We start from the raw sequence: 48389 nt of genomic DNA on the forward strand, positions 1-48389 counted from the left end.
TTGCGGCATGAAACTCCGCCCAAACACCACCACTGTACAAAGCGAAAACAGCACGACCGCGGCCATGGCGATCGGCCCGGTGCCCAGTAGGGCTGACACAGCGGTGCCCAACCCGATCCCCAGCGCAACGCCGATCATCAGGTCGACAGCGAGCTGCGCCCCAACCACATTGGTCGCCCACAGGCAGACCGCGGCGGCGATCGGGGCGAAGAACGGCGCGGCCTGGCCGAGCACGTCGCGGGTGAGATACCAAGCGAGGCCGGCCGCGAACGAGGTCTGCACGATTGGCCAGAGCGCACCAAAGAATCGTCGCATGGCGAGCTGTCGAACCCGCACACTCTGAACCTGAGGCGGCGAGTTTTTCACCGACCAACTGTATCTGGACCGTGGGATACGCCGGGAATTGTGCAACGAGGTCACGCTTTTCCATGTGGAAGACGAGAATCGCGGTAGTACGAACGGAGATGAGCAGGCGATGGCCGATTCGGCGTCGGTGTCGAGTCGATCGAACTGAAAGTCCATCGCCCAGATCGTTTTCGGCTCGCCGACCGCGACACCGATAGCGGTCAACCGCTTCTTCTTGCGGCGCTGCACAACCCGCAGGCGTTCCTCGCGCCATAGTGGGCGGATGCGCTTGTTGTTGGCTTTCCAACCGGCTCTGTGAGCCATCGTGGCGGCCCGTCGCCATCTGCAACGCGGCCGGTCGGTGGAAAACCTGCTCAGCCAGGCCCGTAACTCGGCTTCCTCATCGGTGATCGGTGCCGGATGTAGGCGCATGGACCACTACGAGGAGCTCACCTCAACCGAGCCGGACGAATCTCGCGCGGCAACGCGAAAACCAGAGTCTCGTTGGCTGTCGTGACCGGCTGCACCACGTCGAAGCCGTGCTCGGCCAGCCACCCCAGCACGCCGCGGACCAGTATTTCGGGGACCGACGCTCCCGAGGTCACGCCGACGGTCGTGACACCATCGAGCCATCCCGGGTCGATCTCGTCGGCGTGGTCCACCAAGTGCGCGGCGCCCGCCCCGGCGACCAGTGCCACCTCGACCAACCGCACCGAGTTCGACGAGTTGGCCGAGCCGACGACGATCACCAGCTCACACTCGGGCGCCATCGCCTTGACCGCGACCTGGCGATTCTGGGTCGCGTAGCAGATGTCGTCGCTGGGGGGATCTTGCAGTTTCGGGAAGCGCTCACGCAGCCGCTGCACGGTCTGCATCGTCTCGTCGACGCTCAACGTGGTCTGCGACAACCAGATGACCTTGTTCTCGTCGCGAACCGTGACCTGCTCGACGGCGTCGGGCCCGTCGACGAGCTGAACGTGGTCGGGCGCCTCACCGGCGGTGCCGACTACTTCCTCGTGCCCCTGATGGCCGATGAGCAAGATGTCATAGTCTGCCCGGGCGAAGCGCTTGGCTTCGTTGTGCACCTTGGTGACCAACGGGCAGGTGGCATCGATGACCTGCAAATTCCGCTCGGCCGCCGATGCGTGCACGCTCGGCGCCACCCCGTGCGCGGAGAACACCACGAAGGCACCCTCGGGAACCTCGTCGGTCTCGTCGACGAACACCGCCCCCGCCTTGGCCAGCGTCTGCACCACATGCCGGTTGTGCACGATTTCGTGTCGGACATAGACCGGCGGGCCGTGCTTGGCCAGCGCACGTTCGACGGTCTCGACAGCGCGGTCGACGCCGGCGCAATAGCCGCGGGGCTCGGCCAGCAGCACCCGCTTACCGGGCACGCCCGGGATTCCTGTGTCGACGGTCGGCGGCATGGTTTCCAGGGTACTTTCCGCGCACAACGGGCTGCGGCTTGGAGTTGACCGCTGCTTAGGGCAGTCTTGGACCATGGCTACTGCACCGTATGGGGTTCGGCTGCTGGTGGGGGCGGCGACCGTCGCCGTCGAGGAAACGATGAAGCTGCCGAAGACCATCCTGATGTATCCGATGACACTGGTCAGCCAGGCCGCGCAGGCCGTGATGCGCTTTCAGCAGAACATGGCCGAGTTGGTGATCAAAGGTGACGCCACCCTGGAGACGTTGTTCCCGCCTCGCGACGAGAAACCGAACTGGGCGACGTTCGACGAAGACCTCGACGACGCACTGGCATCGGCGCCCGCGCCCCGTACCGAAGGCCGGTTCGCGCTGTACTCGCCGCCCCACGAACCGGCGAGCGGAACGCTGGATGCGCCGACCGCACGACTTTCCACAGATCACATGCCCACAGATCACGCCAAGAAGCCCGCGACCAACTCCGCGGTGCCGGTCCCGCCGGTGGCCGAGGAACTCGACTACGAGACGTTGACGCTGGCACAGCTGCGGGCCCGGCTGAACACTCTCGATGTCGCCGAGCTCGAGGCCTTGCTGGCCTACGAGGAAGCCACCAGAGCGCGGGCACCGTTTCAGACGCTGCTGGCCAACAGGATCACCCGCGCGACCGCCAAGTGACTGCCGCAGCGCAACAGAACTCGGCCGAGAACCCGTTCCCGGTGCGCGCGGTGGCCGTCCGGGTGGCCGGCTGGATCGACAAGCTCGGTACGGTGTGGGTGGAAGGCCAACTCACCCAGATCAAGATCAGGCCGGACTCCAAGACCGTTTTCATGGTGCTGCGCGATCCGGCCGCCGACATGTCGCTGCCGGTCACATGCCCACACGACGTCGTGCTGACCGCGCCGGTCAAACTGAGTGAGGGTGTTTTGGTGGTGGTTTGCGGTAAACCCACCTTCTACACCGGACGAGGCACTTTTTCCTTGCGGCTGAGCGAGATTCGCGCGGTCGGCGTGGGCGAGCTGTTGGCACGCATCGAACGGCTGCGCCGGCTGCTGGACGCCGAGGGGCTGTTCGACCCGCGGCTCAAGCGGCCGATCCCGTTTCTGCCGGGTGCGGTCGGCCTGATCACCGGCCGGGGCAGCGCAGCCGAACGCGACGTGACGACGATGGCCGCCGCCCGCTGGCCCGCGGTGCGCTTCGCCATCCGCAACACCGCGGTGCAGGGGCCGAACGCGGTGCCCCAGATCGTTGCGGCATTGCGCGAACTCGACGACGACCCGGCCGTGGAGGTGATCGTGCTGGCGCGCGGCGGCGGCAGTGTGGAAGACCTGCTGCCGTTCTCCGACGAGACGCTGTGCCGGGCGATCGCGGCCTGCCGCACCCCGGTGGTCAGCGCTGTCGGGCACGAACCCGACCACCCGCTGTGCGACCTGGTCGCCGATCTGCGCGCCGCGACCCCCACCGATGCGGCGAAGAAAATCGTGCCGGACACCGGGGCCGAGCAGCAGCTGATCGCCGACCTGCGCCGGCGCAGCGCCCAGGCGCTGCGCAACTGGGTGGCCCGCGAGGAGCGGGCGCTGGCCCAGCTGCGCAGCCGGCCGGTGCTGGCCCAGCCGCTGGCCGCATTGCGGGAACGTGCCGACGAGATCCAGCGCGCCCGGTTGGCGCTTCGCCGCGATGTCACTCGGCTACTCGCTGCGGAGACCGATCGTGTCGGCCATCTGAGGGCTCGGCTGGCCACGCTGGGACCGGCGGCCACGCTGGCCCGCGGCTACGCGGTGGTGCAGATGGTTCCGGCGTCCGGACCGCCCGTCCGGCCGGTGACGTTGCTGCGCTCGGTGCGGGACGCGCCGGCCGGGACCAGGCTGCGGATCCGGGTCAGCGACGGCGCCATCGCCGCGGTCAGTGAAGGACCCACCGATGGGCAGTGACACACCTGGTGACCAAGCCAGGCCCATCAACCAACTCGGGTATGAGGAGTGCCGCGACGAACTGATCGAGGTCGTGCGGCTTCTGGAGCAGGGGGGGCTCGATCTCGATGCGTCGCTGGAACTGTGGGAAAGAGGCGAGAAGTTGGCCAAGCGCTGCGAAGAATACCTGGCCGGCGCCCGCCAGAGAATAGCCGATGCGCTGGCCGCCGGCGAGGCCGACGATGGTTGACGCGGCACACGCCGGCGCGCGCATGACCGAGACAGTGCTGGTGACCGGGGCCTTCGGGCTGGTCGGATCCGCCACGGTGCGACAGTTGCTCGACGACGGCCGCCGCGGCATGGCCGTCGTTGCCACCGATCTCGACGTGCCGGCGAACCGCAAGGCGGCGGCCCGGCTGCCACCGTCGACCGAGGTGCACTGGGCCGACCTGACCGACCCCACGGCCGTGGACGCACTGCTGTCGGCAGTCTCCCCTGCCGCGATCATTCACCTGGCCGCGCTCATCCCGCCGATGTGCTATGCGCGACCGGCGCTGGCCCGCCGGGTCAATGTCGACGCCACCGGTCTCCTGCTGGACTCTGCCACGGCACTTCCGGCACCGCCGCGATTCGTCCAGGCCTCCAGCGTCGCCGTCTACGGTGCACGCAACCCGCACCACGCCGCACAGGTCCTCACCGCCGAAACGCCGCTGCGGCCATCGGACAACTACGGCGCGCACAAGGCGGAGGCCGAGCAACTCATCCGTAACTCGGGCCTGGACTTCGTGATCCTGCGACTGGGCGGAGTGCTCACCGCCGAACCCCGGTTCGACGTCGACCCTGACACCCTGTACTTCGAGGCGTCGTTACCTGTCGATGGACGCATCCAGACCGTCGACGTGCGCGACGTCGCCCGAGCGCTCGCCGCGGCCAGCACGGCGCCCGCCGTCGGCGAAACGCTGCTGATCGGCGGCGACCACTCGCACCGGCTCGTCCAGGGCGACATCGCGCGGGCCATCGCCGCGGCGATGGGCCTGGCCGGCGCGATACCGCCGGGCCGCAGGGGCAACCCGGATAGCGACGACGACTGGTTCGCCACCGACTGGATGGACACCACACGCGCACAGGAAGTTCTTGACTTCCAAAGGGTTTCGTGGCCGCAGCTGTTGGCCGAAACCGCCGACCGGATGGGCTGGCGGCGTTTCCCGGCGCGGCTGGCCGCGCCGGCGGTGCGGGCGCTGCTGCGTCGGCGCTCCCCCTACTACCGTTACCCGGGCCGCTACGCCGACCCGTGGGGCGTGATCCGCGCCAAGTGGAACGATCCGCGACCCGACGGGAGCCGGGATTGACACAGAACGCACACTCGACGCCGCGACGTGTATCGCCCCGTTCGGCAATTCTCCTACCGGCTGGCCGGCAGCGGCTGCTGCGACTGGGTGGCCGCGGCCAGCGTGCGGAACTCATCGGTGCTTCCGGCGCCGGTGATCGCGACCTGCTCGGGACCCGCCGGACTGTCCAGCCGGGCGGTCCACACCGGCTCGACGTTGCTGCCCTCGTAGACGATCCACCGGTGGCCGTCGACGTCGACCGTACCGGTGGGATACATCGACGGGTGGATCGAGCCGACCAGCTTCTGCTCGTCGGCGTTGCTTTGAGTCAGGCTCAGGTACATGCCGCTCGGGGTGAGGTATCCGACCGTGGAGGTGACCGCCCGCACCCGCTGACCTCTCGACGCCGCGACGCGGCCCTCCGCGATCTCGCCGCGGCCACCGGAGTTGGGCTGCCAGCCCGCGGGCAGTCGGGGCAGCCGGACCGGAAATCCCAACGTCTGGGCGTCGGCGCGCAAGGCGGCCGCGGCGTCGTAGGACGGCACCGGCCCCCGATTGGACGCACCCGGTGCAAACGCGCACATCCCGGCCAGTCCGGCCAGCGCGATGCAGGCCGCCACCAGCGGCATCAGCGACCACAACAGGTCCCGGCCGTCCTGCAGCACCCGGGGCTTGGCCGGTTTGGCGCTCGGCTGCGGCTGACTGGTCACAGGCACCAGTATCCCAGCTCCGAACCGCCTACCCGGCTCTGGGACAATCGCCGCATGAGCCATCGCGCCGCCTCCCGTCGTGAAGCCCCGGACCGCAACCTGGCCCTGGAACTGGTACGGGTCACCGAGGCCGGCGCCATGGCGGCCGGCCGGTGGGTGGGTCGCGGCGACAAGGAGGGCGGCGACGCGGCGGCCGTCGACGCCATCCGCGAGCTGGTCAACACCGTGTCGATGCGCGGCGTGGTGGTCATCGGCGAAGGCGAGAAAGACCACGCGCCGATGCTCTACAACGGCGAGCACGTCGGCAACGGCGACGGCCCGGAGTGCGATTTCGCCGTCGACCCCATCGACGGGACCACGCTGATGAGCAAGGGCATGACCAACGCCATCTCGGTGCTCGCGGTGGCCGAGCGCGGAGCGATGTTCGACCCGTCGGCCGTCTACTACATGAACAAGATCGCGGTCGGGCCCGAAGCCGCAGACGTGCTCGACATCACCGCGCCGATCGGCGACAACATCCGGGAGGTCGCCAAGGTCAAGAATCTGTCGGTGCGCGACATGACCGTGTGCATTTTGGACCGGCCCCGACACGCCCAGCTCATTCACGACGTGCGGGCCACCGGGGCCCGAATCCGGCTGATCACCGACGGCGACGTGGCAGGCGCGATCTCGGCCTGCCGACCGCACTCGGGCACCGACATGCTGGCCGGCATCGGCGGAACTCCGGAGGGGATCATCGCCGCCGCCGCGATTCGCTGCATGGGCGGCGCGATCCAGGCTCAGCTGGCCCCCAGGGACGACGCCGAACGCCGCAAGGCCATCGACGCCGGCTACGACCTCGACCGGGTGCTGACCACCGAGGATCTGGTATCCGGCGAGAACGTCTTCTTCTGCGCCACCGGCGTCACCGACGGTGATCTGCTCAAGGGGGTGCGCTATTACCCCGGGGGCTGCACCACCCAGTCGATCGTGATGCGATCGAAATCCGGCACCGTGCGGATGATCGAGGCCTACCACCGGCTGTCGAAAATCAACGAGTATTCGGCGATCGACTTCACCGGCGATTCCACCGCACGATACCCCCTGCCCTGACCGACCCCGAGCGAGGACTCCTACCCATGGCCGAGAGCGGCGCCGACGCCCAATACCGCATCGAACACGACACTATGGGAGAAGTCCGAGTGCCGGCCACAGCGTTGTGGCGAGCGCAAACCCAGCGTGCGGTGGAGAACTTCCCGATCTCCGGGCGGGGACTGGAACGCGCTCAGATCCGGGCTCTGGGGCTGCTGAAAGCCGCGTGCGCACAAGTCAACTCCGACCTCGGGCTGCTGGCGCCGGACAAGGCCGGCGCGATCATCGCCGCCGCCAACGAAATCGCCGAGGGCCAACACGACGACCAGTTCCCCATCGACGTGTTCCAGACCGGTTCGGGCACCAGCTCCAACATGAACGCCAACGAGGTGATCGCGTCGATTGCGGCAGCGGCCGGCGTGGTCGTGCACCCCAACGACGACGTCAACATGTCGCAGTCGTCCAACGACACCTTTCCCACCGCCACCCACATCGCTGCCACCGAAGCCGCGGTGCGCCAACTTATTCCGGCACTGCAGGTGCTGCAGGACGCGCTGGCCGCCAAAGCCCGCGAATGGCGCACCGTGGTGAAATCCGGCCGCACCCATCTGATGGACGCCGTTCCGGTGACACTGGGCCAGGAGTTCTCCGGATACGCCCGCCAGGTGGAGGCCGGCATCGAAAGGGTGCGCGGGTGTCTTCCCCGGCTGGGTGAGTTGGCGATCGGCGGCACCGCGGTGGGCACCGGGCTCAATGCTCCCGACGGCTTCGGCCCCAGGGTGGTCGAGGTGCTGGTCGAGCGGACCGGACTCACCGACCTGCGCCCGGCGAAGAATTCTTTCGAGGCTCAGGCCGCCCGCGACGGGCTGGTCGAGGCTTCCGGCGCGTTGCGCACGATCGCGGTGTCGCTGACCAAGATCGCCAACGACATTCGCTGGATGGGATCGGGTCCGCTGACCGGGCTGGCCGAGATCCAGCTGCCGGATCTGCAACCGGGCAGCTCGATCATGCCCGGCAAGGTGAATCCCGTGCTGCCCGAAGCGGTGACCCAGGTCGCCGCGCAGGTCGTCGGCAACGACGCCGCGATCGCCTGGGGCGGCGCGGGCGGCGCCTTCGAGCTCAACGTCTACATCCCGATGATGGCGCGCAACATCTTAGAGTCGTTTCGGCTGCTGGCCAACGTGTCGCGGCTGTTCGCCGAGCGTTGCATCGCCGGACTGTCCGCCAACGTCGAGCGGTTGCGCGAGCTGGCCGAGTCGTCGCCGTCGATCGTGACGCCGCTGAACGCGGTGATCGGTTACGAAGAAGCCGCAGCGGTGGCCAAGGAAGCGCTCAGAGAGCGAAAAACCATCCGCCAAGCCGTCATCGACCGCGGCCTGATCGGTGACAAGCTTTCCGAAGCCGAACTCGACCGCCGCCTCGACGTGCTGGCGATGACCAAGATCCGCCAGGACTGACCGGCGCCCGGGTCAGTGCTTGCTGACCTTCAACGACGCGATGACCTGGTCGATGGTTGCCCGATCCTCGGCATTACCGATCGGTGAGGCGCCGAAAAAGAAAGTCACCGGCTTGGTTTTGACCACGATGATGACCACGGAATCGCCCGGCACACCCCGGGCCGGGTCCGCGATGGTGATATCGGCATCCACCCGGGCGGCGTCGGTGCCGTCGACCGTGGTCGACGACTCCTTGGTGGGTCCAAGGCTCGGCTGCGACGTTTCGTAGCCGGGGCCGCCGGCGATGCACGTCATCAACTTCGACGCCTGGGTTGCGACGTCCATACTCGCCACGAAGTTGGTGATGCCCACCTCGGCCTGCATGACCCACTTCTCGGCGCCGGGCACCTCCCGCGCCAGACCGACCACGTCGATGCCGTTGGGGGTCTCGTCGTCGCCGAACGGCGTCCATCCCGGTGCCGCGCTGGCCGGGAAGGACAGCGGACCCGCACGCACGGTGTCCCCGGCGGGCGGAGTCCCGGCGGAGACATTGGGGGTGCAGCCGGTTGCGTTCTGGGCGTACGGCGGGGGAACGCCGGGTGGCGACGAGGGTCCCAGCGGCGCCGCCCGGGTCGATGACGGCCCGGCCGAGGACGACTCGTTGTGGCCGCTCCGGACCAGCATCAAGGCGGCCGCCACCACCACGATGACCGCCACCACGACGCCGGCGCCGATCAGCCACGGCGTTTTGGACCCCGGTGGCTTCAGGGGCGGTCCCGGCGGGTAGGGCCCCATCGGCCCGCCGGGGCCGAACTGCTGTCCGGGTGCCGGATAGGGCTGTGCTCCGTAGGGCATCCCCGGGTAGGGGTAACCCTGCGGCGGCGGATAGGGACCGCCATACGGGGGGCTGCCCGGCGGCGGTCCGCCCTGGGGCTGCCCACCCCAGTAGGGGCCCGGCCCATACGGACCAGCGCCCGGTGGCTCCTGACCGTACGGACCGTAGGGAGGAGTCGTCATGACTGGACCACCTTCGCTCTCATCGGCCGCCCCCGGTGAGGTGGCCGCGCAGCACCGCGGATCCGCGGTGCGACGAATGCACTGAACCTTAACCAACGCTTTGAGCTCGTGTTGGCGAGTGTCCTGCCGTGTGCTGCCGGGCTCAGGCCCCGTTGTTCGGCCCCCCGGAGTTGGCGCCCGGAATGTCGGTGATCGGGAAGTTGGGCATCGGGCTGGGCGACGGGGTGTTCGGCAGGGTGGGGATCTCGCCGCGTGGGATGTCATGCAGGTCGTTGGCCGGTGGTCCGTTCTCCCGGCCGCCGTAGCTGCTGCCCGGCGGCCGGGGGCCCAGCATTTCGCTGACGGTCACCAGGTGATAGCCGTTGGCCCTGAGCACCGGGATGAACTGGTAGACCAGGTCGACGGTGCTGGAATAGGTGTCGTGGAACAACACCACCGACCCCGGCTTGATCTGCGTCATCAGAACCTGACGGGTTGCCGCGGTGTCGGAGTCGTTGATCCAGTCGTACGGGATGACGTCCCAGAGGATTTCGGCTTGTCCGAGCCGGGCGGCGGCTTCGCGTACCGCCGAGTTGGACAATCCGCCCGCGGGTCGGTACAGCGTGGGCGCGCGACCGGTGGCCGCGGTGATCACGGCACTGGCCCTGGCCAGCTGGCCGGGGATGTCGGCGGGCGGGATCGCCGTCATATCGGGGTGTTCCCAAGTGTGGCTGCCGATCTCCATACCGGCATCGGCGATGCGCCGGGCGGCTGCCGGATCAGCCGCCACCTTGTTGCCGATCAGGAAAAAGGTGGCCTTGGCGTGGTTGTCTTGCAGGATCCGCAGCAGCCGGTCGGTGAACGGGCTGGGCCCGTCGTCGAAAGTCAGGGCCACGCACTTGACCCGCGCACAGTCCACGGTGTCGGCGATGCTGTCGGGATGGGCTCGTTTGACATGCCCGGTAAGCACGCCGACCGCCAGCACCGCACCGGCCGCGGCGGCGCCGAGAACCGTACGCCAGTACCGCCACAGCCGACTGTCGGTTGGACGCAACACTCTGGCAGCCTAGCGCGGCGTAGCCGGGCGCGGCGCTAAGGCAGCGGGCCCTGGCTGATCTCTTCCAACATCTCGGTGACCAGCGCGGCGATCGGCGACCGCTCGCTGCGCAGCAACGTGATGTGGGCGAACAGCGGATGGCCCTTGAGTTTCTCGATCACCGCGACGACGCCGTCGTGGCGGCCCACCCGCAGATTGTCGCGCTGCGCGACGTCGTGGGTCAGCACCACCCGCGACCCGGTGCCCAGCCGCGACAGCACGGTCAGCAAGACGTTGCGTTCCAGTGACTGCGCCTCGTCGACGATGACGAATGCGTCGTGCAGCGACCGGCCCCGGATGTGGGTCAGGGGCAGCACCTCCAGCATGCCCCGGGAGAGCACCTCGTCGAGCACGGCGGGGCTCGCCAGGCCTTCCAGCGTGTCGAAGACCGCCTGCGCCCAGGGGCCCATCTTGTCGCTCTCGCTGCCGGGCAGATAGCCCAGTTCCTGCCCTCCGACAGCATAGAGCGGGCGAAACACCATCACCTTGCGGTGGGTCCGCCGCTCCAGCACCGCCTCCAGCCCCGCGCACAAAGCCAGCGCCGATTTGCCGGTTCCGGCTTTGCCGCCCAGCGACACGATGCCTACCGACTCGTCGACGAGGATATCCAGCGCCACCCGCTGCTCGGCGGACCGTCCGCGCAGCCCGAACACCTCGCGGTCACCGCGCACCAGCTGCACCCGTTTGTGCGCAGTGATCCGCCCCAGCGCGTGCGAGCTGCCACCCAGTAGCCGAATCCCGGTGTGGCAGGGCAGGTCGCGGGCGGCGGCCAGGTCGATTTCGCCGTCGATGAACAGCGCGTCGATGTCCTCGGCGGCGGCCTCGACCTCGACCATCCCGGTCCATCCGGAAGTGACGACATCCTGAGCGTGGTACTCGTCGGCGGCCAGACCCACCGCAGCGGCCTTGACCCGCAACGGCATGTCTTTGCTGACCAGGGTGACGTGGTTACCCTCGGCGGCCAGGTTAGCCGCGCAGCTGAGGATCCGGCAGTCATTGCTGTCGGACCGGAAACCCGCGGGCAGCACTGCCGGGTCGGTGTGATTGAGCTCGACGTGCAGCGTTCCGCCTTGGGTGCCGACCGGGACGGGCTGATCAAGCCGTCCGTGCTCTAACCGCAGATCGTCGAAGAACCGCAGCGCCTGACGAGCGAACCAGCCGAGCTCGTGGTGATGGCGCTTGGCCTCCAGTTCGCTGATCACGACCAGCGGTACCACCACGTCGTGTTCGGCGAACCGGGTCGCAGCCCACGGATCGGACAACAGCACCGAGGTGTCGAGCACATACGTGCGAGTGTCAGTCACTTAGGCGCTCCTGCAGGCGAGCCGTGCGGCCCCGCACGGGAGATTCGGCGGGGCGGCGACACCAGGACCGGGGCCGGTCCCGTCGTGGGCATGACAAGAGGTGCCGTCTAGACAGCAGAGCATGTCGCTGGCCATCGGAAGCGACGCTACTCGCATCAGCGCCGTCCCGCTCGGCAGACGCGCCGGGCTCGCCCGGCGGCCGCGAGCCGGCTGTCCTCAGGCGATGAATTGTTGCAGCTCGGGCTCCTCGGCCGCGCCCCAGGCGGTGATGCGGTCGGAGATCACCTGGCGCAGCAGCGCGGGTCCGAAGATTCCGGCGTCGGCGACTGCACGCACCTTGTCGCGATAGGCGTCGATGTCGGCGCCGATGACCTCGAATTCGGCGGCACGGGCAGCGATCGCAGCCACCGTCTCGTCGCGGCGGTAACCAAGGCAGTGCGCGACGAGGTTGGCGAAGAACTGCTCGTGGCGTTGTTCGTCGTTGCTGATCCGGCCGATGAGCCCGGCCAGGACCGGCTCGTCGATCTGCGCGGCCAGGTTACGGCAGAACACCGCGTGGGCACCTTCGTAGAACGTCATGTAGGCCAGCGTTTCGAGCTGGCTGTAGTGGTCGGCCCGATAGCCCTTCATGACGTGCTCGACCCGGACCTGCTCGTTGGCGCTCGGATCGATTTCGCGGGTTACCACGAGGTAGTTGCGCAGCGCGATGGCATGCAACTGCTCCTCGGCGGTCCACCGGCCCAGCCAGCGGCCCCACCAGTCCTCGAGGATGAAGTGCTCGACCAGCTCACGGTGATGCCCGGCCAGGTTGTCCTTGCTGATCAGGAGGATCTCGCACGCGTCGGTGACAGTCCGGGGCAGCGTCATCTGCGACGGGTCCCAGTCCCGCCCGCCCAGCAAGGCGAAGTTCTCCCCGCGGTCGAACGGCACGTAGTCGTGCGCGAACCAGAGTTCCTCGGTGTTGAGGTGGCGGTCCATGTTCTGTTCCACCACCGGCTCGAGTTCCAGGGTCAGTGCGTTAGCTACGGGTTTCTGTGCCATGAGGTAACTGTAACTGCAGTTAACGTGTTTCGGGAAGCCGACCCGGCAGTGTCGCGTCCGCCCGGCCGAAGGGTCCGGCCCGCTGGCGCTCACAGGTTCTACAGAACTATTGTTAATATGGAAGCAACTATTTTTAAACTTACGCCAGTGGAGCTCAGGCACGCAGTGCTTCGCCCGTACGCCATCGCCGGCGTCGTCCTGATCGGCGCCGGGCTCATCGTCGCCCCGCCGGTCACTGCCCCGCCACCCCGGGTCGAGGTGCGCACGGTGGCGCTCACATCCGGTGATGCCGCCGGCGCCGCGGACCCGGCGACCGTGGCTTTGATCATGAGCGGCAGCGGCGCGCCGACACTTCCCCCAACCCTCTTCGATTTCGTCAACAGTTTCTACATCCAGCCGAATTTCCCCGGTGCAACCGCGGTGTCCCTGGGTGCGCCGCAACAGCTGTACCCGCTGAGCGGCGTGCACAACGGGTTCTTCGACACGTCGGTGCAAGCGGGCGTCACCATCCTCGACGACGCTCTCACCCGACAACTCGCCGACGGGAACCACGTCGTGGTCTACGGCCAGTCCCAGGGTGCCACGATCGAGACCCTCGAGATGGAGCACCTCGCGTCGAGTGCCCATCCGCCGAATCCGGACCAGCTGAACTTCGTACTGACCGGTGACCCGGACCTGCCCAACGGCGGCATGCTGGAGCGCTTCGATTTCCCCGGCCTGCCCAGCAATCTCACGCTGCCGTCGCTGGGCGTGGAATTCTACGGCGCCACCCCGGCGGACACCCCCTACCCGACCGTCATCTACACCGGCGAATACGACGGGTTTGCCGATTTTCCGCGCTACCCGATCGATCTCCTGGCGGACGTCAATGCCCTGCTGGGCATCCTTTACGTCCACGTGGCCAGTTATTTTTCCCAGTCTTCGGTCGACCAGGCATTTGTGTGGCAGCCGTCCCCCGGGTACGACGGCGACACCACCTACTACCTGATCCCCACCAAGGATCTGCCGCTGTTGGACCCGCTGCGGGGCAACCCGTTGGGGAACGCGATCGCCGACCTCCTGCAACCGGATCTGAGGGTCCTGATCAACCTGGGCTACGGGCCGGACAACGTCGGCTACGGCGAATATCCCAACGTCTCCACCCCGGCGTCCGGACTTTTCCCGGATGTCAACCCGCTCACCGTGCTCGACAACCTGGCCAGCGGGGCCCAGCAGGGCGTCCACGACTTTGTGGCCGATCTCACCACGATGTCGCCGGCCGGCATCTTCTCGACGGACCCCGGTCCCACGGTCACACCGCTTGACCTGAATCCCGGCGACGTCATCCCCGCGCTGCAGAACGTGATCACCGACAACAGCAACGCGCTTGCCACCCTGATCGCCGCACCGCTGGATGCGTTCATGCCGACGGTGGATGTGGGCGCCGCGGTGGTCACCGCGCTCCCCGAGGTGACCAGCAACCTCGTCATCGCGGGGCTGGGCCAACTGGCCGCCGGCGACACCAGCGCGGCGTTCACCGACGTCACCGATCCGATCGGCGGCACAGTGGGGCTGTTGTCGATAGCCGGCTTTGCACTCCTCGAGGTGCTCGATGAAACAGCGCAGCGAGTCACCACCGCCGTTCAAAGTGCGGTCACCGACGACATGGATTTCATCGCGGGGCTTGCGGGTCTCTTCTGATCCGCCGGTTCCGCCGATGCACGCTACAGCGTCAGCCCCGGGTAGAGCGGGTTGGCGGCCAGCAGCTCGGCGGCGGCGGCGTGCACCCGCTGCGCGGTGCCGTCAGCCAGCCGGTATCTGGCCTTGGACGGGCCCGAGGTCCCCGAACCTGGGGTGGTGTTGGCCAGCACGTCGACCACCAGGTCGGCCACCCGGTCGAACTCGGCGGCGCCGAATCCGCGGGTGGTCAGCGCCGGGGTGCCCAAACGGATGCCGCTGGTGTACCACGCCCCGTTCGGGTCGGCGGGGATGGCGTTGCGGTTGGTGACGACTCCGGCGTCCAGCAGCGCGGATTCGGCCTGGCGCCCGGTCAGCCCGAACGACGTGACGTCCAGCAGCACGATGTGGTTGTCGGTGCCGCCGGTGACCAGCCGCGCGCCCCGCCGCAGGAATCCTTCGGCCAACACCTGAGCATTGTCGGCGACCCGCTGGGCATAGGACTGGAATGCGGGTTGGCGGGCCTCGGCCAGCGCGACCGCCTTGGCGGCCATCACGTGGGCCAGTGGTCCGCCCAGCACCATTGGGCAGCCCTTGTCGACGGCGTCGGCGTACTCCGGCTGCGCCAGGATCAGTCCGCCCCGCGGTCCGCGCAGCGACTTGTGCGTGGTGGTGGTGGTGACATGCGCGTGCGGCACCGGGTCCTCGTCGCCGGTCAGCACCTTGCCCGCCACCAACCCGGCAAAGTGCGCCATGTCGACCATCAGCACCGCGCCGACCTCGTCGGCGATCTGGCGCATCGTGGCAAAGTTGATCCGCCGCGGGTACGCCGAGTACCCGGCGACCAGGATCAGCGGCCTGAATTCCCGCGCTAAGGCGGCGACCGCGGCATAGTCCAGCAGCCCGGTGTGCGGGTCGGTGCCATAGCTGCGCTGGTGGAACATCTTGCCGGAGATATTGGGCCGAAAACCATGGGTGAGGTGGCCCCCGGCATCTAATGACATGCCCAGCAGCCGCTGGTTTCCCAGCTGGTGTCGCAGCGCTTCCCAGTCCGCTTCCGAGAGGTCGTTGACCCCTTTGGCGCCGGCGTCGAGCAATGCGGGTGTCTCGACCCGGGTGGCCAGGATGGCCCAATAGGCGACGAGGTTGGCGTCGATACCCGAGTGCGGCTGGACGTAGGCATAGGGTGCGCCGAACAACGCGCGGGCGTGCTCGGCGGCCACGCTTTCGACGGTGTCGACGTTGTGGCAACCGGCGTAGAAACGGTGCCCGATGGTGCCCTCGGCATACTTGTCGGACAGCCAATTGCCCATGGCCAGCAGTACCGCCGGGGAGGCGTAATTCTCGCTGGCGATCAGCTTGAGCGAATCACGTTGGTCAGCAAGTTCTTTGACCATCGCGGCGGCGATACGAGGTTCGACGGATTCGACGACCTGCACGGCGGCCCGGTAGGCGGCGCTGGCAGTGTCGGCATACTCGGCGCCAGGGGAAACCGCCGATGTGGTGGCGGTCGAGTCAGCTCTCACAGGATCTCACCCTAGTCGCCCCGCAGCGCCGAGGGCAGGAGCGGCTCGTCGAGCAGGCGCCCGAACCGCGCGGTGCGGCTTTCCCCGGCCGGCCCAGCGTCCAGCCAGCGCTGCAGCAGCCGGTAACCCTCGACATAGGTGCTGGTGTAGGCGCGCCACAGCGGGGAGGACAAAAACTGCAGCATCTGCTGCGCGCGAGCGTCGCTGACCAGCAGCCAGCGCTGCAGGAAATCGGCCACGGTGTCGGCCTCGCGGTGCTCGTCGTGCAGCATCAGCGCCGCGTCCTGACGGACGCCGGCCAGTGCTGCGGACGCTTCTGATACCGCTTCGGCCCGCTCGCCGTCGAAGCGCAGCCCCAGATCGGCGTAGATGGCAGCCGCCCAGGTGCCCCAGCCCGGCCCGACCGCCACGGATAGGGCCAGGTCGGCCAGGCCCTCGGCGATCAGGCACTGCGGCGTATTGACCACAAAGATGGTGTGTTCGGCCTGGCCCGCTCGTCTGACCAGCCCGGCCTCCTTGCGGCAATGCTCGGTGTGGTGGCCCGGATAGGACTCGTGGGCGACCAGCCGGGGCAGTTGTGACATCTGCTGCTTGACGTCGGCGTTGACCGCCACCGTGGAGCGATAGTTGCCCAGGTAGTAGTTGAATCCCGACCACGGCTTGTCGCTGACCACTTGATAGTTCACGGTCTCGGTCTCGGGCAGCGGGTACTCGGCGCGCACCCGGTCGCGCAGTGCGCTGGAGAATGCCTCGATACAGTCGGCCAGCCGGTGCGGGGGGATTTCCTCGGCCGCGCGGTAAACGGCCATCCGCTCGGCCAGCGGGCCGCTGCCGTCGAGCAGCTCGTCGAGCCGGGTGTGCGCCTGCCGGTAGGTCTCGACGTCGCCTTTGGCGATCTCGACGTCGAAGTAGTCGCGCACCTCGTCGACGAAGCCGATCGGGGCACCGGCGAACTTGCGCCCGGCACATGCCAGCGCCCGCAGGTGAGCGGCCAGATACTCGGCGCGAGCCTGATCGAATCCGCTATCGGCACCGCACCGCGGTACGTCGGAGAGCTGCTCGATCAGCCGCTCGGCCTGACGGACGAGATCGGCCGGTTGGGGCGCCGGCTCGTTGGCTACCGCGCGAGGCAGCGCCGGATCACCGGTGAAGGCGTCCACGTAGCCGGCCTGGATCCGATCGAAACGCAAGCCCAGCATCAGATACTCGCGGATCAGCGCATCGGCTTCCGGGTTCTCCGCCACGGGTGTCAAGGTATCCGGCCGGGTAGCCGGCCGGCGGCCGGGTGTGGTATCGGCCACGACGGGGAACAGTGGAGTAGGCGGCACGACTGTGCCCCGCGGATGACATCCACGACGAGAGGACGCTGATGGCTAAGGAGGGAATCGCGGCGTTGCTGGCGCTGGGCGCCGCCCTCTGCGTTGCGGTTGGCGACGTCCTTCAGCAACGCGCCGCGCACCGGATCACCGACACTGACAGAACCAACCTCCAGCTGTTCGCCAAGCTCGTGGCTAATCGACGATGGCGATGGGGCGCCCTGCTGCTGATCGCGAGCATCGGGTTGCAGGCCGCCGCGCTGGATGAGGGTTCGGTGCTGCTGGTCCAGGCGCTGCTGGTGCTTTCGCTGCTTTTCGCGTTGCCGATCAGTGCCCGGCTCTCCAATCGCGCCTTGACCCGCCGAGAGTGGATCTGGGCCATCGTGCTCACCGCTGCGGTGACGGTGATCGTCACCGTCGGCAACCCGCAGGCCGGTCATTCACGCCCATCCCTACAGGCCTGGGTACCCGTCGTGGCGGTGCTGGGGCCCCTGCTGCTCGGCTGTCTGATCGCTGCCCGGATCCGCGGCGGGGCGGTGGCCGCGGTGCTGTTCGCGTTCGTGTCGGGTTCGTTGTGGGGCGTCTTCGCAGTTCTCACCAAGCAAGTCGTGACCCAGCTCCACGACGGTCCGATGGCGGCGACTCGCTCGCCGCAGCTGTACGCCTGGATCCTGGTGGCGCTGGGGGGGTTCGCCTGGGAGCAGTCGGCATTCCGCGCTGGGGCGCTGACCGCGTCGATGCCGACCCTGGAGATCAGCCAGCCGGTCGTCGCAGCCGTGCTGGGCATCCTCGTCCTGGGCGAGACGCTGAACACCGGTCCCGCGGGGATGGCCGTCCTGGCGGTGGCAGCGCTGGCGATGACGGCAGCCACCGCAGCGCTCGCGCGCGGCGATGCGAAGGCCACGTGTCGAGGCGTCACGGCGACGCCGCGGCGTGCCAGCCCAGTCGCCGCCGCCGGCCGTCCCCGTCGCTGACCGGATCGTCGCGGCTGCAAGACTGGCACTCATGTCACGGCTGAGCGAGCCGAGTCCCTACGTGGAGTTCGACCGAAGTCAGTGGCGCGCGCTGCGGATGTCCACCCCGCTGCCGCTGACCGAAGCCGAAGTGGTGGCCCTGCGGGGCCTGGGCGAGCAGGTCGACCTGCGCGAAGTCGAGGAGGTGTACCTGCCGCTGGCCCGCCTGCTGCATCTGCAGGTCGCCGCGCGTCAACGGCTGTTCGCCGCCACCGCCGAATTCCTCGGCGAGCCGCAGCAGCACCCCGACCGGCCGGTCCCGTTCGTGATCGGGGTGGCCGGCAGCGTCGCAGTCGGCAAGTCGACCACCGCCCGCTTGCTGCAGGCGCTGCTGGCCCGCTGGGATCACCACCCCCGGGTCGACCTGGTGACCACCGACGGTTTCCTCTACCCCAACGCCGAGTTGGAACGCCGAAACCTCATGAACCGCAAGGGTTTCCCAGAAAGCTATGACCGACGGGCGCTGCTGCGGTTCGTTACTTTGGTGAAGTCGGGTTCGCCCTACGCGTGCGCGCCGGTGTATTCGCACCTGCGCTACGACATCGTGCCGGGCGCCAAGCAAGTGGTCCGCCACCCCGACATCTTGATCCTGGAAGGCCTCAATGTGCTGCAGACCGGGCCGACGCTGATGGTCTCGGACCTGTTCGACTTCTCGCTGTATGTCGATGCCCGGATCGAGGACATCGAACAGTGGTATGTGTCAAGGTTTCTGGCGATGCGCTCGACAGCGTTCGCCAATCCGGCGTCGCACTTCCACCACTACGCCGGCCTGTCCGACCGGGAGGCAATCGCCGCTGCCACCGGAATCTGGCGTTCGATCAACCGGCCCAACCTCGTCGAAAACATCCTGCCCACCCGCCCGCGGGCCACCCTCGTGCTGCGCAAAGACGCCGACCACTCCATCAACCGGCTGCGGCTGCGCAAGCTGTAGCCTGAGCCGGGGGCCGCCCGTCACACGCCGTAGCGGCGGTGACGCGCGCTGTAGTCGCGCAGCGCGCGCAAGAAGTCGACCCGGCGGAACGCCGGCCAGTGCGCTTCGGTGAACCACATCTCCGAGTAGGCGCTCTGCCACAGCAAAAACCCCGACAGCCGCTGCTCACCCGAGGTGCGAATGACCAAATCGGGGTCGGGCTGCCCGGAGGTGTAGAGGTTCTCCGAGATCCCCTCCACGGTGACCGCCTCGATCAGTTCCTCGGCGGTGGCGCCGTTGGCCAGCTGCTTGCTCAACAGTGCACGCACCGCATCGACGATCTCGCGGCGGCCGCCGTAGCCGACCGCGACGTTGACGTGGAAGCCACCGTTGGCGGTAGAGGAGGTGCCTTCCACCGCGTCACGCAGTCGCCGCGCGGGTTCCTCCCCGATCAGCCCGAGGTCGCCGACCGTGCGCACACTCCACCGGTTGGCCGGTGCGCAGATTTCCTCGACGACATCGGTGATGATTTCGATCAGCGCTGCCAACTCGTCGGGGTCGCGTTGCAGGTTTTCGGTGGACAGCAGATACACGGTGGCCAGTTCGATGCCGGCTTCGGCGCACCAGCGCAGCATCTCGGCGATCTTGGCCGCGCCTACCCGGTAGCCGTAGCTGACGTCGTCATAGCCGGCGCTGCGCGCCCAGCGCCGGTTGCCGTCGCACAGCACGGCGATATGCCGGGGCAGCGCCGATCTGGAAGCCGCCAAACCCTGCCGCAATCGCATTTCGTAGATGCGATACAGCGGCTCTTTGAGGCGCGGCGGAATGATCTCCACGACGGTCAAGACTACTGTGAGGGATACCCGCTAATGGTGATCCCGACGCAAGTCAGGCAGGGAAATTGAGCCAGCACACCGATGACCCTCCGCGTTGTGACCAGTACGGGCCGGTCGCCGTCGCGCAGGCCGGCCACCACATCGCCACCAAACCGAGGATGCGCGGGTGGATTCACTTCTACGCCGCGTGGCTGGCAGCCATCTGCGGCACGACCCTGGTGTCGGTGTCGTGGGCGGCGAAATCACCCCGCGCCGGCCATGCCACGCTGATCTACGCGGCGTCGACCGTGGCGATGTTCGCCGTCAGCGCCACCTATCACCGGGTGCAGTGGAAATCGGCGCACGCCCGGTTGCGGATGAAGCGGCTCGACCATTCGATGATCTTCGTCTTCATCGCGGGCAGCTACACGCCGTTCGCGCAGCTGGCCATGCCCCACCACACCGGGCGAGTGGTGCTGTGGATCGTGTGGGGCGGGGCGCTGGCCGGGATCCTCCTGAAAATGTGCTGGCCGACGGCGCCGCGCTGGGTGGGCGTGCCGCTGTATCTGCTGCTGGGCTGGGTGGCGGTGTGGTATGCGCCCACGATCATCCACATCGCCGGGGTGGCCGCCATGGTGTTGCTGGCCGTCGGTGGCGCGCTATACAGCATTGGCGGCATTTTCTACGGGTTGCGCTGGCCCGACCCGTGGCCGCAGACCTTCGGCTACCACGAGGTCTTCCACGCGTTGACCGGGTTGGCCGCCATCTGCCACTACATCGCGATGTGGCTGGCCGTCTTCTACGTCGGCCAACCGGCCTGATCAGCGGCTGCCACGACGACATCCGGGTGACTACGTCTGGGTAACGTTGTCCGCCGACCAGTAAGCCTTCATGGCGGTGATCTTGCCCTCCTCGTCGAAGACCATCACCTCGATGGGCTCGATCACCATCCGGTGCTCGCCGACCTTGACCGTCAGCCGGAACTGGAAGGCCGCCTCCTGGCCGGCGACCCGCAGCGACACCAGCTCGCATTCTCGCTCGGCGTTTTCGACCGCGGTGTAGAAACGGCGGATCGCCTGCCGACCGATGTGCACCTCGTCACCACCTACCGGATCCTCGACCGTCGCGTCGGGCGCATATAGCCCGGCGATCTCGTCGGCACTGCCCCCGGCGACCAGGCTCAGGTAGCGGTGCACGGCGTCGGTGATTTCTTGAGCACTCGGCATGAGACGTCAGGCTACCGCGACAGCGCGGCAACCAGCCCCTCGACGCTGGTAACCGGAAGGTCGCAGACCGGACCACGACACACGTAGGCGGTGTCGGCGCCACCAACCCGGTCGCGGCCGGCCAACAGCTCCGCGGAATCCACCGCTCCCCCGACAACGATCGCGCCGCCCGGCGCGAGCCGGCGCGCCTCCGCCAGCAGCGACGATCCCGGGGCGTCGCACGCCACCGCGATCTGCAGCGGACCCCGAACGGCCGACTCGGCGACGGCCAGCCAGTGCCCGGCCGCACGCGATGCTCGCGCCAACAACACCGAATGCGCCCCCAGCGTGTCGGCAGCCGCCTGCCGATACACCCCGGCGCGCTTCCCCTCGGCCAGATAGCCGGCGATGAGCAGCGCCTCGGCGATCGCGGATGCGCCCGACGGGGTAGCTCCGTCGGCCGGATCGGCGGGCCGGTGAATCAGCTGCTCGGCGTCGTCGGCGCTGTCGAACCAGCGGCCCGGTCGCCGAGGATCGGCGTAGTGCGCCAGCGCCAGATCGATGAGCTCACCGGCCTTCCCCAGCCAGCCTGCGTCGCCGGTCAGCTGATACAGCGTCAGCAGGCCGGTGGCCAGCATGGCGTGGTCTTCCAGCATCGCCGAACTCTCCCCGACCCGGCCGCCCAGGCTGGCGCGCCGTAGCCGGCCGTCCACCAGGTGCAGCTCCACCACCGCCGCTGCACAGCGCTGCGCAGCGGCCAGCAACTCCGGATCATCAAGGACCACACTGGCTTCCGCCAACGCGGTGATGGCCAGGCCATTCCACGATGTGACGATCTTGTCGTCGCGGTCCGGCTGCGGCCGGGTCAGGCGGGCGGTCAACAGCGCGGCGCGGACCCGGTCGAAGCGATCGGGATCGTCCGGATCGGCGGGCAGCGCAAGCACCGATGCGCCACGCTCGAACGTTCCGGCCTCGGTGACACCGAAAACGGAAGCTGCCCACGCTCCGTCGCTTTCGCCCAGAGCTTCGCGCAGCTCGGCGGGCGTCCACACGTACGTCGAGCCTTCCGCACCGGCGGCGTCGGCATCCAGCGACGAGGCGAACATGCCGGCCTCGGCCAGATCGCGCATCAGGAACCGGGCGGTTTCGTGGGCAACCCGGCGGGCCAGCGGATTTCCCGTCCGGCGGCACAGGTGGGCATAGGCGCGCAACAGCAACGCGTTGTCGTAGAGCATTTTCTCGAAATGCGGAACTATCCAGGCGTTGTCGACGCTGTAGCGAGCGAAGCCGCCCGCCAGCTGGTCGTAGATCCCGCCGCGGGCCATCGCCGCGCAACAGCGTTCGACCGCTGCCAGCGCAGCCGTTGACCCGGTGCGCTCATGGTGCCGCAGCAGTGCCTCCAGCAGCGCCGACGGCGGGAACTTCGGCGCTCCGCCGAATCCGCCGTGCACGCTGTCCTCGTCGGCGAGCACGGCGGCGACTGCCCGGTCGCACAACCCGGGATCCAGCTCCGCTCCGCCGCCGGGCAGCCCCGCGGCCATCGACCGCAGCTCGCCGGCGATGCGGTCGGAAACCGTCTCCACCTCGCTGCGACGCTGCCGCCAGGCACTGGCCACGGCCGCGAGCAGTTCCAGGAACGCCGCTTTCGGATAGTAGGTGCCGCAGAAGAACGGTCGCCCGTCGGGAGTGAGAAAGCACGTCATCGGCCAGCCGCCCTGTCCGGTGAGTGCGACAGTGGCGTTCATGTACACCGCGTCGACGTCGGGACGCTCCTCGCGGTCGACTTTGACGCAGACGAATCCGGCGTTCATCGCCGCGGCGACCTCGTCGTCCTCGAACGACTCGTGCGCCATCACATGACACCAATGACAGGCCGCGTAGCCGACCGACAGCAGGATCGGGACGTCGCGTTCGGCCGCCTCGGCAAACGCCTGCGGTGTCCACTGCTGCCAGTGCACCGGGTTGTCGGCGTGCTGTCGCAGATAGGGGCTGGCCGCACCGGCCAGTGTGTTAGCCGCCGGGTTCATCGGCTGATCCGTTGCTCGCGGCCGAAGGACCGGCACCGCTCTCGTCGGCGGCCTGCTGCGACCCCGGGTCGAAAGACTCGGGCAGCTTGCCCAGATGCCGGTTCATCGACCGCACCAACAGGAATGTGCCGATCAGCAACAACACGATCACCAGCAGCCCGAAAGGGCTGGCCTTGCCGAAGTCGGGCCCGGTGTTGCGCGGCGTATCGCCGGCCAGCAAAACCGCCACCAGTATGGAATGCATCAGTCGGCCTCGATTCCGGCGAACAGATCGGTTTCAGGCAATCGGACGGGCACCCGGGAGCGGGCCAACTCGAACTCCTCGGTCGGCCACAACCGCTGCTGCCACTCGATCGGCACAGCGAGGAACGCGCTGTTGGGGTCGATCTGGGTGGCGTGCGCGCGCAACGCGTCCGCGCGCCGACTGAAATATGCCGAGCACTCCACCCTGGTCGTCACCCGGCCGGCGAACACGTCCTGCTCGGGTTTCCACTGCGCCAGCCATTCCCCGAACGGGCCCGTTTGACCGTGCTTGGCGAACTCGTCCTGGAGCAACTGCATCCGCTGTCGCAGGAAGCCATGGTTGTAGTACAGCTTATGCACCGTCCAGGGCTCGCCGGCGTCCGGAAAGCGGCGGTAATCACCAGCCGCCTCGTAGGCGGCTACCGACACCTCATGGCAGCGGATGTGGTCGGGATGCGGATAGCCGCCGCTCTCGTCGTATGTCGTCATCACCTGCGGCCGAAAGTCTCGCACAACCCGCACCAACGCCTCGACGCACACCTGCAGCGGTTGCCGCGCGAAGCAGTCCGCCGGCAGCGGCGGCGGCGGGTCGCCTTGGGGCAGTCCCGAGTCCACGAACCCCAGCCAGGTGTGCTCGACGCCGAGGATCTTGGCGGCCTGGGCCATCTCGTCGCGGCGGACGGCCGCGATACGTCCGCGCACGTCCGGGGTGTCCATGGCCGGGTTGAGGATGTCGCCCCGCTCGCCCCCGGTCAGCGTCACCACCAGCACGCGATGGCCCTGATCGGCGTAGCGGGCGAGGGTAGCGGCACCCTTGCTGGACTCGTCGTCCGGGTGGGCGTGTACTGCCATCAACCGCAACTCGCTCACCTGCTCTCTACCCGGTGTGTTCGTCGACCGTGCCGTGGCCCTATAACCTAATAGTTCCATCCGGGCACTCGGGTTTTCGAACCCCACAAGAACGGCATGACACGCGCACCGATGAGCCGAACTTCCGTCCCTCCCCGCTACGGGCGTCGGCGGATGTCCGCGGCCGCCCGGCGCCGGATCGCCGTGGCGCTGGGCGGGATGGTGCTCGCCGTCGGCGTCCTGCTCGCGGTTGTCGCTCAGCAGCGGCTGGGCACCGCCGAGGTGACGGGCACCCTGGCCGGTTACCGCCTGGTCGACGACGAAACGGTCTCGGTGACGATCAACGTCACTCGCGCGGACCCGTCACGCCCGGTGGCCTGCATCGTGCGGGCGCGCAGCAAAGACGGCAGCGAGACCGGCCGGCGCGAGGTGCTGATCCCGCCGTCGCAGGCGAGGACCGTTCAGGTCACCACCGTCGTGAAATCGCGCCGCCCGCCGGTGATGGGCGACATCTACGGATGCGGCACCGACGTACCCGGCTACCTGAGGCCCTCGTGAGGGCCCTCGTGGGGGGCCTCGTGACAGCGTCGGCGTTTAGCGCAACCGCCAGCAGGGAAAATGTCTTCGACGGCTGCTCGGGCGGTGCTAAAATGCACGAATGCACGGTTCCTGCTGGGGCCGTGTATTGCTGCTTTAGCGGCAATACGCGCGGTGCACCGCCCGCCAGCACGACCGAGAACCGCCGAGGACACGATGCGGACCCGTCCAACATGAGGAGCGCGACGAGATGACGGATACCCAGGTGACCTGGTTGACCCAGGAGTCACACGACCGGTTGAAGGCCGAGCTCGATCAGTTGATCGCCAACCGCCCGATCATCGCCGCCGAGATCAACGACCGTCGCGAGGAGGGGGATCTGCGCGAGAACGGCGGATATCACGCTGCTCGCGAGGAGCAGGGCCAACAGGAGGCCCGGATCCGGCAGTTGCAGGAGCTGCTCAACAACGCGAAGGTCGGCGAAGCCCCCACTCAATCCGGCGTGGCGCTGCCCGGTTCAGTGGTGAAGGTGTACTACAACGGCGACGAATCCGATACCGAAACGTTCCTGATCGCCACCCGCCAAGAGGGCGTCAAAGACGGAAAGCTCGAGGTGTACTCGCCCAACTCCCCGCTGGGTGCGGCGTTGATCGACGCGAAGGTCGGCGAAACCCGCAGTTACCGGGTTCCCAACGGCGACACGGTCGAGGTGACGTTGGTCAGCGCAGAGCCCTACCAGCCTTAGTTCCGCTGCGAGTAACGAATCCGGCCGGGGTCGCGTGCACTGATGGCGCGGATCGCCGAGGATTTGCTTCTGCTGCTGCTCGACAACGCCTCGGCACGGCCGGGGCTGGATCGCGCCCGGCGCGAACGCGTCCTGGCGGCCGCGGCGTTGCTCGATTTGGCGCATGCGTGCCGGATCCGTCCGGCGATCGACGGCGAGCCGGTGCAGGCGGGGCGGTTGATGGTGCTAAGCGGACCCCCTCCGGACGATCGGGTGCTGGCCCCCGCGCTGCAGCTGCTGCTGCGTCGTCCCATCAGCCCGGCCACGGCGATCGCCAGACTGCGCAGCGAAACCCCCGCGGCGGTGTTCGCGCAGCTCGAGCGTGACGGTCAGATTCGACGGGTTCGCCTGCAGCGCAATGGCATCCGGGGTATCAAACCAACGTACGCGTGGCCGCTGATCGACCGCGCCCGGGTGTCGCAGGCCCGTGCGGCACTCATGTCGACGTTGTTCGATGAGCAGCGACCCGCCCCGACGACGGCCGCGATCATCTCGCTGCTGTACTTGATCGACGGCCTGGGCGCTGTCTTGAGCCTGAGCGAGCGCGGCTGGGAGTGGGTAAGCAGCCGCGCCGGCGATATCGCCGGCGGCGGTTGGGTCGGTGACTGCGAACCCGGGCTCGCCGAAGTCAACCTCGCGGTGACGACCGCGGCGATCCGCCCGGTGCTGACTGACCACATCCGCCGCTAAACGCCCAACGCCCGGTCGAGGTCGGCGATCAGGTCGTCAATGTGCTCGATTCCCACCGACAGACGCACCAGGTCGTCGGGAACCTCCAGCCGCGAGCCGGTCGTCGACGCGTGCGTCATCGCGGCGGGATGCTCGATCAGCGACTCCACCCCACCCAGCGACTCGGCCAGGATGAACAGTTCGGTGTTGGCGCACAGGCTTTCCGCCGCGGGCCGGCCACCGCGCATCCGCACCGACACCATGCCGCCGAAGCCGTGCATCTGCCGTGCGGCCACCTCATGCCCGGGATGGCCGGGCAGACCCGGGTACAGCACCGCGCCAACCGATCGATGCCCGGCCAGGAATTCCGCGACCGCGGCGGCGTTTTCGCTGTGCCGCTGCATCCGCAGCGGCAGCGTCTTGAGCCCGCGGATGGTCAGGTAGGCGTCGAACGGCCCGGGCACCGCGCCGGCCCCGTTCTGCAGGAAACCGAATGCTGCATCGAGCTCTTCGTCGTTGGTGAGCAGCGCTCCACCGACCACGTCGGAATGCCCGCCGATGTATTTGGTGGTCGAGTGCAGCACGATGTCGGCGCCGAGCGTCAACGGTTGTTGCAACGCAGGTGAAGCAAAAGTGTTGTCCACCAACACTTTAGCTGAACTTCCGGCCGCCAGCTCGACGATCGCGGCGATATCGGCAATCGACAGCAGCGGGTTGGTCGGGGTTTCCACCCAGACCAACCGGGTTTTCGGAGTGATCGCGGCGCGGACCGCGTCGACGTCCCCCAGTGCTACCGGCGTGTAGGCCACACCCCATCCGGTGAACACCTTGTCGATCAGCCGGAAGGTGCCGCCATAGGCGTCGTCGGGGATGACCAGATGGTCGCCGGGGCGCAGCACCGCCCGCAGGGCGCAATCCCCAGCGGCCATCCCCGAGCTGAACGCCCGGCCGAACCTGGCCTCCTCCACCGCGGCCAGCGAAGCTTCCAGCGCGGCGCGGGTCGGGTTGCCCGTGCGGGCGTATTCGAATCCGGCGCGGAGCTTGCCCACCCCGTCCTGGCCGAACGTGCTGGCGGTGTAGATCGGCGGATTGACCGCGCCCGTCGCAGGGTCGGTGTGATAGCCGGCGTGGATGGCCTTGGTGGCAAGCCCGGTGGCGCGCTGTTCGCTCATCAACGGCCAGCCTAGCCAGGTCAGACTTGTTCTAGCTGCGGCGCCTGTCGAGTATCTGCGTCGCCGGGCTCTGCAGGCAGTGGTGGCGGCCCCGTATTCGAGCCCCGTGACGATTGGACATGCTCATCGAGAGTCTTTCCCATCCGGCCTCATCCGCCCGATGCCGTCGGCGCGGCGCGGTACCGCCCGACCACCACCGTGACCGAACACGACCAAGCCGCCCACGCCGCCGCCGACACGTCGATCCCGATGCCGGCACCCGGCCACCCGGGGCGAGCTACGCACCACGGTCACCGAGACCGGACGCCTCGGCTGGACCGACGCCCTGCCAGGCCCGCAGCGCTCGAGCGCCTTGCAACCAATCGATAGCCATATGGAAAGCGTTTCGGTGGTCTTCTGTGGGCTCATGCGTTTTCACCAGCTTGGCCCCGACCGTGGGGGGTTCTGGGGCTGGCCGCACAAAAGGACCCACAGACCCGCCGGCCCGAGCGGTCACACCCGCAGCGCGGCGAACGGTCCGAACGGCAGGTTACGCACCACCAGCCATCCAGACACCACCAGCAACGTCACCGGTGCCGCCCAGCGATGCCGGTGCCAACTCCAGATCCGCCGTCTGGTCAGCCGTCCGTACGCCCAGCCCGCATACACCCACCCCAGCAACACCAGCACCACCAGCCCCAGCGCGTTGAACCTCGCCGCGGCCGCCACGTCGCCGTGCAAGACCGCGTACAGCATGCGCAGGCTGCCGCAGCCGGGACAATCGATGCCGAGCAACAGTTTGGTCGGGCACGGCGGAAGCACACCGCCGGGAGTGGTCGGGTCGGCCCACCACACCAGCGCGCAGGCCGACACCACGCCGAGGGCCGCCCCGAGCGGGGCGACGGAGTGCCGCGGGATCGGCACGGCCCGGCGCGCTGTCACGCCGGTCACGATGGCGGGGCCGACATCACCGCGAGGTTGACGATGATCGCGATGAGGATGCCGATGCCGCCGATGATCGCCGACCACAGCGCCCACTTCTTGGCGTCCTCGGAAGCTCGGTGCGCCTCGGCGTATCTGCCCTGCGCCCACAGCCCGGAAACCTGGGTCGACTTCACGATCGACACGATGCCCAGGGGAAGGCAACACAACACGGTGACCAGGATGGCCCAGACCAGATAGTTGTTCGGGGGCGCACCGTAGCCCGGCGGCGGGGGATACCCGCCGCCCTGCGGCGGCGGCGGCGGCGGATAATTACCGGGCGGCGGCGGCGGATAGTTTCCGGGAGGCGGCGGCGGATAGTTTCCCGACGGCGGTCCGGGCGGTGGTGCGGTCATCGACGCCTTCCTCGATAGGGCTGTGCCGGCTCAGTGCGGCGGTGCAGACCCTACCGGATTATTCCGCCCGGGGGGCGCGACAGCCCGGTGAAGCACCGCGGTCACGTCAGCGGCGCCGCGGCCCCTCGGACAGAAAGCCCAATAAGTCCTGCCGGGTGATAACCCCGACCGGCTTGCCCTCCTCCACCACCATCAGGGCGTCCCAGTCCCGCAGCGCCTTGGCGAGGACGCCGAGAGACTCGCCGGATCCGATCATCTTCAAGGCGGGGCTCATGTGCATCCCGACGGCGTCGGCCAGTTTCGCGCGGCCCTCGAAGACCGCGGACAGCAGCTCGCGTTCCGACACGCTGCCGGCGACCTCACCGGCCATCACCGGCGGCTCGGCACCGACGACAGGCATCTGGGACACCCCGTACTCGCGCAGGATGCCGATAGCGTCGCGCACGGTTTCCGACGGGTGGGTGTGCACCAGGTCGGGCAGGACACCGGCTTTGCGGCGCAAAACGTCGCCGACCGTGGGTTCTTCGACGGAACTGTCGAGCGGAGCGCGCAGGAACCCGTAGGACGACATCCATGCGTCGCTAAAGATTTTCGACATGTAGCCGCGACCGCCGTCGGGCAGCAACACCACGATCAGGGCGTCCGGTCCGGCCTGCTCGGCAACCTTGAGCGCGGCCACCACCGCCATCCCGCATGACCCCCCGACCAGCAGCGCCTCCTCACGGGCCAAGCGCCTGGTCATGTTGAACGAATCGGCATCGGAAACCGCAATGACCTGGTCGGGCACGCTCGGGTCGTAGGCCGCCGGCCAGAAATCCTCGCCTACTCCCTCGACCAGGTACGGGCGGCCGGTCCCCCCGGAGTACACCGAGCCCTCCGGGTCGGCGCCGATCACCTGTACCGCTCCGCCGGAGATCTCTTTGAGATAACGGCCGGCGCCGGTAATCGTGCCGCCGGTGCCGATCCCGGCCACGAAATGGGTTACCTGCCCGTCGGTGTCGGCCCAGATTTCCGGGCCGGTGGTCTCGTAGTGGCTGGCCGGGCCTTCGGGATTGGAATACTGGTCGGGCTTCCAGGCACCGGCGATCTCGGCGGCCAGCCGGTCGGAGACGCTGTAGTAGCTGTCGGGGTGGTCCGGCGGCACCGCCGTCGGGCACACCACCACCTCGGCCCCGTAGGCACGCAACACGTTCTGCTTGTCCTCGCTGACCTTGTCGGGGCAGACGAACACACACCGGTAGCCGCGGCGCTGCGCGACCAGCGCCAACCCCACGCCGGTGTTGCCCGACGTGGGTTCGACGATGGTGCCACCCGGTTTCAGCTGACCGCTGGCCTCGGCGGCGTCGATCATCTTGACGGCAATACGGTCTTTGCTGCTCAGCCCGGGATTGAGGTACTCGACCTTGGCGACGATCCGGCCGAGCCCGTCGGGAACGACCGAGGTCAGCTCGACCAGCGGCGTGTTGCCGATGAGTTCACTGATGTGCTGCGCGATCCGCATGTCTTCATGGTCGCAGGTTGCCCATCCCGGGTCCGCCCGGGATGGCGGTCAGCTTTCGCCGGTGGCCTCGCGGATGTAGTCGCCGATCTGTCGCAACGAGCGGGTGGCCTCCGGTACCAGCGGCGCGGCCAGCTGGAAGTCGTGGATCTGACCCGGCCAGATCCGCACCTCCGCCGGGACACCCGCGGCCGCCAGCCGGCGGGCCGCCAGCTCTGCGTCATGCAACAGCACCTCGGATCCCGACACGTGGATCAGTGTTCGTGGCAGGCCGGGCTCGACGTGGTCCAGCGGCTCGTACGTCGGCTCCGGCTTGCCGTCGACCGGGTTTTTGGCAGCAGCGCGGGCGACCAGCGAAATCAGCGCATCGAACGCTCGCGCCGAGAACATCGCGTCGACCTTGATGTTGGGATGCGCCTGCTTGGGCTGCTTGGCCAGCTGCAGCAGCGGCGAGATAGCCACCAGCGCCGCCGGCTCCTCGTCCTGCTGCTGCAGCCGCTGCGCCAGCGCCAATGCCAGGTAACCCCCGGCCGAGTCGCCGGCCAGCACAATTTGTTCGGGCTCGTAACCGCGCGAACGAAGCCAGCGGTAGCCGTCGTGACAGTCGTCGAGCGCCATCCTGATCGAATGCTTGGGAATCAAGCGGTAGTTGACCGCCAGCACCGGGGAGTCGGCATACCGCGACAGCGCGGTGACGATCCTGCTGTGCGAGTTGGCCCCACAGGTCAAAAACGCGCCGCCGTGCAGGTAGAGCACCACCCGTCGGCGGCCGTCGGCCGGCAGCACCCCGGGGGCACGCACCAGCTGCGCGGTCGCGTTGGGCAGCTTCACGATGGCCCGCACGGTGCCCGGGCTCGCCAGCAGCACCCGACACGTGTGATCGATCGCGCCCCAGGGCCAGGGCAGGTGCGGAACATAGCTGCCCAGAGCCAGTGTGGGCCGGACCGTCAGGTGGGTGACCAGCGATACCAGCCGGGCCGCCAGGCTGGGGCCAGTCTCGACGACCTCGACGGGCGTGCCATCGCTGACCGGCACCCGACGTGCGCGCAACCCGTCGCGGGCGCGGTGGGATACGTCCGTCAGCACGGTCATGCTCAACTCCTACGTCGTTGTAGTCAGTCGACGAAGTAGCAGAGCATCCGGTTCGTTGTTGCCCCGACGGGGGGTTGTCCACGCTGACACTCGGCCAACCTCGAAACCTAGCTTGACACCTGTAGTCATTTCAACCATCAAAAATTCTGATTCGATACCACAACTGGTCCGCACTGTAACCAGCTCGTGGCTGGACGGCCCCGATGGCGCCGACGCCCGAATTAAACTGGGGGGCGTGAAGTTAGGCGCGCCGCGGCGTTCGACGATTGCACTGGCCGCAGCGGGTGCGTTGGCCTCGACGGGAACCGCTTATGTCGGCGCACGCAACCTGCTGATCGGCCAGGCCGAACACGCGCGCAGGATCATCCCCAAGTCGTGGGACATTCCGCCGCGCGCCGACGGGGTCTACACCCCCGGTGGCGGACCCGTGCAGCGCTGGGAGCGCGGAATGCCCGTCGACCTGCATCTGATGATCTTCGGTGACTCCACCGCCACCGGGTACGGCTGCCGTGACGCCGAGGAAGTACCCGGAGTCCTGCTCGCCCGCGGGCTCGCCGAGCGAAGCACCAAGCGGATCCGGCTGAGCACCAAGGCGATCGTCGGGGCCACCTCCAAGGGGCTGTCGGGCCAGGTCGACGCGATGTTCGTGGCCGGGCCGCCGCCGGATGCAGCGGTGATCATGATCGGGGCCAACGACATCACCGCGCTCAACGGAGTGGGGCCGTCGGCACGCCGGCTCGGCGCGGCGGTGCGGCGGCTGTGCGCCAGCGGGGCCGCGGTCGTCGTCGGCACCTGCCCGGATTTCGGAGTCATCACCGCGATCCCGCAGCCCCTGCGCTGGGTGGCCCACGCCCGCGGATTGCGGCTGGCCCGCGCCCAAGCGGCCGCGGTCCGGGCGGCCGGCGGTGTGCCGGTGCCGCTGGCCGACCTGCTGGCGTCGGACTTTCTGCACGCACCGGCACTGTTGTTGTCCGACGACCAGTACCACCCCTCGGCCGCCGGCTACGCGCTGGTCGCCGGTCAGCTGCTGCCCGCACTGTGCGAGGCGCTCGGTGAATCCAGTGACAACCTGGCACCCGCGTTGGTGTCGGCCGACGAGGCCGCCGGCGCCGACAGGCGTGGCAGCCGGGCCGTCGTGTCGCGGCTGCTGCGACGGCACACCACCGGGGTGCCGGCACCTGTCGTCATGTCCACGAGTCGGTAGCAGCTAGATTCGGTGCTGACCCGTAGCCCACGGAAGGACTCGACCGTGCCGGAAGCTGTCATCGTCTCCACCGCCCGCTCCCCGATCGGACGCGCGGCCAAAGGCTCGTTGGTGAGCATGCGGCCCGACGACCTGGCCGCTCAGATCGTGCGCGCCGCGTTGGACAAGGTTCCCGCACTCGACCCGCATCAGATCGACGACTTGATGATGGGGTGCGGCCAGCCGGGCGGCGAGTCCGGCTTCAACATCGCCCGGGTGGTCGCCGTCGAACTCGGCTACGACTTCTTGCCGGGCACCACCGTCAACCGGTATTGCTCGTCGTCGCTGCAGACCACCCGAATGGCCTTTCATGCGATCAAGGCCGGCGAGGGCGACGCGTTCATCTCGGCCGGGGTGGAAACGGTGTCCCGGTTCGCCCGCGGCACTGCGGACTCCTGGCCCGACACCAAGAATCCACTGTTCGCCGAGGCAGAGCAACGGTCGGCCGCGGCGGCGGCCGGCGCCGAGGAATGGCACGACCCGCGGGCCGACGGCACGCTGCCCGACGTCTACATCGCGATGGGCCAGACCGCCGAGAACGTCGCGCTGCTGACCGGGATCAGCCGGGAGGACCAGGACCGCTGGGGAGTGCGCAGCCAGAACCGCGCCGAGGAGGCGATCAAGAGCGGCTTTTTCCAGCGTGAGATCACGCCGGTCACGTTGCCCGACGGCAGCACGGTCAGCGTCGACGACGGCCCGCGGCCCGGCACCACCTATGAGAAGGTCAGCCAGCTCAAGCCGGTGTTTCGGCCGAACGGCACCGTGACCGCGGGCAACGCCTGCCCGCTCAACGACGGCGCGGCCGCGGTGGTGATCACCAGCGAGCAGAAGGCCAAGCAGCTCGGCCTGACCCCGCTGGCCCGCATCGTGGCCACCGGAGTCAGCGGGCTGTCCCCGGAGATCATGGGCCTGGGACCGATCGAGGCCACCAACAAGGCGCTGGCCCGCGCCGGGATGTCGGTCGCCGACATCGACCTGTTCGAGATCAACGAGGCGTTCGCAGTGCAGGTGCTCGCTTCGGCGCGCGAGCTGGGCATCGACGAAGACAAGCTGAACGTCTCCGGTGGCGCGATCGCCCTCGGCCATCCGTTCGGGATGACCGGAGCCCGGATCACGGCCACGCTGCTGAACAACCTGCAGACCTACGACAAGACGTTCGGCCTGGAGACGATGTGTGTGGGCGGCGGTCAGGGCATGGCGATGATCATCGAGCGGTTGGCCTGAGCGCGATCGACCCGAAAGCCCGGGCGCGGTGTACGCCCGGGCTTTCACGTGCTGGCTGGCTAGTCGTTCTGCAGATAACTGAGCAGCCGCAGGATCTCGATGTAGAGCCAGACCAGGGTGACGGTCAGGCCCAGCGCGATGCCCCAGGCCGCCTTCTCGGGCGCGCCGGCGCGGATCATCTGATCGGCCGCGTCGAAGTCGATGAGGAAGCTGAACGCCGCCAACGCGATGCACACCAGCGAGAACATGATCGCCAGCGGGCCGCCGCCGCGCAGCCCCAGGCCTTGCCCGTGGTCGACACCGAACATCGCCAGAACCAGGTTGCCCAGCATCAGCGCCAGCACACCGAACAGGCCGGCAACGATCATCCGGGAGAATTTCGGGGTGACACGAATCGCACCGGTCTTGTAGACCACGAGCATACCGACAAAGACCCCTAGAGTTCCCAGGATCGCCTGCCCGATCAGCACCCCGGCGTTGGTGGTCGATACCGCGAAGTGCGCCAGCAAAAAGGAGATGGCGCCCAGGAACAGGCCCTCCAGCGCGGCGTAGGTCAGCACGATGGCCGGGTTGTCCTGCTTGCGCCCGAAAGTGGCGAGCAGCACCAGTCCCAGACCGCCGAAAGCACCGACGAAGGTGAACGGACCGGCCCAGGCCTGGTTGCCTGCCACCAGGAAGTAGGACACCGCGGCGACCGCCGACAGCACCGCCAGGGTGATCCCGGTCTTGGTGACGACGTCGTCGATCGTCAGCGGGCGGGCGACAGCGGCCCGCTGATCGAGATACGGGGCCGCATAGGGGTCAGGCTGCCCATACATGGTCGCGGCACCGCCGGCCATACCAGGGCCGAACTGCGCGTATCCGCCCCGCTGTTTGGGCAGCGAGCGAAATACCGGGTTGCTAGTCTCCCGCACCGTCGGATCCTCTCTTCATATGCTCTGGTCTTGGGCTGAGCTACATCTCGTCAACGACCTGTGGTCGTGGTTTGGTTCCCGCCGAATTTCCCAGAATCTCCCAGGTCCAAATCTCCCAGGTCCAAATCTCCCAGGTGTTGGCCGATCTTGTCTAGCTACTGGTCTAGCTAAACCTTACCCGCGGTCAGGGCGCAGCGGGTAACGATCTAGATTCCTCAGGAGTTGGCCAAGATTTAACGAGGGGAGACCGCACCCGTGACGGGCGAATCCGACGAGATCTTGACCCGCGTGCAGGACGGCGTCGGTTTTGTGACCCTCAATCGCCCGAAGGCGATCAACTCGTTGAACCAGCACATGGTCACCGTGCTCAGCGCGGTCCTCGCCGAGTGGGGCAGTGACGACGCGGTGCGCACGGTGGTGCTGTCCGGGGCCGGGGACCGCGGGTTGTGCGCCGGCGGCGACGTGGTGGCGATCTATCACAGCGCCCGCGCCGACGGGGTCGCCGCCCGGCAGTTCTGGCACGACGAGTATCTGCTCAACGCCCAAATCGGCCGGTTCGTCAAGCCGTATGTGTCGCTGATGGACGGCATCGTGATGGGCGGGGGCGTCGGTGTCGGCGCACACGCCAACACCCGGGTGGTGACCGACACCACCACGATGGCGATGCCCGAGGTGGGTATCGGGTTCATTCCCGACGTGGGCGGCACCTTTCTGCTGTCCCGGGCACCCGGGTTGCTGGGATTGCATGCCGCCCTGACCGGCGCACCGTTTTCCGGCGCCGACGCGATCGCGCTCGGATTCGCCGACCACTACGTTCCGCATGAGGAGCTCCAGCGACTACGCCGGTCGATCGTCGACGACGGAGTGAAGCGCGCACTCGCCCAACACGCGGTCGAGCCACCGCCGAGCAACCTTGTCGCACAACGGGATTGGATCGATGACTGCTACAGCGGCGACACCGTCGCCGATATCGTGGCGGCGTTGCGCGGCCACAGCGCCCGCCCGGCCCGCGACGCGGCCGACGTGATCGCGACCCGTTCCCCCATCGCGCTGTCTGTCACGCTGGCCGCGGTGCGCCGAGCCGCAAAGCTGGCAACCCTGGAAGACGTTCTCACGCAGGAATATCGGGTGTCCTGTGCGTCGCTGCGCTCACACGACCTGGTGGAGGGTATTCGCGCACAGCTGATCGACAAGGACCGCAACCCGAAGTGGTTGCCGGCCAGCCTGGCCGAGGTCAGCGCAGCCGACGTGGAAGCCTACTTCGCCCCCGCAGAACCGGACCTGACGTTCGAGGAGAAGCCATGACCGCAGATGCGGCTTATCAAACCATCCTGGTCGAACGAGACGGGCGGGTCGGTGTCATCACGCTGAACCGACCGCAGGCGCTCAATGCGCTCAACACCCAGATGATGAACGAAGTGACCAGTGCGGCTGCCGGATTCGACGACGACACCGATATCGGCGCGATCGTCATCACCGGCTCGGCGAAAGTATTCGCCGCCGGCGCGGACATCAAGGAAATGTCGCAGTTGGGATTCGCAGATGTCTTCGCCGCCGACTATTTCGCCCCGTGGGGTAAATTTGCGGCTGTTCGCACGCCCACGGTCGCCGCCGTGGCGGGACACGCGCTGGGCGGCGGGTGCGAGTTGGCGATGATGTGCGATGTGCTGATCGCCGCCGACACCGCGAAATTCGGCCAACCGGAGATCAAACTCGGCGTGCTGCCCGGCATGGGCGGCTCACAGCGCCTGACTCGCGCGATCGGCAAGGCCAAAGCGATGGATCTGATCCTGACCGGCCGCAGCATCGACGCCGCCGAGGCCGAACGCGCCGGGCTGGTCTCGCGAGTCGTCCCGGCCGACGATCTGCTCAGCGAAGCCAAGGCCGTCGCCGCCACCATCGCGGGCATGTCGCTGTCGGCGGCCCGGATGGCCAAAGAAGCCGTCAACCGGGCGTTCGAATCCACGCTGGCCGAGGGTTTGCTCTATGAACGTCGGCTGTTCCACGCGGCGTTCGCGACCGACGACCAGTCCGAGGGGATGGCTGCGTTCATCGAGAAGCGGCCGCCGAAGTTCACCCACCGCTAGGCCCGCGCGCCGATCGTGACGCTGGCGTCACGGCCGCTGGGCTGCCGCAGAATGAGGGTATGGCCGATGCCGCACCCGTCGATCCCCGCCGCGTCGTCGGCGGGCCCGGGCCCCGGGTGGCGCTGGCGTTGGGCAGCGGCGGTGCGCGCGGCTACGCCCACATCGGGGTGATCGATGAGCTGCGCGAGCGCGGCTACCGGATCGTCGGGGTGGCCGGTTCCTCGATGGGCGCGCTGGTCGGCGGCCTGCAGGCGGCCGGACGGCTCGACGACTTCGCCGAGTGGGCCAGGGCGCTCACCCAGCGGGCCGTGCTGCGGCTGCTGGACCCCTCGATCAGCGCGGCCGGGGTGCTGCGGGCGGAGAAGATCTTGGACACCGTGCGCGAGATCCTCGGTCCGGTCGACATCGAGGAGCTGCCGATCCCCTATACCGCGGTGGCGACCGATCTGATCAACGGAAGGTCGGTGTGGCTGCAGCGGGGCCCGGTCGACGAGGCCATCCGGGCCTCGATCGCGATTCCCGGGGTGATCGCCCCGTACGTGATCGACGGACGGCTGCTCGCAGACGGCGGAATCCTCGACCCGCTGCCGATGGCGCCGATCGCCGCGATCAACGCGGACCTGGCGATCGCGGTGAGCCTCAACGGCAGCGAGAGCGGTGCCGAACGCGAGGCCGACACCAGTCCCGCGGCGGACTGGTTGAACCGGATGGTGCGCAGCACGTCGACACTGTTCGAGGCCACCACCGCCCGATCGCGGGCAGTGCTGAACCGATTCGGCGCCGCCGGGGAGCCCGCGGACGCTGCGGGCCAGGCCGACGAGGCCGACGCTCCGAAACTGGGCGGCCGTTTCGAGGTGATGAACCGCACCATCGACATCGCCCAGGCCGCGCTGGCCCGCCACATCCTCGCCGCGTACCCGCCCGACGTGCTGATCGAGGTGCCCCGATCGGCCTGCCGCAGCCTGGAATTCCACCGCGCGGCCGAGGTGATCGACATCGGCCGCGGTCTGGCCGCCCGCGCACTCGACGACCTGGAAACCGTGCCCGCGACCGACCGCTGATCACCTCGACAGGCGCATTGGACCACGTGGTCAGCCCTGCTGGGCGGCCGCTGCCGCCGGACTCAGATCCGAACGGCGCAGCTGATATCGCGGTGGATCGGGCAGCACCAGGTCACGTCTGATCTGCAAATCGGCGTTGACGTGCACCAGTTCCCCGGGCGAGATCAGCTGCCAGCCCGGGTCGTCGTCCATCGGCTCGCTGGCGAACACCACCGAAGGCCGGGCCCGCAAGTGCTCGCAGTGCGCCCGAATCCGGTTCGTGCGCAGGTGGAATGCAGCATCGGCGGGCGGGTCGCGACGGTCCAGCAGGTAAAGCTGATGCGGCTCGGGATAGCGCAGCGCCCACATATCGGTGGCCGTGCTCAGCAACACGTTGAGCGCATAAATCGGCACCTGGGCCGCCAACCAGGCCACTGCGTCGAGCAACCCGGCTCGCACGTCACCGTCGCACTCCCGGATCGAGGCGGTGATCAGTGCGAACACCCGTTCGGAATCGGTCTGGCCGAGCACCAGGCCGGCGGTGCCGACGTCAGCCAGCCGCCGGTCGAGCACCTCGAGACCGGCCAGCGTCCCGTTGTGCGCGAAGATCCGCCCGGCCTGCAGGAACGGATGGGTGTTGACCAGCGTCTGCGATCCGGCCGTCGCATAGCGGACATGCCCGATGAACGTGGTACCGGTCAGCTCCTGGGCCGCGGTGGCGAAGCCGACGTCGTGCCAGGCGGCGACGGGTTCCTTGCGCACCTGCGGGCGGCCCGCCCCGTCGAACACGCCCAGCCCGGTGCCGTCCGGATTCTTTCTGCTTTGCGCGGCCAGGTTGTCCGGGGCATCCAGCAGCCAGAAGGTGGCGTCGACGACAGCGGTTCCGGCATGCAGTCCGAACAGGCGGCACATCTCTTCAGCCTGACAGCTTTCTGGGCGGCGACCAAACAGCAGGCGAGCAGCACCAGCCCATGCGATCGCGCGTCCGCGCGCGCCGGTTCCTCAATCGCGCACCTCGACGACCCGGTAGCCACTTTCGGCATGCCGGGCCCGGATGGCCTTTTTGTCGTACTTGCCGACGCTGGTGCGTGGAATTTCCTCGACAAAGGTCCAGCGTTCCGGCAACCACCACCGAACCACCTTGTCCGCGAGGTAGTTCCGCAGCTGGTGGGCGAGCTGATGGGCGCTGACCGAGGAATCCTTGGCGACGACGACCGCCAGCGGCCGTTCCTGCCAGCGCTCGTCGGGAACCCCGACCACCGCGGCCTCGACCACGTCGGGATGGCCGACCAGGCAATTCTCCAGCTCGACGGAGGAGATCCATTCCCCGCCGGATTTGATGACGTCCTTGGCCCGGTCGGTCAGCGTGATGAAACCACGCTCGTCGATGCGGCCCACATCCCCGGTGCGCAGCCAGCCGGATGCGAACTTGGCCTGGTCGACACCCCCGTAGTAGGAACCGGTGATCCACGGGCCACGAACCTCCAGTTCGCCCACGGCCACGCCGTCGTTGGGCAGCACGGTGCCGTTGTCGTCGACGATGCGGGCCTCGACACCGCACACCGGCCGGCCCTGGGTCGCGCGCAGCGCCCAGTACTCCTCGGGCGGCGTTCCCGGCGGTGGCCACGCCATGGTGGCCATCGGCGACGTCTCGGTCATCCCCCACAACTGGCGGATCTGGACACCGTATTTGTCTTCGAACGTGCGCATCAACGAAACCGGGACAGCCGAGCCGCCGCAGGCGACCAGCCGCAGCGACGACAGGTCATGGGCGGGTTCTCGCTCCAGGTAGTGCAGCACGTCGTTCCAGATCGTCGGCACCGCTCCGGCCACGGTCGGGCGCACCGTCTCGATCATGGCGACCAGCGACCCCGCATCGAGGTGGCGATCCGGCAGCACCAGGTCGGCGCCGGCCATCAGTGCCGCATACGGCAATCCCCAGGCGTTGGCGTGGAACATCGGCACCACCGGCAGAACACAGTCGCCGGAACCGACCCCGATCCCGTTGCTGGTGCAGGTCGCCATCGTGTGCAGATAACTGGACCGGTGGCTGTAGACGACCCCTTTGGGGTTGCCGGTAGTGCCGCTGGTGTAGCACATGGCCGCCGCGGAGTTCTCGTCGACGTCGGGCCAGCCGAACTCGGTCGACTCGGCGGCGATCACGTCGCGGTAGCGCACCACGGTCTTGCCCGACTCCTGCAGGGCGGCAACAGCCTCTTCGGGACCCTCTCCGACGACGATCACGGTCTCTACGGTGGCCAGCCGGCCCAGTATCGGCGCCAGCAGTGTGGCCAACGACGCGTCGACCAGCACGACCCGGTCTTCGGCTTCGTTGGCGACATAGACGATCTGGTCGGCGAACAACCGGATGTTGAGGGTGTGCAGCACCGCTCCCATCGCCGGGATCGCCAGGTAGCCCACCAAGTGCTCTTGGTTGTTCCACATGAAGGTGGCGACCCGCTGGTCGCCGGTGATGCCCAGGCGCCGCAGCGCGTTCGCCAGCTGCGCGGCCTCCCGACCCAGTTCTGCGTAACTGCAGCTGCGGTAACCGGTACCGGTCGCGGTGGTGACACGGCGGGCTCCGTGGACGCCGCATGCGTACCGCAGTATCGACGCGATCGTCAACGGGTAGTCCTGCATGGTGCTGAGCATCGACGTACAGCTTATGTTTCCCGGCACGCGCCGGTTCACCCGCCGGTCAGATCAGGGCGGGCTGCCCCTGCAGCAGCTCAAGCAGGGCGACCTCGGCCTCCTCGGGCAGCGGGGCCGCGGTGGTGGTACAGCTGATCGCCAGCACGTTGACGGTGCCGGCGTAGTCGGCGACGTAGAGGTAGTCACCGGCGGGGCTTTCGACTACGCACGAGGGGTGGTCCGCGACAGCGATGGCGTCGACGACGCCGAGACTGTGCGTGCTCAGGACGAGGACGCTCTCGTCGTCGACGAGGTAGGCCCGCTCGCCGTCACGGCTCAGCGTGAGCTGGGTGACAAGACCGCCCACGTCGCTGATCTTGGCGGTGCCGATCACCGCGCCGCTGCCGGTGTCGACGACGTGGACCACCGCGCCGAGGTCGGTGCCGCAACCGAGCACGTAAGCCCGGTCGCCGTGCGGGCTGAGCGCGACGTCGCGGATCGGGGGGCCGATCGCGATCGTGCCGAGCGCGCGGTACCGGTTGGTGTCGATCACGGTGAGCTCCGCACCGGTGGGCCACTGGACCGCGACGTAAAGCCGGGACCCGTCCGGGCTCACCCGCACACAGTCCGGAATGGCTCCGGGCTCTGCCCCGCCGGCCGTCAGACTTATCGCGTCGACGCGTTCGGCGGCGGTGTCGATCACGGCAACGTCGGCTCCGAGAGCCGCGGCACGGCAGGCGTAGACGTACCGGCCGTCCGGGCTCGCCGCGAGATCGCGGACGCTGTGCGCCACCGGGTAATCCCCGATCACCCGGTCGGTGCCGGTGTCGATCACCAGGATCGAGTCATAGGCCGCCGACACCGTGCTGACATAGGCCCGGGCGCCGGCGATCGCGATGGCGAACGGTTCGCCGACTCCGGCGAGGGTCCAGCTGCGCGTGCACGTGTCGGTGTCGAGCGACGAGACGCTGTCGTCGGCGTGCTGCGTGACCATCAGCGTGCCCCCGTGCGGCGTCACGGCTATCCCGCTGACGGCACCCGGGCGTACCCCGATTCGAGCCACTGCAGAGTAGCTGACATCGCCCACGGCGGTACCTGCGCTTTCGGTCATCACCCCGAGCATCGGGCACGCATACCGACTAGGCGCGCCGCTATGCCCACCTGGTCGCGACGGCGCTGGTCTGCGCGAGTTCAACATTCGAACCTACGTCGAAAAGGCGACGTTTTCCGCGCGTTGTAGCCGACATCACAGAAATTGCGCTGCCGGGATTCCCCGGCGGCGCGCTTCAGAGATGCTGCCCGCCCCGCCCACCACGACCCCGCCGCGCGCTGGTCACGGCCGGCCGGCGTCAAACGTCTTGCCCGCATGTCCGGACTCCGGCACCGGGTCGCGTGCCCCCAGTCGGATTCGAACCGACACTGGACGGATTTTAAGTCCGCTGCCTCTGCCGATTGGGCTATGGGGGCTCGGCGGCGAATGTAACGCGCAACCGCCGGAGTCGACACGGCAGGACCGGTTCGCCGCCGTTTGCTCGTCGCGCCGCACGGTGTCGCGCGGCGCGTGGACAACGACGGCAACAATGACAGCAATGTGTCCACGGTCGCCGCGTCAAGTCTTACCGCCCATCAATTAACAAGCCGTTAAGGAACTTTCACCAGGTGGAGTTGGCATCTCTGATAAGCCTCCCGGGGCGTCTTCGGTGGCCACACCTCCTGCGGCGCGACGGCCGCCGCCGGCAGCCTGGGCGGGTATCGGTTCGGCGTCAGCCGCCTGACGCCGCACGACGCCGATGTCGGCAAAGCGTTAAAAACACGCTGGTGGGCGTTAGGAAAACGTTAACGACTTCTCACACTAACCTTCCGTACGGGCAACTGTGGAGGGTGACTCGGTAGTGCCCTGCCCAAGTCCCTGCTAGGTCCCTGCCCAAGTCACTAGCCGACCCTTGGCGGGCCGGCCTTTTTTGAGGGGAGAAGTCATGTCTTTCGTCACCACGGCACCTGAGGCGTTGACCGCGGCGGCCGGCAAGCTGGCGGGAATCGGCTCGGCGCTCGGCGCCGAGAACGCGGCGGCGGCACCCCCGACCACCGGTGTGGTCCCCGCGGCCGCCGACGCGGTGTCGGCACTGCAGGCGACGCAGTTTTCCGCCTACGGCACCCTCTACCAACACATCAGCGCCCAGGCGGCGGCCATCCACGAGATGTTCGTGCACACCCTGACAACCAGCGCGAATTCGTACGGCGCTACCGAGGCCGCCAACTCGACGGCGGCCGGATCGTCGGGGTCCGGGCTGGGGCTCATCAGTTTGCTGACGGGCCAGGGGGCATACGAACTGGTGCCCGGCGCGGCGAGCAACAGCGGCATCGTCGGAATCATGCAGCTGAGCAATTTCGGCTCCGCCGCCTCCGACCTGCTGCAGCTGGGAAGCGCCGGCTTCCTGGCTCCGGGCACACTGACCACCGCCGGCATCCCGGAGACCTGGCTGGCCGGTGCCGCGGCGCCGGCCGCTGCGGGCGGCGCCGCTGGTGCGCCGGTGGTAGCCGGCCTGGGCCAGGCACCCTCGATCGGAGCTCTGTCGGTGCCGCCCAGCTGGGCTGCGGCCGGCGGCCCGGCGGCCGGCTCCATACCGGCGACGTCGGCGGGCTGGAGCGCCGCGGCCCCGCACAGCACCCCGGTGAACACCCTCCCGACCGGCCTGCCGTCGGTGGCCACGGCCGGAAAGACCGCCGGCTTCGGGGCGCCGCGCTACGGCGTCAAACCGACCGTGATGCCGCGGCCCAGCGTCGTGTAGCGCCTGAATCCTATTCGCCCGCAGACGATTAACTATTGGAGGATTGACCATGATGGACTTCGGAGCATTGCCCCCGGAAGTAAACTCGGCGCTCATGTACACCGGACCGGGCTCGGCGCCGATGATGGCCGCCGCGTCGGCGTGGAACAGCCTCGGCGCGGAATTGAGTTCGGCGGCCAGCGCCTACGAGTCGGTGATTTCCACGCTCAGCGGCGAGGAGTGGCTGGGTCCGGCGTCGGCGGCGATGGCCGCCGCGGCCGCCCCCTATCTGGCCTGGCTGAATTGCACCGCCACCGCCGCCGAGCAGGCCGCCGCGCAGGCCGCCGCGTCGGCGGGGGCGTTCGAGGCGGCGTTTGCCATGACCGTGCCGCCGCCGGTGATCGCCGCCAACCGAGCCCAGCTGGCTGCGCTGGTCGCGACCAACTTTCTGGGCCAGAACACGCCCGCCATCGCGGCCACCGAGGCGCACTACGCCGAAATGTGGGCCCAGGACGCCGCCGCCATGTACGGCTACGCAGGCTCCTCGGCCAGCGCCGGGGTGTTGCGGCCGTTGACCTCCCCGACTCCGACCACCAACCCGGCCGGGCTGGCGGGCCAAGCCGCCGCGGTGTCGACCGCCGGCACGCAGACCGGGCTGTCCCAGCTGGTCGCCAACCTGCCCACCGCCATGCAAGCACTGGCGTCCCCGCTGGCCGGATCGACCGGAACGTCGGCGGCGGCATCACCGGCCGGCCTGCTGTCGGAACTCATCAACTCGACCGAAAACATCGGGATCTGGAACGGAGCCGAAACCTACACCGGCATGTTGGGCAACATCGGGGCCTGGAACATGTTCGCCGGTATTACGACGGCCGTCGGGTTGGCCAACGCCCACGGTGCGGGTATCGGCGGTGTCGACGGTTTGGCGGCAGGTTTGGGGACCACGGGATTGGCGAACGCCGCGGCGCCGGCGGTCCCGGTCGCGACGACCGGCGTCGGCGCGGCGCCGGTCCTGGTGTCGGCGGGGCAGGCATCCGCGGTCGGCGGGTTGTCGGTCCCGGCCGCGTGGTCGCCGGCGACCCCGGCGGGTACCGGTTCGGTGACGCTGGCCGGCACCGGCTGGAGCACCGCCGCCGAGAACACCCCAGTCGAAGCCGTGCCCGCGGGTATGCCGGCCGTCGCTTCGGGCGGGCGCGCGGGCTTCGGGTTCGGTGCGCCGCGGTACGGCGTCAAGCCCACCGTGATGGTCCGTCCCGTCGTGGCCGGATAGCGCAGCACTGACGGCCCCGGTGATCTACCCCGCCATCGGCGAGTGCGGTATCACCCGGGGGCGTGCGTCGATGAGCGCGGCCAGGCCGTCGTCGTGACGCCCGGCCATGCTCACCAGGGGAAGCCTGGGCGTGCCGGGCGCCGCGGTCGACACGGCCGGCGCGGCGCTGCCGAGATGAGCGGCCGGCAACGCCATCGCGGCGGCGGGACTGATCGGCGCCGCCTCCACCGCGGCCGCCCAGGCCTGCGGCACCGACAGCGCGCCACCCAGCGACGCCGCCTGGCCCATACTCACCGACGCACCGGCGCCGGTCAGACCGGTCAGTCCGGTCAGCGAGGCCAAGGCCTGGCCCTCGGCGCCCAACCCGGCCAGGGCCGGCACCGCGCCGGCCCCTTCCGACAGCGTCGACACGCCCGTGTAATCCAGCCCGACCCCGAAGAAATCCATACCGAGTCCACCCACGTCGGCGGCGACCCCGCCGGCGTCGGCGCCCACGCCGGTTCCCACGCCGAACGCCACACCGGCCGGCGACTCCAGGAACGACGCCAGGCCCCCTACGCCGGCTGCGGCGCTACCCGTGCTCGCCGTGGCACTTTTGACGGCGGTCTTGCCCGGCGCGCTAGCCAACGCCGTCAGCGCACTCGCCGGGGAAGACGCGGCCGACGCCGCCGACGCGCCGCCGACCGCCATCCCGGTGACCGATGTCGACTGCGCCGGCTGCGTCAGTCCCTGCAAGATCTGCGGAACCGTCATGGTGGGACCCACCGGGTTGGTGGTGGTGCGCGGCGCCGCGGTGAACGGGGGCAGCGTCGCGGCGGCCGCGGAGCGGCCGGCGTAGCCGTACATGGCGGCGGCGTCCTGGGCCCACATTTCCCCGTACTGCGCCTCGGTGGCCATGATCGCCGGGGTGTTCTGGCCCAGGAAGTTCGTCGCTACCAGGGCGGCCAGCTGTGCCCGGTTGGCCGCGATCACCGGTGGGGGCACCGTCATCGCCAACGCGGCTTCGTAGGCGCCGGCCGCCGCCCGGGCCTGGCCGGCGACCTGCTCGATCTTGCCGGCGGTCGTGCTCAACCACTGCACGTACGGTGCGGCCGCAGCGGCCATCGCCGCCGAGGCCGGGCCCTGCCACGGGCCGTCGATCAGCCCGGAGATCACCGCGTCATAACTGGTCGCCGAGGACTGCAGCTCCAGCGCCAACGTCTCCCAGACCGCCGCGGCGGCCAGCATCGGCGCGGCACCCGGCCCGGCATACAGACGCCCGGAGTTGACTTCCGGTGGCAGCGCACCGAAATCCATTGCTCTCCTTACTCTTTACAGAACCTCTATGCGGCCCAGTATTTTTCGCATGAACGTGTCTTCTCAAGCCGGTTGACCGGATGCATAGAAAACGCAAATCCGGCATGCCGCGACGGGACCGGGCCGGTGCCGTAAAATATGAAAACGCTATGAGCCGCCGCGGCAATGCCATCAGCGGGCATGGGAATTCGGGACAATGTAGGGACATGACGGCAACCACGGGTCAGCAGCGCGACCAGCGGCCCCGGCAGGCCATCCTCGGACGGCTGCCCCGCATCAGCCGGGCCGACGGATCGCCGATCCGGGTTTTGCTGGTCGACGACGAGCCGGCACTGACCAACCTGGTCACGATGGCGCTGCGCTACGAGGGCTGGCAGGTCGAGGTCGCGCACAACGGCCGCGACGCCGTCACCACGTTCGAGCGGTTCGGCCCCGACGTGCTGGTGCTCGACATCATGCTGCCCGACATGGACGGACTGCACATCCTGGCGCGGGTGCGGGAGTCGCAGGCCGATACCCCGACGCTGTTTCTCACCGCGCGGGACTCGGTGATGGACCGGGTGACGGGCCTGACCTCAGGCGCAGACGACTACATGACCAAGCCGTTCAGTCTCGAAGAACTCGTCGCCCGGTTGCGCGGACTGCTTCGCCGTACCGGCCAGTCGGCCCCGCCACCCGCGGAGATTCTCACCGTCGGCGACCTCACCCTCGACGGCGCCGCCCGCGAAGTCACCCGCGCCGGCACGCCGATCCCGCTGACGTCCACGGAGTTCGAACTGCTGCGATTCCTCATGCGCAATCCGCGTCGGGCGCTGGCCCGCACGGAAATCCTCGACCAGGTCTGGAACTACGACTTCGCCGGCCGGACCAGCATTGTCGATCTGTATATCTCATATCTGCGCAAGAAGATCGACGCCGGCCGGCTGCCGATGATCCACACCGTGCGCGGTGTCGGGTACTCGCTGCGACCGCCGGAATGACCCCGGGCCGGTGGTGGCATCCCCGATCACTGCGGCGACAGCTGGTGTTGGGCGTGTCGGCCGTTGTCTGCGTGGTGCTGGTGGCGGTGGGTCTGGTCTCGGTGCTGAGCCTGCGCGGGTATGTCACGACGATGAACGACGCGGAAGTCGCCGAATCGCTGGACGCACTGACCCACTCCTACGCCCGGTATCGCAGCGGCGAAAGCGCGCATGCCGGCTGGCCGATCGGGCAGGCGATGCTGGAATTCACCGGGCAAAACGCCGGAAACGTCATCGCGGTCCTGCAAAACGGGAAAGTGATCGGCTCGGCGGTCTTTTTCGAAGACGCCCCGCGACCCGCCGCGCCCGATGTCGTCGCGGCTATCGAGGCACAACCCTGGCGCGACAGCCCGCCACGCGCGGTCACACTGGGCAGCCTGGGTTCATTCCGGGTGGGCAGCCACGGTGTCGGGGCTGACCGCGTGGTCGTGGGGGTCTCGCTGGATCTCGCCAACCGGACCATCGCCCGCCGAACACTCATCGCCACAGTGCTTTTGGCGGCCGCGCTGGTGATCACCGCCGGACTCACCGTCTCGGTCGTCAGTTATGCGCTGCGCCCGCTGCGCCGCGTCGCCGCGACCGCCGCGGAGGTGGCCGCCATGTCGCTGACCGGTGACGAGCACCGGATCACGACCCGGGTGCAGCCCGGCGACACCGACCCCGACACCGAGGTCGGAATCGTCGGGCACACCCTGAACCGCTTGCTGGACAACGTCGACAGCGCGCTGGCGCAGCGCGCCGAATCCGACCGCCGGATGCGCCAGTTCATCACCGACGCCAGCCACGAGCTGCGCACCCCGCTGGCCGCGATCCAGGGTTATGCCGAACTCACCCGCCAGGACAGCTCGGCGCTGCCGCCGACCACCGAGTACGCGCTGGCCCGCATCGAGTCCGAAGCACAGCGAATGACCGCACTGGTCGACGAACTGCTGTTGCTGTCGCGGTTAGGCGAGGGCCAGGACCTGCAGTCCGAAGACGTCGATGTCGGTGACGTGATCATCGACGCGGTGAACGACGCCGCGGTGGCCGCACCCACGCACCGCTGGCTCACCCACCTGCCCGACGAGCCGGTGTGGGTGCGCGGTGACCGCGACCGACTGCACCAACTGGTCAGCAACCTGCTGCGCAACGCGCACGTGCACACCCCCGCGGGCGTGACGGTGACGACGACGGTGGCGCGCCACCGGCTCGACGGCCACGCCGACTACGCGGAGTTGACCGTCGCCAACGACGGGCCCGCCATCGACCCGGAGCTCCTGCCGCACCTGTTCGAGCGGTTCGTGCGCGGCGATCGGTCCCGCTCCGACGGCACCGGCAACGGGTTGGGTCTGGCGATCGTCGCCTCGATCGTCACCGCGCACGGCGGTTCGGTTGCCGCGGAATCCGCCGACGGACGGACCGTCTTCCGGGTGCGCCTTCCGACGATCGAGCTGCCCGGCTGAGCATCTTCCGCTCGACCCTGCGCACGACCGTGCAGCGAAGGCGCACTGCGTAAAGAAAGCGTCAACACGGTTCCCGCCGGCCGCCGCAGTCGCCTAGCGTCGTTTCCGTCCTAGTGTGCCGCGCCATTAATTCGTTACATAATTGTAACGAATGAGCATCGGCGG

The 48389-nt window shown here is 68.5% G+C and carries 46 protein-coding genes, 1 tRNA gene and 1 pseudogene; 22 read left to right on the forward strand and 26 right to left on the reverse strand.

All coding sequences use genetic code 11. The features are described 5' to 3' along the window. From F6Q13_RS07360 to F6Q13_RS07370, 3 genes and pseudogenes are all read right to left on the reverse strand, one after another. Positions 1-522, reverse strand: a 522-nt coding sequence (locus F6Q13_RS07360; RefSeq protein ID WP_293054677.1) for an aromatic acid exporter family protein, incomplete at its 3' end; no start/stop codon positions are given. Then, positions 505-780, reverse strand: a pseudogene (locus F6Q13_RS07365) (IS3 family transposase); the annotation flags it as partial. The pseudogene F6Q13_RS07365 and the gene F6Q13_RS07360, both read right to left, overlap by 18 nt. Before the next feature lie 14 nt (positions 781-794). Beyond that, positions 795-1775, reverse strand: a complete 981-nt coding sequence (locus tag F6Q13_RS07370; RefSeq protein ID WP_293054596.1) for a 4-hydroxy-3-methylbut-2-enyl diphosphate reductase — start codon at positions 1773-1775, stop codon at positions 795-797. 73 nt (positions 1776-1848) lie between these two features. On the opposite strand from F6Q13_RS07370, the gene F6Q13_RS07375 reads away from it, so the two are divergent. The 4 genes from F6Q13_RS07375 to F6Q13_RS07390 are packed head-to-tail and all read left to right on the forward strand — an operon-like array spanning position 1849 to position 5029. Next, the gene (locus tag F6Q13_RS07375) at positions 1849-2448 is read left to right on the forward strand and encodes a lipid droplet-associated protein (protein WP_293054598.1); all 600 of its coding nucleotides are present in this window, start codon (positions 1849-1851) and stop codon (positions 2446-2448) included. Then, positions 2445-3701 (forward strand): exodeoxyribonuclease VII large subunit, encoded by a 1257-nt coding sequence (xseA, locus tag F6Q13_RS07380; RefSeq protein WP_293054600.1) that lies wholly within the window; start codon positions 2445-2447, stop codon positions 3699-3701. Before F6Q13_RS07375 ends, xseA begins: the two co-directional genes overlap by 4 nt. Beyond that, positions 3691-3930, forward strand: coding sequence for an exodeoxyribonuclease VII small subunit (locus F6Q13_RS07385; protein WP_293054602.1), 240 nt, complete (start codon positions 3691-3693; stop codon positions 3928-3930). Before xseA ends, F6Q13_RS07385 begins: the two co-directional genes overlap by 11 nt. Before the next feature lie 22 nt (positions 3931-3952). Beyond that, on the forward strand, positions 3953-5029 hold the full coding sequence (locus tag F6Q13_RS07390) for an NAD(P)-dependent oxidoreductase (RefSeq protein ID WP_293054604.1): 1077 nt from the start codon (positions 3953-3955) through the stop codon (positions 5027-5029). Between the two features lie 53 nt (positions 5030-5082). On the opposite strand, the gene F6Q13_RS07395 is transcribed toward F6Q13_RS07390, so the two are convergent. Next, the gene (locus F6Q13_RS07395) at positions 5083-5718 is read right to left on the reverse strand and encodes a DUF4245 domain-containing protein (RefSeq protein ID WP_293054606.1); all 636 of its coding nucleotides are present in this window, start codon (positions 5716-5718) and stop codon (positions 5083-5085) included. 54 nt (positions 5719-5772) lie between these two features. On the opposite strand from F6Q13_RS07395, the gene glpX reads away from it, so the two are divergent. Both glpX and F6Q13_RS07405 read left to right on the forward strand, forming a co-directional pair. Beyond that, positions 5773-6810 (forward strand): class II fructose-bisphosphatase, encoded by a 1038-nt coding sequence (gene glpX / locus F6Q13_RS07400; protein WP_293054608.1) that lies wholly within the window; start codon positions 5773-5775, stop codon positions 6808-6810. Positions 6811-6836: 26 nt separating this feature from the next. Then, entirely contained in the window at positions 6837-8246 is a 1410-nt protein-coding gene (locus F6Q13_RS07405) for a class II fumarate hydratase (RefSeq protein WP_293054610.1), read from the forward strand. A 12-nt stretch (positions 8247-8258) separates the two neighbouring features. On the opposite strand, the gene F6Q13_RS07410 is transcribed toward F6Q13_RS07405, so the two are convergent. From F6Q13_RS07410 to F6Q13_RS07425, 4 genes are all read right to left on the reverse strand, one after another. Then, positions 8259-9242: a hypothetical protein gene (locus F6Q13_RS07410; RefSeq protein WP_293054612.1), complete on the reverse strand. Its 984-nt coding sequence runs from the start codon at positions 9240-9242 to the stop codon at positions 8259-8261. Positions 9243-9384: 142 nt separating this feature from the next. After that, a complete protein-coding gene (locus tag F6Q13_RS07415) occupies positions 9385-10278 on the reverse strand; it encodes a polysaccharide deacetylase family protein (RefSeq protein ID WP_293054613.1) in 894 nt (297 codons plus the stop codon). A 35-nt stretch (positions 10279-10313) separates the two neighbouring features. Beyond that, the gene (locus tag F6Q13_RS07420) at positions 10314-11621 is read right to left on the reverse strand and encodes a PhoH family protein (RefSeq protein ID WP_293054615.1); all 1308 of its coding nucleotides are present in this window, start codon (positions 11619-11621) and stop codon (positions 10314-10316) included. A gap of 216 nt (positions 11622-11837) precedes the next feature. Then, on the reverse strand, positions 11838-12662 hold the full coding sequence (locus F6Q13_RS07425) for an acyl-ACP desaturase (RefSeq protein ID WP_293054617.1): 825 nt from the start codon (positions 12660-12662) through the stop codon (positions 11838-11840). 147 nt (positions 12663-12809) lie between these two features. Here F6Q13_RS07425 and F6Q13_RS07430 point away from each other — a divergent pair, with 147 nt between their 5' ends. Next, positions 12810-14342: a PE-PPE domain-containing protein gene (locus F6Q13_RS07430; protein WP_293054619.1), complete on the forward strand. Its 1533-nt coding sequence runs from the start codon at positions 12810-12812 to the stop codon at positions 14340-14342. Between the two features lie 23 nt (positions 14343-14365). Here the strand turns inward: F6Q13_RS07430 and F6Q13_RS07435 are convergent, their stop codons facing one another. Further along, on the reverse strand, positions 14366-15844 hold the full coding sequence (locus F6Q13_RS07435) for a glycine hydroxymethyltransferase (protein ID WP_293054621.1): 1479 nt from the start codon (positions 15842-15844) through the stop codon (positions 14366-14368). Positions 15845-15855: 11 nt separating this feature from the next. After that, a complete protein-coding gene (locus F6Q13_RS07440) occupies positions 15856-17043 on the reverse strand; it encodes a DUF885 domain-containing protein (protein ID WP_293054679.1) in 1188 nt (395 codons plus the stop codon). A gap of 170 nt (positions 17044-17213) precedes the next feature. Between F6Q13_RS07440 and F6Q13_RS07445 the strand changes: the two genes are divergently transcribed. Both F6Q13_RS07445 and coaA read left to right on the forward strand, forming a co-directional pair. After that, positions 17214-18134, forward strand: a complete 921-nt coding sequence (locus F6Q13_RS07445; protein WP_293054623.1) for a DMT family transporter — start codon at positions 17214-17216, stop codon at positions 18132-18134. Positions 18135-18165: 31 nt separating this feature from the next. After that, a complete protein-coding gene (coaA, locus tag F6Q13_RS07450; RefSeq protein WP_293054625.1) occupies positions 18166-19104 on the forward strand; it encodes a type I pantothenate kinase in 939 nt (312 codons plus the stop codon). A gap of 20 nt (positions 19105-19124) precedes the next feature. Here the strand turns inward: coaA and F6Q13_RS07455 are convergent, their stop codons facing one another. After that, positions 19125-19919, reverse strand: coding sequence for a (2Z,6E)-farnesyl diphosphate synthase (locus tag F6Q13_RS07455; RefSeq protein ID WP_293054627.1), 795 nt, complete (start codon positions 19917-19919; stop codon positions 19125-19127). A gap of 65 nt (positions 19920-19984) precedes the next feature. On the opposite strand from F6Q13_RS07455, the gene F6Q13_RS07460 reads away from it, so the two are divergent. Continuing rightward, positions 19985-20719: a hemolysin III family protein gene (locus tag F6Q13_RS07460; protein WP_293054629.1), complete on the forward strand. Its 735-nt coding sequence runs from the start codon at positions 19985-19987 to the stop codon at positions 20717-20719. Between the two features lie 30 nt (positions 20720-20749). Here F6Q13_RS07460 and F6Q13_RS07465 read toward each other — a convergent pair whose 3' ends face one another. The 4 genes from F6Q13_RS07465 to mca are packed head-to-tail and all read right to left on the reverse strand — an operon-like array spanning position 20750 to position 24243. Then, a complete protein-coding gene (locus F6Q13_RS07465; protein ID WP_293054631.1) occupies positions 20750-21124 on the reverse strand; it encodes a nuclear transport factor 2 family protein in 375 nt (124 codons plus the stop codon). A gap of 11 nt (positions 21125-21135) precedes the next feature. Continuing rightward, positions 21136-23130 carry a thioredoxin domain-containing protein gene (locus tag F6Q13_RS07470; RefSeq protein ID WP_293054633.1) on the reverse strand — a complete coding sequence of 665 codons (1995 nt, stop codon included), beginning with the start codon at positions 23128-23130 and terminating at the stop codon, positions 21136-21138. Beyond that, positions 23114-23374 (reverse strand): hypothetical protein, encoded by a 261-nt coding sequence (locus F6Q13_RS07475; RefSeq protein WP_293054635.1) that lies wholly within the window; start codon positions 23372-23374, stop codon positions 23114-23116. Before F6Q13_RS07475 ends, F6Q13_RS07470 begins: the two co-directional genes overlap by 17 nt. Continuing rightward, positions 23374-24243, reverse strand: a complete 870-nt coding sequence (mca, locus tag F6Q13_RS07480) for a mycothiol conjugate amidase Mca (RefSeq protein WP_293054637.1) — start codon at positions 24241-24243, stop codon at positions 23374-23376. The genes F6Q13_RS07475 and mca overlap by 1 nt, the downstream gene beginning before the upstream one ends. A gap of 111 nt (positions 24244-24354) precedes the next feature. On the opposite strand from mca, the gene F6Q13_RS07485 reads away from it, so the two are divergent. The 3 genes from F6Q13_RS07485 (at position 24355) to F6Q13_RS07495 (ending at position 26233) form a co-directional block, all read left to right on the forward strand. Next, positions 24355-24780, forward strand: coding sequence for a DUF4307 domain-containing protein (locus F6Q13_RS07485; RefSeq protein WP_293054639.1), 426 nt, complete (start codon positions 24355-24357; stop codon positions 24778-24780). A 229-nt stretch (positions 24781-25009) separates the two neighbouring features. Continuing rightward, on the forward strand, positions 25010-25504 hold the full coding sequence (gene greA, locus F6Q13_RS07490; RefSeq protein ID WP_293054641.1) for a transcription elongation factor GreA: 495 nt from the start codon (positions 25010-25012) through the stop codon (positions 25502-25504). A gap of 42 nt (positions 25505-25546) precedes the next feature. Beyond that, positions 25547-26233 (forward strand): GPP34 family phosphoprotein, encoded by a 687-nt coding sequence (locus F6Q13_RS07495; RefSeq protein WP_293054643.1) that lies wholly within the window; start codon positions 25547-25549, stop codon positions 26231-26233. On the opposite strand, the gene F6Q13_RS07500 is transcribed toward F6Q13_RS07495, so the two are convergent. The 5 genes from F6Q13_RS07500 to F6Q13_RS07520 form a co-directional block, all read right to left on the reverse strand. Further along, positions 26230-27384, reverse strand: coding sequence for a cystathionine gamma-synthase (locus F6Q13_RS07500; protein ID WP_293054645.1), 1155 nt, complete (start codon positions 27382-27384; stop codon positions 26230-26232). The two genes, F6Q13_RS07495 and F6Q13_RS07500, sit on opposite strands and share 4 nt — an antisense overlap. 492 nt (positions 27385-27876) lie before the next feature. After that, on the reverse strand, positions 27877-28287 hold the full coding sequence (locus F6Q13_RS07505; protein ID WP_293054681.1) for a DUF2752 domain-containing protein: 411 nt from the start codon (positions 28285-28287) through the stop codon (positions 27877-27879). 23 nt (positions 28288-28310) lie between these two features. Then, positions 28311-28700, reverse strand: a complete 390-nt coding sequence (locus tag F6Q13_RS07510; protein ID WP_293054647.1) for a CD225/dispanin family protein — start codon at positions 28698-28700, stop codon at positions 28311-28313. A 106-nt stretch (positions 28701-28806) separates the two neighbouring features. After that, a complete protein-coding gene (locus F6Q13_RS07515; RefSeq protein WP_293054649.1) occupies positions 28807-30201 on the reverse strand; it encodes a cystathionine beta-synthase in 1395 nt (464 codons plus the stop codon). Between the two features lie 48 nt (positions 30202-30249). After that, positions 30250-31290: an alpha/beta hydrolase gene (locus tag F6Q13_RS07520; protein ID WP_293054650.1), complete on the reverse strand. Its 1041-nt coding sequence runs from the start codon at positions 31288-31290 to the stop codon at positions 30250-30252. Between the two features lie 235 nt (positions 31291-31525). Between F6Q13_RS07520 and F6Q13_RS07525 the strand changes: the two genes are divergently transcribed. Next, on the forward strand, positions 31526-32494 hold the full coding sequence (locus tag F6Q13_RS07525; protein ID WP_293054652.1) for an SGNH/GDSL hydrolase family protein: 969 nt from the start codon (positions 31526-31528) through the stop codon (positions 32492-32494). Between the two features lie 45 nt (positions 32495-32539). Beyond that, a complete protein-coding gene (locus tag F6Q13_RS07530; protein WP_293054654.1) occupies positions 32540-33757 on the forward strand; it encodes an acetyl-CoA C-acetyltransferase in 1218 nt (405 codons plus the stop codon). A 59-nt stretch (positions 33758-33816) separates the two neighbouring features. On the opposite strand, the gene F6Q13_RS07535 is transcribed toward F6Q13_RS07530, so the two are convergent. Then, the gene (locus F6Q13_RS07535; protein WP_293054656.1) at positions 33817-34671 is read right to left on the reverse strand and encodes a Bax inhibitor-1/YccA family protein; all 855 of its coding nucleotides are present in this window, start codon (positions 34669-34671) and stop codon (positions 33817-33819) included. A gap of 255 nt (positions 34672-34926) precedes the next feature. On the opposite strand from F6Q13_RS07535, the gene F6Q13_RS07540 reads away from it, so the two are divergent. Genes F6Q13_RS07540 through F6Q13_RS07550 form a run of 3 tightly spaced genes read left to right on the forward strand, consistent with a single transcriptional unit; the run spans position 34927 to position 37819 of the window. Beyond that, positions 34927-35976 carry an enoyl-CoA hydratase/isomerase family protein gene (locus tag F6Q13_RS07540; protein ID WP_293054658.1) on the forward strand — a complete coding sequence of 350 codons (1050 nt, stop codon included), beginning with the start codon at positions 34927-34929 and terminating at the stop codon, positions 35974-35976. Next, complete coding sequence (locus tag F6Q13_RS07545; RefSeq protein WP_293054660.1) at positions 35973-36758, forward strand: enoyl-CoA hydratase; 786 nt, start codon at positions 35973-35975, stop codon at positions 36756-36758. Before F6Q13_RS07540 ends, F6Q13_RS07545 begins: the two co-directional genes overlap by 4 nt. Positions 36759-36817: 59 nt before the next feature. Further along, a complete protein-coding gene (locus F6Q13_RS07550) occupies positions 36818-37819 on the forward strand; it encodes a patatin-like phospholipase family protein (protein WP_293054662.1) in 1002 nt (333 codons plus the stop codon). Between the two features lie 30 nt (positions 37820-37849). Here the strand turns inward: F6Q13_RS07550 and F6Q13_RS07555 are convergent, their stop codons facing one another. The 4 genes from F6Q13_RS07555 to F6Q13_RS07570 form a co-directional block, all read right to left on the reverse strand. Then, entirely contained in the window at positions 37850-38710 is an 861-nt protein-coding gene (locus tag F6Q13_RS07555; RefSeq protein WP_293054664.1) for a class II glutamine amidotransferase, read from the reverse strand. Between the two features lie 90 nt (positions 38711-38800). Beyond that, positions 38801-40450: a long-chain fatty acid--CoA ligase gene (locus F6Q13_RS07560; RefSeq protein ID WP_293054666.1), complete on the reverse strand. Its 1650-nt coding sequence runs from the start codon at positions 40448-40450 to the stop codon at positions 38801-38803. A 46-nt stretch (positions 40451-40496) separates the two neighbouring features. Continuing rightward, positions 40497-41540 carry a YncE family protein gene (locus F6Q13_RS07565; RefSeq protein ID WP_293054668.1) on the reverse strand — a complete coding sequence of 348 codons (1044 nt, stop codon included), beginning with the start codon at positions 41538-41540 and terminating at the stop codon, positions 40497-40499. Positions 41541-41822: 282 nt separating this feature from the next. Continuing rightward, positions 41823-41896: transfer RNA gene (locus tag F6Q13_RS07570), tRNA-Leu, on the reverse strand. Positions 41897-42405: 509 nt separating this feature from the next. Here F6Q13_RS07570 and F6Q13_RS07575 point away from each other — a divergent pair. Both F6Q13_RS07575 and F6Q13_RS07580 read left to right on the forward strand, forming a co-directional pair. Further along, positions 42406-43218, forward strand: a complete 813-nt coding sequence (locus F6Q13_RS07575; RefSeq protein ID WP_293054669.1) for a PE domain-containing protein — start codon at positions 42406-42408, stop codon at positions 43216-43218. Between the two features lie 52 nt (positions 43219-43270). Next, positions 43271-44467, forward strand: coding sequence for a PPE family protein (locus F6Q13_RS07580; protein WP_293054683.1), 1197 nt, complete (start codon positions 43271-43273; stop codon positions 44465-44467). A 24-nt stretch (positions 44468-44491) separates the two neighbouring features. Here F6Q13_RS07580 and F6Q13_RS07585 read toward each other — a convergent pair whose 3' ends face one another. Continuing rightward, positions 44492-45763, reverse strand: coding sequence for a PPE family protein (locus F6Q13_RS07585; RefSeq protein WP_293054671.1), 1272 nt, complete (start codon positions 45761-45763; stop codon positions 44492-44494). A gap of 206 nt (positions 45764-45969) precedes the next feature. On the opposite strand from F6Q13_RS07585, the gene F6Q13_RS07590 reads away from it, so the two are divergent. Continuing rightward, positions 45970-46743, forward strand: a complete 774-nt coding sequence (locus tag F6Q13_RS07590; RefSeq protein WP_293054673.1) for a response regulator transcription factor — start codon at positions 45970-45972, stop codon at positions 46741-46743. Next, complete coding sequence (locus tag F6Q13_RS07595; RefSeq protein ID WP_293054675.1) at positions 46740-48224, forward strand: HAMP domain-containing sensor histidine kinase; 1485 nt, start codon at positions 46740-46742, stop codon at positions 48222-48224. Before F6Q13_RS07590 ends, F6Q13_RS07595 begins: the two co-directional genes overlap by 4 nt. The last annotated feature ends 165 nt before the right edge of the window (positions 48225-48389 follow it).

The sequence above is a fragment of the Mycobacterium sp. genome (assembly GCF_008709575.1).
Taxonomy (GTDB): domain Bacteria; phylum Actinomycetota; class Actinomycetes; order Mycobacteriales; family Mycobacteriaceae; genus Mycobacterium.

Coding starts and splice junctions, on each gene's coding strand:
- F6Q13_RS07370 (WP_293054596.1), bottom strand. CDS start 1,775: ATGCCGCCGACCGTCGACACAGGAATCCCGGGCGTGCCCGGTAAGCGG.
- F6Q13_RS07375 (WP_293054598.1), top strand. CDS start 1,849: ATGGCTACTGCACCGTATGGGGTTCGGCTGCTGGTGGGGGCGGCGACC.
- F6Q13_RS07385 (WP_293054602.1), top strand. CDS start 3,691: ATGGGCAGTGACACACCTGGTGACCAAGCCAGGCCCATCAACCAACTC.
- F6Q13_RS07390 (WP_293054604.1), top strand. CDS start 3,953: ATGACCGAGACAGTGCTGGTGACCGGGGCCTTCGGGCTGGTCGGATCC.
- glpX (WP_293054608.1), top strand. CDS start 5,773: ATGAGCCATCGCGCCGCCTCCCGTCGTGAAGCCCCGGACCGCAACCTG.
- F6Q13_RS07405 (WP_293054610.1), top strand. CDS start 6,837: ATGGCCGAGAGCGGCGCCGACGCCCAATACCGCATCGAACACGACACT.
- F6Q13_RS07410 (WP_293054612.1), bottom strand. CDS start 9,242: ATGACGACTCCTCCCTACGGTCCGTACGGTCAGGAGCCACCGGGCGCT.
- F6Q13_RS07425 (WP_293054617.1), bottom strand. CDS start 12,662: ATGGCACAGAAACCCGTAGCTAACGCACTGACCCTGGAACTCGAGCCG.
- F6Q13_RS07440 (WP_293054679.1), bottom strand. CDS start 17,043: ATGCTGGGCTTGCGTTTCGATCGGATCCAGGCCGGCTACGTGGACGCC.
- F6Q13_RS07445 (WP_293054623.1), top strand. CDS start 17,214: ATGGCTAAGGAGGGAATCGCGGCGTTGCTGGCGCTGGGCGCCGCCCTC.
- coaA (WP_293054625.1), top strand. CDS start 18,166: ATGTCACGGCTGAGCGAGCCGAGTCCCTACGTGGAGTTCGACCGAAGT.
- F6Q13_RS07465 (WP_293054631.1), bottom strand. CDS start 21,124: ATGCCGAGTGCTCAAGAAATCACCGACGCCGTGCACCGCTACCTGAGC.
- F6Q13_RS07470 (WP_293054633.1), bottom strand. CDS start 23,130: ATGAACCCGGCGGCTAACACACTGGCCGGTGCGGCCAGCCCCTATCTG.
- F6Q13_RS07475 (WP_293054635.1), bottom strand. CDS start 23,374: ATGCATTCCATACTGGTGGCGGTTTTGCTGGCCGGCGATACGCCGCGC.
- F6Q13_RS07485 (WP_293054639.1), top strand. CDS start 24,355: ATGAGCCGAACTTCCGTCCCTCCCCGCTACGGGCGTCGGCGGATGTCC.
- greA (WP_293054641.1), top strand. CDS start 25,010: ATGACGGATACCCAGGTGACCTGGTTGACCCAGGAGTCACACGACCGG.
- F6Q13_RS07495 (WP_293054643.1), top strand. CDS start 25,547: ATGGCGCGGATCGCCGAGGATTTGCTTCTGCTGCTGCTCGACAACGCC.
- F6Q13_RS07500 (WP_293054645.1), bottom strand. CDS start 27,384: ATGAGCGAACAGCGCGCCACCGGGCTTGCCACCAAGGCCATCCACGCC.
- F6Q13_RS07510 (WP_293054647.1), bottom strand. CDS start 28,700: ATGACCGCACCACCGCCCGGACCGCCGTCGGGAAACTATCCGCCGCCG.
- F6Q13_RS07515 (WP_293054649.1), bottom strand. CDS start 30,201: ATGCGGATCGCGCAGCACATCAGTGAACTCATCGGCAACACGCCGCTG.
- F6Q13_RS07520 (WP_293054650.1), bottom strand. CDS start 31,290: ATGACCGTGCTGACGGACGTATCCCACCGCGCCCGCGACGGGTTGCGC.
- F6Q13_RS07545 (WP_293054660.1), top strand. CDS start 35,973: ATGACCGCAGATGCGGCTTATCAAACCATCCTGGTCGAACGAGACGGG.
- F6Q13_RS07550 (WP_293054662.1), top strand. CDS start 36,818: ATGGCCGATGCCGCACCCGTCGATCCCCGCCGCGTCGTCGGCGGGCCC.
- F6Q13_RS07555 (WP_293054664.1), bottom strand. CDS start 38,710: ATGTGCCGCCTGTTCGGACTGCATGCCGGAACCGCTGTCGTCGACGCC.
- F6Q13_RS07560 (WP_293054666.1), bottom strand. CDS start 40,450: ATGCTCAGCACCATGCAGGACTACCCGTTGACGATCGCGTCGATACTG.
- F6Q13_RS07565 (WP_293054668.1), bottom strand. CDS start 41,540: ATGACCGAAAGCGCAGGTACCGCCGTGGGCGATGTCAGCTACTCTGCA.
- F6Q13_RS07575 (WP_293054669.1), top strand. CDS start 42,406: ATGTCTTTCGTCACCACGGCACCTGAGGCGTTGACCGCGGCGGCCGGC.
- F6Q13_RS07580 (WP_293054683.1), top strand. CDS start 43,271: ATGGACTTCGGAGCATTGCCCCCGGAAGTAAACTCGGCGCTCATGTAC.
- F6Q13_RS07585 (WP_293054671.1), bottom strand. CDS start 45,763: ATGGATTTCGGTGCGCTGCCACCGGAAGTCAACTCCGGGCGTCTGTAT.
- F6Q13_RS07590 (WP_293054673.1), top strand. CDS start 45,970: ATGACGGCAACCACGGGTCAGCAGCGCGACCAGCGGCCCCGGCAGGCC.
- F6Q13_RS07595 (WP_293054675.1), top strand. CDS start 46,740: ATGACCCCGGGCCGGTGGTGGCATCCCCGATCACTGCGGCGACAGCTG.